We start from the raw sequence: 43,411 nt of genomic DNA on the forward strand, positions 1-43,411 counted from the left end.
GGTGACAGCGCCGCTGCCTGGCATAGGGGTCCGTCTCCTGTCGTAGAGCTCCGGACACCATAGGCCAGACAGCGAGGCTGAAACCGAGCGGTAGCTGATCGTTATGCGGACGTACGCCCCGTTATGCCTATCAGGCAGTCGGTCGACTGTTCGGCCAGCCGACTGGTCGGCCGGTAGACGTCCGGCCAGTCGGCCCGGCCGCCCTATCCGGCCGTGGTGTGCCGGTCCGCGACCGTCAGCGCCTCGTCCAGCAGCGCCAAGCCCTCCTTCGCCTCCGCCTCCGAGATGGTGCACGGCGGGACGACGTGGGTGCGGTTCATGTTGACGAAGGGCCACAGACCCGAGGCCTTGCAGGCTGCCGCGAATTCGGCCATGGGCGCGTTGTCGGCGCCCGAGGCGTTGTACGGGACGAGCGGCTCGCGCGTCTCCTTGTCCCGTACGAGTTCCAGCGCCCAGAACGCGCCCAGACCGCGGACCTCACCGACCGACGGGTGACGCTCGGCGATCTCCCGGAGCGCCGGGCCGATCACGTTCTCGCCCAGGTGGGCGGCGTGCTGCACGACGCCCTCCTCTTCCATCGCGTTGATCGTCGCGACGGCGGCGGCGCAGGCCAGGGGGTGGCCGGAGTACGTCAGTCCGCCCGGGTAGGGGCGCGTGGCGAAGGTCTCGGCGATGGCGGCGGAGATGGCGACGCCGCCGAGCGGGACGTAGCCGCTGTTGACGCCCTTGGCGAAGGTGATCAGGTCGGGGGTGACGCCCCAGTGGTCGGCGGCGAACCATGCGCCGGTGCGGCCGAAGCCGGACATGACCTCGTCCAGGATGAAGACGATGCCGTGGCGGTCGCAGAGCTCGCGCACGCCCGCGAGGTAACCGGGCGGCGGGGTCATGATCCCGGCGGTGCCGGGCACGCTCTCCAGGATGATCGCCGCGATGGTCTTCGGCCCCTCGAAGGCGATGGTGTCGGAGAGGTGGGCGAGGGCGCGGGCGCACTCCTCGGCCTCGGTGCTGGCGTGGAAGGCCGAGCGGTAGAGGTACGGGCCCCAGAAGTGCACGACCCCGGCGGCGGCCGTGTCGGAGGGCCAGCGGCGCGGGTCACCGGTCAGGTTGATTGCGGCCGCGGTGGCGCCGTGGTACGAGCGGTACGTGGAGAGCACCTTGGCGCGGCCGGTGTGCAGGCGGGCCATGCGGACGGCGTTCTCGACGGCCTCGGCGCCGCCGTTGGTGAAGAAGATCTTGTCGAGGTCGCCGGGGGTGCGCTCGGCGATGAGGCGTGCGGCCTCGGAGCGGACGTCGACGGCGAAGCCGGGGGCGAGGGTGCAGAGCCGGGCGGCCTGCTCCTGGATTGCCGCGGTGACCTTCGGGTGCTGGTGACCGATGTTGGTGTTGACCAGCTGGGAGGAGAAGTCGAGGAAGCGGTTGCCCTCGTAGTCCCAGAAGTAGGACCCCTCGGCTCCGGCGACGGCGAGCGGGTCGATCAGGGCTTGGGCGGACCAGGAGTGGAAGACGTGCTTGCGGTCAGCGTCCTTCACTGCGGCAAGGGTGTGCGGGGTGACATGAGGGGTCATGGCGTCACGCTAGAAGTGCGCAGGTGGGGAGGGATATCGGCGGACTGTATGGGGGTGGGGGGCCGGTCTCGGCAGTCTGTCGGCGCACGGGACACCGTTCGGTCCATTGACAGCATCCTGTCGAAATGACAGTCTCTTGTCATAGAGAGGCGCACCGAGCCGGATCGACGCTGGAGGCGAACACCATGAGCGAGACCCCGCACAAGCCCGTCCACCTCGCGGTCTACGACACGTACGCGGACTGGGAGACCGGCCACACCACCGCCCACCTCACCCAGCGCGGCCACGTCGTCCGCACGGTCGGCTTCGCCGCCGAGCAGCCCGTCACCACCATGGGCGGCGTCCGCATCCAGCCCGACATGGCCCTGGCCGACCTGCGGCCGCAGGACTCGTCGCTGCTGATCCTCACCGGCGCCTCGCTGTGGGACACGAGCGAGGAACTGGCGCCCTTCGCGGCGAAGGCGAGGGAGTTCCTGGAGGCCGGGGTGCCGGTCGCGGCCATCTGCGGGGCCACCGCAGGCCTCGCCCGCGAAGGCCTGCTGAACGGCCGTGCCCACACCAGCGCGGCCTCCTTCTACCTGACCCCGCAACCGGGCTACGCAGGCGCCGAGAGCTACGTCGAGGCCGACGCGGTGACCGACGGCGACCTCATCACGGCAGGGCCGACGGAACCGGTGGCCTTCGCCCGCGAGGTCTTCACCCGGCTGGGCGTCTACAAGGCGGACGTCGTGGACGCGTGGTACCGGCTGTTCCACGACTCGGACGCGAGCGCGTACCCGGTCCTGATGGCGGCGGCGGAGGCCGGCGATGCCTGAGGCGCAGCCGCCCGCATCCACCCGGGCCCGGCAGGACCTGCTGAGCCGCACCGCGCTCGGGGTGTTCCGGCTGAACGGCCAGTTCCTCTCCGTCTCGGAGGAGCTGGCCCGGCCGGCCGGGCTGACGGCGGCCTGGTGGCAGGTGCTCGGCGCGGTGCTGCGGGAGCCGCTGCCCGTCGCGGGCATCGCCCGGGCCATGGGGATCACCCGGCAGAGCGTCCAGCGGATCGCGGACCTGCTGGTCGCGAAGGGCCTGGCCGAATACGCCCCGAACCCGGCCCACCGCCGGGCGAAGCTGCTGCGGCCGACGGAGGAGGGCCGCGCGGCGGTGGCCCGCATCACCCCGGGCCACGCCTCCCTGGCCACCCGCCTCGCGGCCGAACTGGGCGACCCCGCCTTCGCGGAAACGGTGCGCGTCCTGGAACGCCTGTCCAGAGCCCTGGACACCCTGTCCCTCCCACCCCTACCAACCCAGGACGACTCAACCCCCGCTGACAGCTGATCGCCCGGGGCCCGCATCTCAGCCCCCCACCCTCTCCAGCCCCGCCCTTCCAGCCCCGCCGGCGCTTGAGACGCGGGGCCCGCATCTCCAGCCCCGCCGGCGTTTGAGGCGCGGGGCCCGGGGCGGAGCCCCGATCCTTCAGCCGCGCCGGCCCGGAAGGCGCGCGGCCCAATTTCAGCCCCGCCGGCGTTTGAGGCGCGGGGTCCGGGGCGGAGCCCCGTTCCTTCAGCCGCACCAGCCCCAGCGGCCCGCGCCCCGCCTCCCCACGGCCCGCGAGGGACCGATTGTGTCGAAGTCAATAAGCCTGCGAACAAAGCTTGTTGCGCGGAACGGCCCTGCCGGACACTGCGGCACATGGAGCCGTCGAAGGTAGTGGCACAACTGTGGGAGCGAATCGAGGCACGCGACTGGACCGCCGTCGCCCAGCTCATCGCGGAGGACGCGGTCATCGAATGGCCCGTGAGCGGTGAGCGCATCGTCGGCCGCGCCAACTTCATCGCCGTGAACAGCGACGACGGCTACGCGGACGAGAGATCCGTACAACTGCTGCGCATCCTGGCCGACGGGGACCTCGTAGTCACCGAGGTGGAGATACCTCAGGACCACGTGGTCTACCGGGCCGTCTCCCTGTGGACCGTACGGGAAGGGGAGATCGTGGAAGCGAGGGAGTACTGGACCAGCCCCGGCCAGGACCCCGCCCCCCGCTGGCGGTCGGGCTACGTCGAACCCCTCCTGGCAGACTGACGCGCGTGCTCACCGCTCTGCTCCCCGCCCTGCTCGGCGCGACCGGCATCCTGGTGCTCCTCACCGTCGTTCCCGGACCCGACATGGCCATCGTCACCAGGCAGGCGGTCACGCGCGGGCGCGGCGACGGGCTGCGCACGGTCGCCGGGATCGCCGCCGGGCTGCTCGTCTGGGGCGCCCTGACCGTGGCAGGGCTCGCGGCACTGCTCGCCGCGTCGGCCGAGATGTACCTGGTGGTGAAGCTCGCGGGCGCCGCCTACCTGTGCCGGCTCGGCATCCGCTGCCTGCGCGGCCCGGGCGCGGAGCCGGAAGTGGGACCTGGCGCGGGGCCGGCCGAAGACCGGCCGGAGGCGCCCGGTGGCGGCGCCTGGCGGACCGGTCTGGCCACCAACGTGCTGAACCCCAAGATCGCCGTCTTCTACACCGGGCTGCTGCCCACCCTCGCCCCGCCGGGCCTGCGGCCGGCGACCGGCATGGCGCTGCTCGTCCTGATCCACGTGCTGCTGACCCTGTTCTGGCTGGGCACCTACGTCTACGTCCTCTCCCGCGCCCGGCGCTTCTTCGCGCGCCCCCGCGTCCGGCGGGCACTGGACCGGACGACGGGTGTCGTCCTGATCGGCTTCGGCGTGCGCGTGGCCACGACGTAACGGCGCGACGGCGTGACGGCGCGACAGCGCTACGGCCTGACCAGCGCACGCGCCGCCCCTCAGGCCCCGCCGAGCCGGTCCAGCTCCTCCCCGATGGCGGTCCGCAGGGTGTCGTGACGAGGTCCCAGCGCGTGCCGCGCGCCGCGCCAGCACTCCTCCCCGTACAACCACACGGGCAGCCGGACCCGCTCGGCCGGCTCCCAGTCGTAGCGGGGCCAGACGTGGGCGTGGAGATACGTTTCGGTGTTGCCGAGGATCTCGATGTTCACCCGGCGGAAGGCCGGATCGAGGCGCGCGCAGGCCCGTTCGACGGCCTCGGCGAGCCGCTCCATGTCGCCGAGGTACGCGGCTCTGCGCGCCCGGGGGAGGTCCGAGAGCCGGGTCACGGCAGGGTCGTCGGCGAGCAACACCGAGTAGCCGGGCAGGAATTGCCGGTCCCCGATGACCGCGAAGCCCGAACCAAGGCGACGTAGGACCGTGGGGTTCTCACCACGACGCGCGCTGCCGATGCGGTCGCGGCGCCAGTCGTCATCGCTCATCCCCGAACCGTAGCCCCCCACCCCTCGCATCCCACGTACCCCTCGTCATACCTGAGAGCTACCTGCCAATACGGCTCCATGGCGTGACGCCGACCAGGGCCCGCAATTCCTAACTTCGGTAACAGAAAAGAAGGCTGACTGACCTTCCGGACGACCGAGGGAACGCACCATGACGACGGGGACGACGGGTACGACGGGTACGACCGGCACGGCGGGTACGACCGGCACGGCGGGCAACAGGGCGGTGGCGCCCGCCACCACGGCGCTCCGCACCGGGACCGCACGCCCCGCCCGCGCCCACGGCCGCCTGCGCCGCACCGCATTGGCCTCCCTGATCGCCGGAGCGGTGGTGTTCCCCATATCGGCCGCCGCCTCCCCCGACGTCCCCGCTCCCGCGCCGGCGGCGTTCGCCGCGGACGCCGCCCCGCACACCCGGTACGCGGCCAACCGCGCCAGTCTCGCCGAGGCGGCGCGTATGGCCCAGGACGCCGACCGGACGGGCCGGGCCTCCAAGCTCCGCACCATGGAGGCTGCCGGAGCGGCCCAGTTCCTCACCTTCGACGGCCGGGGCAAGGGCCGGGCCGTCGAGGTGTTCGGCGAGCTGGAGACCGCCGACCGGGTCACCGTCCTGGTACCCGGATCGGACACGACCCTCGACACCTATGAGAGGTTCCGTGCCGGAGCCGTCGCCCTCCAGCAGCGCCTCCAGGCCGAGCATCCGCGTTCCGCGGTGGTGGCCTGGCTCGGCTATGACACCCCCGGCACGGTCAGCACGACCGTCCTGACCGCCGACCGCGCCGACGAAGCAGCCGCCGAACTGGCGCCCTTTCTCGACCAGCTGGGGGCGATGGCGGGGCCGGGCGCCCGTCTCTCCCTCCTCTGCCACTCCTACGGTTCGGTGGTCTGCGCCCGGACCACGACCGGGCCCGCGGTAGGTGACATCGCGCTGTTCGGGAGCCCGGGTACGGGGGCGGGTTCCGTGCGGGAGCTGCCGACCGGCGCCCGGGTCTGGGCCGGGCGGGGCGCCGACGACTGGATAGCCGGCGTCCCGCACGTCCGGCTCGGGGCGATCGGCTTCGGCGCCGACCCCGTCGACCCGGCCTTCGGGGCACGGCCTTTCGCGGCCGGCGCCGCCGGGCACAGCGACTACCTCAAGCCGGGCACCGAGTCCCTCGACAGCCTGGCCGCCATCGTCCTCGGCACCACCCCCGACCCGGAGGCCACCCATGCATGAGCTCCGCGCCCGCTGGGCCGTCCTGGCGGCGGGTATCGACCGGGCCACCCCGGCCAACCGTGACCGCACCGTGGACGCGCTGCGGGCCTTCGCGATCCTCGGTGTGGTGCTCGGCCACTGGCTGGTCACCGCCCTGACCGCCACCGACGGCGGCCTGCACACCACCAGCCCGCTGGCGCACATGTCCTGGCTGGCACCGGTGTCCTGGGTGTTCCAGACGCTGGCGGTGTTCTTCCTCGTCGGTGGTCACGTCGCCGCCCGCGGGTATGCGGCGGCGCGCGAGCGAGGCGTCTCGTACGGTGCCTGGGTCGGCCAGCGGCTGGGCCGGCTGTTCCGTCCGGTCGCCGCGGTGCTCACCCTCTGGTCGGTCGTGGCGGGCGGGATGCTGATCGGCGGCGCGGAGCTGGACACCGTCCGGACGCTGGTCAGGCTGGTGATGTCGCCGCTCTGGTTCCTGCTGGTGTTCGCCGCGCTGACCGCCGCGACCCCGCTCGTGGCCCGGCTCCATCCGGTGTGGCCGCTGGCCGTGGTGGCAGGCGTCGACGTGTGGCGCTTCGCGCTCGCGGGGCCCGAGTCGAGCGGCTGGGTCAATGTGGCCGCCGGCTGGCTCGTCCCCTTCACCTTGGGCGCCGCCTGGTCCCGCGGGGCCTTCGCCGGGCCCAAGCGGCCCCTGTTCCTCCTCGGTGCGGGGACCGCGTCCACCATCGCCCTGGTCCTGTGGGGCGGATACCCGGCGTCCATGGTGGGTGTCCCCGGTTCCGCGCTGTCGAATCTGAATCCGCCGACGCTCGCCGCGGTGTCGTTCGGGCTGGCCCAGTGCGGTCTGGCCCTCCTGGTGCGCGAACCGCTGGCCCGGGCCATGCGGCGGCCCTCAGCCTGGGCGAAGGTGGCTCTGGTAAACCTCTCCGCCATGACGATCTTCCTGTGGCACCAGACCGCCATGATGGCGGTCACCGCCCTCGGCCTGCTGGTCTCGACCGACCTGCCGGGACTGCACACCGTGCCCGACTCGGTGGGCTGGATACCGGCCCGGCTGCTGTGGCTGCCGGTGTTCGCCGCCGCGCTGGCCCTGTGCTGGTCGGCCTTCCGTTCGTACGAGCAGCCCAAGCGCACCCGGCAGCCGGCCACCACCGCCCCCGGCGGTCGTGCTCCCCTGGCCCCCGTCAAGGAAAGCGTCCATGTCTAGGCCGACGGGTGTGGACGAGCAGCCCGCGTCCTCGGCCGAGCCCTCGCCCGCCGGTTCCGGCAAGGGCCCCGCCCCGGCCCCGCCGCTGGCCCGTGAGCTGTTCACCATGCGGCGCGATCCCCTGCCGAGGATGTCCCGGCCCCGGTGGCTGGCCCGGCTGCCGCATGCGTTGGTCGTCTATGCGGCCGCGTTCTTCGGCTTCCTCACCACCGAGCAGCTCCAGGACCACTACCACGTCCCCGGCGGCCCTCCCGTGGCGCTCGCCATCCTGACCGGCGTATCCATACTCCTCGCGATGTCCCGCCCGATCGCCGCGTGGTGGCTCGGCCTGATCACGGCGGCCCTGATGGCCTGGGCGCTCTACGGTCACGTGGGACAGGGCCAGACCTGGCCCTGGACGCCCGGCGGGATGTTCGCGTTCGCCCCGCTGCTGTTGCTGGTCGCCCTGCGGGTACCGGCCCGGACGACGATCTGGGTCGTCGGCATCTCGGTCGCCTACACCGGGCTGGCCGAGTTGTCCTTCCGGCCCGACCACCACACGAGCAGCGCCCTGGCGGCCACCCTCCTCTTCGGATTCGTGGGTCTCCTCGGGTACGCGCTGCGCGCCCTGCGGCTGGCCCGCGGCGAGCTGGTCGAGCAGGAAACGCTCACCGAGGCGGAGCGGGCCCGCCGCACCCTGCTGGAGGAGCGCAGCCGGATCGCCCGCGAACTGCACGACGTCGTCGCGCACCACATGTCGGTGATCTCCATCCAGGCCCAGGTCGCCCCGCACCTCGTGGAGAACCCGTCCGAGGAGCTCATGGAGAATCTGGCGGGCATCCGGGGAAACGCGCTGGAGGCCCTGACGGAGCTGCGGCGGGTGCTGGGCGTGCTGCGCTCCGAGCATCCGGACGATCCGGCGGCCCCGCGGCATCCGCAGCCCACCCTGGCCGAGTTGGAGGGCCTCGTGGACAACGTGCGGGGGGCTGGGCTCGACGTCACCGTCGAGATCGCGGGCACCCGCCGGCCGCTGACTCCGGGCGTGGAACTCACCGCGTACCGGATCGTGCAGGAGGCCCTGAGCAACTGCCTGCGCCATGCCCCGGGTTCGCGCGTGGAGGTCGGCGTCGCGTACGGGCCGCGCGACGTGCACCTGTGCATCGCCAACACCGCGCCGACCCGGCCCGCCCCGCCCTCGCACGGAGCGGGGCACGGGCTGCTCGGGATGCGGGAGCGGGCGGGCATGCTGGGGGGCGAGCTGGTGGCCGGCCCGCGCCCCGACGGCGGGTACGAGGTGGGGGCCGTGCTCCCGATGGATCCGCAGAACCTGCCCGACGGCCCCGAGGCCGACCACGAGACGAAGAAGGCCCCATGAGCACCCCGATCAAGGTGATGATCGCCGACGACCAGATGATGGTCCGGCAGGGCTTCACCGTGCTTCTCAACGCCCAGCCCGACATCGAGGTCGTGGGCCAGGCCGTGGACGGGGCGGACGCGGTGAGCAAGGTCGCGGAGCTGGCGCCGGACGTGGTCCTGATGGACATCCGTATGCCGGGGGTGGGCGGGATCGAGGCCACGTCCGTCATCACCGGCGCTCCCGGCGCCACGGTGAAGGTTCTGGTGCTGACCACCTTCGATCTCGACGAGTACGTGTACGAGGCGCTGCGGGCCGGGGCCTCCGGCTTCCTACTCAAGGACGCGTCGGCCGATCAGCTCGCCGAGGCGGTGCGCGTGGTGGCCGCTGGGGAGGCGCTGCTCTCGCCGAACATCACGAAGCGGCTGATCACGGAGTTCTCCCGGCTGGGGGCGCCGCGCGCGCCTTCGCGGGCCCGGATCGACGCGCTGACCGAGCGCGAGACCGAGGTGCTCTCGCTCGTCGCCCAGGGCCTGTCGAATGCGGAGATCGCGGCGCACCTGACCGTGGCGGAGCAGACGGTGAAGACGCATGTGGGCCGGATCCTGGTGAAGCTGGGTCTGCGGGACCGCACGCAAGCGGCCGTCTTCGCGTACGAGACGGGTCTGGTCCGCCCGACGGGCTACTGACCTGACCCGTGTAGTACTTGAGAGGGACTCCGCGAAATCCCCATCAGCGGCGACGCGGACGAGGGCGGTACAGACCTACGGTGGTGTGTATGACCGAAACGACCACCGGGGGGACCGCCCGGACGCCTGAGTTCCGACTGGCATCGGGGGTGATCGAGACCCTGCGCCAGGACCTCGTCACCGACGCCTTCGCCTACCGGCCGCTGCCCCTGCGGGAGACGCCCGGGTGGTTCATGCGACGCCTTCCCGAGGCGATACGCCGTCACTTCCCCTGGACGCGGTATGCGGCGGTGGCGGCGCTGGCCCTCTTCGTCATGGTGTTCACGGCGGGCTCGCAGTCGAGCTACCTCGGGGACACGGGGGAGTTGCTCATCGGGATGATATCGGCGGCCCCGGTCCTGATGACGCTGGTGCGACCGATCGCCGCGTGGTGGGCGGCCGTCGCGATGACGGTGCTGTTCGCCGCTCTCGGCAGCGAGTCGAGCTGGCCGTGGACCCCGGGCAGCTTCCTCGCGTACATCGCCGTCATGGTCCTCGTCACCCTGCGGACCGGCCCCCGCGTGGCGGCCTGGATGTGGACGCTCACCCTCGGGCTCGGCTTCGCCGTCTCGGTGGTGTTCAGGAACGGGTACGCGTACGGGGCCGGGAGGAATCTGCCCGAGATGGCCCTCACCTCGGCCTTCGCCCTGGCGATCGCCAGCAGTGTCCAGATACGGCGCCACGCGAAGGCGGAGGTGAGCGCGCAGCAGGAGGTCACTGCGGTGGAGCGGGACAAGCGCACCCTGCTGGAGGAGCGGACGACGATCGCGCGGGAGCTGCACGATGTGGTGGCCCACCACATGTCGGTGGTGGCGATCCAGGCGGAGGCCGCGCCGTACCGGGTGAAGAACCCGCCGCCGGAGCTGGAGGCGGCTTTCGTCACCATCCGGGAGAACGCGGTGGCGGCCCTGACGGAGCTGCGGCGGGTGCTGGGTGTGGTGCGCTCCGCGGACTACGAGGCGCCGGACGCGCCGCAGCCGACGCTGGCCTCGCTGGACGGGCTGCTGGCCAACGTCCGGGAGACCGGGCTGAGCGTGGAGAAATCGGTCACGGGCGCGGTGCGGGAGCTGCCGCAGGGCGTGGAGCTGTCGGCGTACCGCATCATCCAGGAGGCCCTGAGCAACACGCTGCGGCACGCGCCGGGCGCGGCGGCCCGGGTGGAGATCGCGTATGTGCTGGGCGGGCTGGGGATACGGGTCGTCAATGAGGCGGCGACCGGGGACGCGCGGCCTTCGCCGGGGGCCGGACACGGGATCACGGGGATGCGGGAGCGGGTGGCCATGCTGGAGGGGGAGATGACGGCCGGCAGGACGGAGGCGGGCGGGTACGAGGTGGCGGTGTTCATACCGGTGCGCAACCGTGCGGAGGTCCTGCCGGAGCCGGCGGAGGGGGCGGTATGACGATCAGGGTGCTGATCGTCGACGACCAGATGATGGTCCGCGAGGGCTTCTCCGTCCTGCTGAACGCCATGGAAGGCATCGAGGTGGTGGGCGAGGCCGTCGACGGCCGTGAGGCCATCGCGCAGGTGGCGGCGTTGCGGCCGGATGTGGTGCTGATGGACATCCGGATGCCTGAGATGAACGGGCTGGAGGCGACACGGGAGATCATGGCGGCCGACACGGACGCGAAGGTGCTGGTCCTGACGACCTTCGACCTCGACGAGTACGTGTACCAGGCGCTGCGGGCCGGGGCCTCCGGCTTCCTGCTCAAGGACGCGTCGGCCCGTCAGCTGGCGGACGGGGTGAGGGTGGTGGCCTCGGGAGAGGCCCTGCTGGCTCCGTCCGTGACCAAGCGGCTGATCGTGGAGTTCTCGAAGATCTCCCAGTCCCGCAAGCTCGCGGACCCGGACGGGGTCGGGGAGCTGACGGAGCGGGAAACGGAGGTGCTCGTGCTGATCGCGCAGGGGTTGTCCAACGCGGAGATAGCCGACCGGCTGATCGTCGCGGAGTCCACCATCAAGACCCACGTGAGCCGGATCCTGGTCAAGCTGGGCCTGCGCGACCGCACCCAGGCGGCCGTGTTCGCCTACGAGACAAGGCTGGTGACGCCGGCTTAGCGAGGCGGCAGGCCGCGTGATCAACCGACGCCCCCTACGCCAGGGCCTAGGCTGCGGGGATGGGCTTTGATCCGTGGGATGCCGCGTTCGTCGCCGATCCGTACCCGGCGTACCGGGAGCTGCGCGAGCAGGGGCGGGCCGTCTGGTGGGAGGCCACCGGGCAGTGGCTGGTGCCGCATTACGCCGATGTGAGCGCGCTGCTGCGGGACCGGCGGCTGGGGCGGACCTACCTCCACCGTTTCTCGCACGAGGAGTTCGGGCGCGAGGCGCCGCCGGCCGAGCACGAGCCCTTCCACGTGCTCAACGGCAACGGTCTGCTGGATCTGGAGGATCCCGCGCACGCGCGGGTGCGCAGGCTGGTGGCGAAGGCCTTCACCCCGCGGACGGTGGAGCGGCTCGTGCCCGCCGTGCGCCGGATGGCGGGGGAGCTGGTGGGGCAGCTGCTCGCGGACGGGGGCGGGGATCTGCTCACCACCGTCGCCGAGCCGCTGCCGGTGGCGGTGATCGCGGAGCTGCTGGGCGTGCCCGATGCCGACCGGGGGCTGCTGCGGCCCTGGTCGGCGGACATCTGCGGGATGTTCGAGCTCCGGCCCGACGAGGAGACCGCCCGCCGCGCGGTGCGGGCCAGCGTCGAGTTCAGCGCGTACCTGCGAGGGCTGATCTCCGAGCGGCGCACGCGCCCCGGCGAGGATTTGATCTCCGGCCTGATCGCCGCCCACGATGAGGAGGGCCGGCTCAGCGAGCAGGAGATGATCTCCACCTGTGTGCTCCTGCTGAACGCAGGGCACGAGGCCACCGTCAACACCACCGTGAACGGTTGGTGGGCACTGTTCCGAAATCCCGGACAGCTCGCCGCGCTCCGCGAGCGCCACGATCCCGAAAAGTTGTCCACAGCTGTGGATGAACTCATGCGGTTCGACACACCGCTCCAGATGTTCGAGCGCTGGGTGCTCGACGACATCCTGATCGGGGACACCGCCATCCCCCGCGGAGCCGAGGTCGCGCTGCTCTTCGGGTCCGCGAACCGGGATCCCGCGCGTTTCCACGAGCCGGACGCGCTGGACCTCGGACGGGCCGACAATCCGCACCTGAGCTTCGGCGCCGGGATCCACTACTGCCTCGGCGCGCCGCTGGCACGACGGGAGTTGGAGGCCTCGTTCGGCGCGCTGCTGGCGGACGGGGTCCCGCCGGTGCGGCTCGTCGAGGAGCCGCGGTGGCGCGACGGGTACGTCATCCGGGGACTGGAGCAACTCGTCGTGGAATTCTGACCGTTGGGGCAGTTACGGCAGGCCGGGGCGGGCCCGCCGGCCCGGCGGGCCCCCGGGCAGGCCTGGCCCGCCCCGCAGGGGCACAGCCCCTCCCCTCAGCGGGGCAGCGTCAGCGCCCATGCCCCCGGGCGCAGGGTCCAGGTGCGGCGGCGGACCGGGCCGGTCATCGCCGCGTCGGCTCGGTAGCGGAAGTCCGCGCCCGACACCGTCACCGTCTTCGCGCGGGCCGTCACCGTCGAGTCGGCGAAGCCGCCACCCGTGCGGACCACGACCTCCGCCAGGCCACCGTCGTCCCGCGTGCGCACCGAGAGGTCCTCCACCGGCTGGTCCACATCCGCCAGCAGTACTCCGTCCGCCTCCACCCGCAGCCGGTAGCGGCCCGCGGCCGCGCCGCCGGCCGCCACCGCCGCCGGGCGGACGAGCGTCCGCACCAGCGAGCGGTACGCACTCCACACCGACGGCCCGGCCGGCCGCGGCACCCGCCGCGCCGGCGGGATCCGCAGCCCGCCCAGCACCACCCCGTCACTGTCGTCGACCAGCAGGTCACACATCCGTACCGACCCGTCGAGCACCGCCCGGGCCGCGGAAACGGCGGACAGCGGCACGCCGAGGGACCTCGCCAGCCCCAGGGACCCCAGGGGACCCACGGGAACCAGCGCGAGGGCGCCCTCCCCCAGCCCCCGCTCGCGGTGCAGCAGCCCCACGGCACGCACCAGGGCCCGGTCGTCGCCCACGATCACCGGCTGGCGATGACCCCTGCGGGCCAGAGCCCGCGCAAATTCCTCCGGTGAGTCCGGCAGGCAGATTTTCGCCGCCGCGCCTGCTGACAAGACATCCTTCGCGATCCGCACGGACTCGCCGTCAAGACGGCGGGCGACCGGGTCGACGAGCACGAGCAGGCCGCCTACCGGCGCGCCCGCATGGCTCATGGTGGGCTCTGGAGCCGACACCTCGGTCCTTCCTCGGGTAGCATCTTTGTGCAAGAGGCCCTTGCGCTATTGCGCCAGGGCCTTCGTCTATTCCGGGGTACCGGTCCGACGGCTCAGCCTGCGGTGTACATCGTCGTACGCCCCCTGACCTTGGACATGCCCCATCCGGAAGAGGTGTACGCCTGTGCCCGCTCTTGTGCTGCTCGGAGCTCAGTGGGGTGACGAGGGCAAGGGAAAGGCCACCGACCTGCTCGGTGGATCCGTCGACTATGTAGTGCGCTACCAGGGTGGCAACAACGCCGGCCACACGGTCGTCGTAGGCGACCAGAAGTACGCGCTGCACCTTCTCCCTTCCGGCATCCTCTCCCCCGGATGCACCCCGGTCATCGGTAACGGCGTCGTCGTCGACCCGGCCGTCCTGCTCTCCGAGCTGCGCGGCCTCAACGAGCGCGGCATCGACACCTCCAAGCTGCTCATCAGCGGCAACGCGCACCTGATCACGCCGTACAACGTCACCCTCGACAAGGTCGGCGAGCGCTTCCTCGGCAAGCGCAAGATCGGTACGACCGGTCGCGGCATCGGCCCGACGTACGCGGACAAGATCAACCGCATCGGTATCCGCGTCCAGGACCTCTACGACGAGTCGATCCTCACCCAGAAGGTCGAAGCGGCGCTGGAGGGCAAGAACCAGCTCCTCGCGAAGCTGTACAACCGCCGCGCGATCGACGCCGCCGCGATCGTCGAGGAGATGCTCCAGTACGCGGAGCAGATCAAGCCGTTCGTCGCCGACACCACCCTCATCCTCAACAACGCGCTGGACGAGGACAAGGTCGTGCTCTTCGAGGGCGGCCAGGGCACCCTGCTCGACGTCGACCACGGCACCTACCCCTTCGTCACCTCGTCGAACCCGACCGCCGGTGGCGCCTGCACCGGTACGGGTGTCGGCCCGACGAAGATCAGCCGCGTCATCGGCATCCTGAAGGCCTACACGACCCGCGTCGGCGCCGGCCCGTTCCCGACCGAGCTGTTCGACAAGGACGGCGAGGACCTGCGCCGCATCGGCGGCGAGCGCGGTGTCACCACCGGCCGTGACCGTCGCTGCGGCTGGTTCGACGCGCCGATCGCACGCTACGCCACCCGCGTGAACGGCCTCACCGACTTCTTCCTCACCAAGCTGGACGTGCTGACCGGCTGGGAGCAGATCCCGGTGTGCGTCGCGTACGAGATCGACGGCAAGCGCGTCGAGGAGCTCCCGTACTCGCAGACCGACTTCCACCACGCGAAGCCGATCTACGAATACCTCCCCGGCTGGTCGGAGGACATCACCAAGGCCAAGACCTTCGAGGACCTGCCGGCGAACGCCCAGGCGTACGTCAAGGCCCTGGAGGAGATGTCGGGCGCCCCGATCTCCGCGATCGGCGTCGGCCCCGGCCGCACCGAGACGATCGAGATCAACTCGTTCCTCTAGGTCCTCTAGGTCCTCTAGGTCCTCTGGGCGGTTCCCCCGAAGGGGCGGCAGGCGCACCGGCGCCCGCCGCCCCTTCGGCGTCCCGCGACAGCCCGCGCAAAAGAAATTTCCCGATCCCGGTCACACTCGTGCGCCGGCATCCGTCAGTGCTGTGAAGACCACAGCACTGAAGGAGAGCACGCAGCCATGACGAACACCTCGATCTCGCGGATGCCCAACCCGGCCGAATTCGTCCCCGAGCTGAACGACATCAGCGCCGCCCTCTTCCGGGCGACCGGAAACCACTCGGTGCCGCGCACCACGATGAGCCTCGTCCACCTGCGCGCCGGGCAGATCGTCGGCAACACCTACCTGACCATTCTGAACACCGGCTTCCTGCGCAAGGCCGGGGTGTCCGAGGAGCGCATCACCGCCGTCTCCTCCTGGCAGGACGCCCCCTACTTCACCGCCGCCGAGCGCGCCGCCCTCGCCCTGGTCGAGGCCACCCTCCAGCCCGCTCCCCCCGGCCAGGAGCGCGTCAGCGACGCGCTGTACGCCGAGGTGGCCGAGCACTACGACGAGAAGGCGCTGGCCACGCTGACCATCGCGATCGGCCAGATCAACTTCTTCATCGCCCTGGCGGTCATCGGCAAGCCCCAGCCGGTCACCTCGCTCTCCCAGGAGCAGTGGGACTGACCAGCCCGTACGAGGCCCCGGGCGGCCCTCGGGGGGCGGGTTCCGGGGGGCCGGAAATATGATGGGCACGGTCCTTTCGGGCAGTGGAACCAGGGACGGACGGGCGGATGGATGCACTTCGGAGCGTTCCGTGACGCCGCGCCGTACCCCGCGGGTCGCCAGCGCCGACCTGCTGACCACGCTCGGGCGCCTGACCGCCCAGGCGCGACAGGGCGTGGAGCTCCAGCAGGCCCGGGTGGAACTGGCCGAGGCCCTGCAGCGCGAGATGCTGCCGGCCTCGCTGCCCGTCGCCCCGGGACTGCGCACCGCCGCCCGGTACTCGCCCGCCCGGCACGGCCTGGACATCGGCGGTGACTGGTACGACGGCTTCCAGCTGCCCGAAGGCGCCCTCGCCTTCTGCATCGGAGACGTCCAGGGGCACGACGTCGACGCGGCCGCCTTCATGGGGCAGGTCCGGATCTGCCTGCGCGCCGTGGCCGCGGTGGTCGTGGATCCGGGCGAGGTGCTGAGCCGGGCCAACGAGGTGCTGCTCTCGATGGACCGCGAGCTCTTCGCGACCTGCAGCCTGCTGCGCTTCGACCCGGACACCGGCGAGCTGGAGAGCGCCCGGGCCGGCCACGTGCCGGCGGTCTGGGCCACGGTCGACGGCCGGTACGGCGTGGTGGAGGACGACGGCGGGCTGCCGCTGAACCTGCTGCCCGGGTCGGGGTACGCGGTGACCCGGCGGCGGCTGACGACGGCCGGGTCGATCGTCCTGCTCACCGACGGCGTGGTCGAGGGACCGAGGTTCCCGATCGAGGTGGGACTGGAGCGCGTGGTCCGCGTCGTCAGGGAGGCGGCGGGCACCGATCCCGACGAGCTCGCCGCGGAGGTGATGAAGGTGGCCGACTCCACCGGCCATGCAGACGACGCCGCGGTGCTCGTCCTCAGCCACGACGCGATCGAGCCGGCACCCGAAGCCGAAGCAGAAACAGAAGCCGCGTCCGGAGCCGGACCCAGCGCAGGCGCCGGAGCCGGACCCGAAGCCCCGTAGCGCGTGTCACTCCCCGCCCGGACCCGGCGCTGTTGTCTGATGCTGTGGTGCGCACCGAGCCATGGCGACGTCTCCCCCCGGTTGTTCTTCTGATCCTCGCCGTCGCCCTCGCCTACTACGCGACCGGGCGGCTCGGCCTGCGCCAGCGCGTGGTCGTCGACGGGGCGGAGGTCACGCCCCTGTGGCTGCCCACCGGCATCGCCCTCGCCTCCCTGCTCTGGCTGGGCCTGCGGATCTGGCCGGGGATCGCCCTCGGCACGTACCTCGCCATCGAGCGGATCAGTGAGTTCAGCGCGTCAGGCCTCGGCATCATCGCGGGGAACACCCTCGCGCCGGTGTGCGCGTACCTGATGCTCCGCCGGGCGGGCTTCCGCGTCGAGGTGGACCGGCTGCGGGACGCACTGGCGCTGGTCTTCCTGGGGGGCCTGCTGCCGATGCTGATCAGCGCCACGGCCGGCACGTCGACCCTCGTACTGACCGGGGACCTGCCGTGGAGCCGGTTCTGGCCGGTGTGGTCGGCCTGGTGGGCGGGCGACGCCATGGGCGTCCTCGTCCTGACCCCGCTGCTGCTCGTCCTGCGCAGGGCCCGGATGCCCCGGGACGGCTACCGGGGTGCCGAGGCGGCCGCCCTGGTGGTCGCGTCCGTCGTCGTCACCCTCGTGGCGACCCGGAGCTCCCTGTCGGTGCTCTTCCTCGTCTTCCCGCTGCTGATCTGGGCGGCCGTGCGCTTCCAGCACGCCGGCAGCGCGCCCTGCGCCCTGCTCGTGTCCGTCCTGGCGATCTCGGCGGCGACCGACCACACCGGACCGTTCGCCGACCACAGCCTCCTGGAGGTGATGGTCAACCTCCAGGCGCTCAACGGAGCGGCGGCCCTGACCGGGCTGCTGCTGTCGGCGCTCGTCACCGAGCAGAACAACATCCGGCTCAGGATCGAGCAGGTCTGCGAGGACCTGGCCGAACTGGTGGACCACCTCGCCCCCGACAAACGGGACCGGTGAGACCGCGCCCCGACGACACCGCGCCTTTGGCGGGGTCCCGGTCTCGCCGCTACCAGGCCAGTTGCGCGATCTCCTCCGACACCACCGCGCACGCGTCCGCCGCCGGGTCGATCAGCGGGAAGTGGCCGACCCCCGACAGCAGGGTCAGGCCGACCGTCTCGCCCGCCTTGGCGGCGGCGGCGACGTACGACTCCGCCACCTCCTGCGGCACCACGATGTCCTCCCGCCCGTGCACCACGGTCGTCGCGATGCCCGTCGGCAGCAGCGCCGCCGGGTCCGCGTACGGGAGGCGGCCCGCGAAGAACTCCTCGCCGCCCAGCAGTTGCCCGCTCGCGCCACCGCACACACCCAGCTCCTGCGCCACCGTGAAGTCGGCGATCGGGGCCAGCGCCACCACGCCGCGCAGCAGCGGCGGTGCGGGCAACCGCCACCCGGCCGGGGCGTCGTACGGGAGCACGTGCCGGCCGGCGGCCCACAGGGCCAGGTGTCCGCCCGCCGAGTGGCCGGTGATCACCACGCGGCGGACGTCGGCCTGCGGCAGCGCGCCGGAGACCAGCGCCGGCAGGGCGTCCATCGCGGCGGCCACGTCGTCGAAGGTCTCCGGCCAGCGCCCGGCGACCGGACCGCCCGCGCCCTGGGGCGGCACCGGACTCCCGCGCCGGTACTCGACGTTCGCCACGGCGAAACCCTGGCGGGCCAGGAAGTCCGCGAAGGGGGTGACGTGCTGACGGTCGTACGGGGCACGCCACGCACCGCCGTGCAGGACCACCACGAGCGGGGCCGGACCGCGGGCCGCGCCGCGCGGGGCGTAGAACTCGACGACCTGGTCGGGGTGTTCCCCGTACGCGGCGGCCGCATCCGGCGCCACGGACGGATGGGAGAAGGCCGAGGCGGCCTCGGCGGCGTCCCGTTCCACTGCGGCGGGGTCCGTCATCGGCTCAACCTCTCGGTAACGCGTGGGACAGCGGGGACAGATGTTCCGGTGTTCCGGCAGAGCGGGACCGTATCAGTCTGGAACAGCCCCTTCCGTGCGGGGTCCGGAATGTGACCGGGCGGACGGAGCCGTAGCCCCGCCCGCCCGGTGATGTGACGTTTCGCTACCGGGTCACCCGAAAATGTGACCCAGCGTGCGTGCGGCACGCTCCGCGTCGGCGAAACCGACGTAGAGCGGGGTGAAGCCGAAGCGCAGGACGTCCGGCGGACGGAAGTCGCCGATGACGCCGCGGGAGATGAGCTCCCGCATGACCTCGCGGGCGTTCTCGGTGCGCAGCGTGATCTGGCTGCCGCGCAGCTCGTGCTCGGCCGGGGTGACCGACTCGACCTTGCCCTGCGGGACGTACGCCGCCACGCATTCGAGGAAGAAGTCGGTCAGGGCCAGCGACTTGTCCCGTACCGCCTCGATGGACACCCCGTCCCAGACGTCCAGCGCCGACTCCAGCGCCAGCATGGACAGGATGTCGGGGGTGCCGACGCGACCGCGGGTGGCGCCGGGCGCCGCCTCGTAGGCCGGGGTCATCCCGAAGGGGTCCGCGTGGCCGGTCCAGCCGGGGAGCGGGGAATCGAAGCCGGCCTGGTGCCGCTCGGCGATGTACAGGTACGCGGGCGAACCGGGGCCGCCGTTGAGGTACTTGTACGTGCAGCCGACCGCGAAGTCGACCGCGTGGGCGTCGACGCCGACGGGCAGGGCCCCGGCCGAGTGGCACAGGTCCCACACCGTGATCGCCCCGGCGGCGCGGGCCGCCGCGGTGAGGCCGGCGAGGTCGTGGAGGCGGCCGGTGCGGTAGTCGACGTGGTTGAGGAGGACCACGGCGGTCTCCTCGTCCATCGCCTGCGCCGCGTGCGCGGGGTCCACCGGGGTGACGGTCAGGCCCGTCATCCGGGCCGCCGACTGCGCGATGTAGCCGTCGGTGGGGAAGGTGGCGGCGTCGACCAGGAGCCGGGTCCGGCCCGGGGCGGCGAGGCGGGCGGCGGCGACCAGGGCCTTGAAGAGGTTGACGCTGGTCGAGTCGCCCACGACGACCTGACCCGCGGCCGCGCCGATGAGGGGGGCGATCTTGTCCCCGATGCGCTCGGGGGCGGTCCACCAGCCGCTCTCGTCCCAGGAGCGGATGAGGAGCTCTCCCCACTCGTGGGAGGTGACCTGCGCGAGGCGGTCGCGGACTCCCACCGAGAGCGCGCCGAGGGAGTTGCCGTCCAGGTAGACGACTCCCTCGGGGAGGGTGAAGCGCCCGCGGAACGTGGCGAGCTCGTCGGCGGCGTCGAGCTCGGCGGCCCGGGCGCGGAGGTCCGCCGCGCCGGAGGCGTCGGGCAGGGCGGGGGAGGACGGGTCGGACAGGTGAGTACGGAAGGCGTCGGGCAGGGCCGCGCGGAAGGTGTCAGACATGGCTGCGCGCCGTCCACAGCTCCGGGAAGACGTTCTTGGTCGCGCGCTTCTCCAGCCAGGCGACTCCGGCCGAGCCGCCCGTGCCCGTCTTCGCGCCCATGGCGCGTCGGGTGGCGACCAGGTGGTCGTTGCGCCAGCGCCAGACGAGCTCGGCGACGTCCGTCAGGACCTCGCCGAGGCGGTGCAGGTCCAGGTGCTCGTCCGGGTTCGCGTAGAGGCCCGTCCAGACGGCCTCCACCTCGGGCGAGGGCTCGTAGCGCTGGGCGAGGTCGCGGTCCAGGACGGCGGCCGGTACCGGAAAGCCGCGGCGGGCGAGGAGGCGCAGGACCTCGTCGTAGAGGCTCGGCTCGTGGAGGGCCTTCTCCAGCTCCGCGTGGACGCGCGGGGCGCCCCGGTGCGGGACCAGCATGGAGGCGGACTTGTCGCCGAGCAGGAACTCCATCCGGCGGTACATGGCCGACTGGAAACCGGAGCCCTCGCCGAGCGCGGAGCGGTAGGCGTTGAACTGTCCCGGGGTCAGCTGGGCGAGCGGGCGCCAGGAGGCGTTGAGGGCTTCGAGCTCACGGAGGGAACGTTTCAGCGCATCCATCGCCACCGGGATGCGGTCCTCGCGCAGGGCCTTCGCCGCGGTTTCCCACTCGTGGACGATGACCGTGAACCACAGCTCCATGACCTGGGTCGTGACCAGGAAGACCATCTCGCCCGGGTCGTCCGAGCGCAGGTGCTGGAGGTGGGTGAGGACGTCCGCCTGGACGTAGTCCTCGTACGGGGTCGTGCCGTCGAAGTCGAGGTTCGGGGTGTCCGACCCGCCGACTCCGGAGGCATCAAGGGTGTTCGACATCGCTGTCTCCTCGACACGTGCTTCCGGGTAGCGGTCCGCTCCTTCCGTGAGGTGAGTGGAGCCCCGGTCCCCTGCCCGCATCATAGGACCCCGTCGCGCCGGCGCTCCAGCGGTGAGTGACGCAGACCACACATTTCGGGCCGCGTCACTCCCCGCCGTACGGACTCAGGCGCTCAGCGTGTCCGCCGCGGTCTCGGACGAGTCACGCAGGAAGGTCGAGCAGCGCTCGTACTCCTCCTTCTCGCCGATCGCGCCGGCCGCGCGGGCCAGCGCGTGCAGGGCGCGCAGGAAGCCGCGGTTCGGCTCGTGCTCCCACGGCACCGGGCCGTGGCCCTTCCACCCGGCGCGCCGCAGCGCGTCGAGGCCGCGGTGGTAACCCGTACGGGCATAGGCGTACGACTCGACCGTGCGGCCGGCGGCGAAGGCCTCGTCGGCGAGGATCGCCCAGGCGAGGGAGGAGGTGGGGTGCGCGGCCGCCACCTCGACGGCGGGGGTACCGGCGGCGAGGGCCTCGCGGCCCGGCTCGTCGGGGAGGTGGGTGGGGGCGGGGCCCCCGAGCAGGTTCTGGTGAATGGACATGCCCCCCAGTCTGCCGGTCCACCGCCCCCGGGCCGAGCCTTGGGGCGCCCGGCGGGGCCGGGTGGTGTCCGGTGGCCGGCAGGTACGGCTGGTCAGCCCCGGTCCGGCTGGTCAGCCTGCGGCGGCCGTCGCCGCGGGCTCGGGGCCGGGCGGGCTCGCACAGTCGCACGCCTCCGCCCCGTTCGGGCCGTGCAGGGCCCTGGCACCACGGCCGGGCGCGGTGTCGAGCCGGGCGGCCACGGCCGGGACCACCAGGCTCGGCAGCACGCTCGTGTACAGCGCCGAGACCTCCCGGTCCAGTTCGAGCCCGAGCGTCTGCGACATGACGTTGAGCCCCGCGAAGGCCCCCACCACCAGCCGCGAGGGCCCCGCCGGCTCCACGTGCGCGAGCAGTTCGCCGCGCTCCTTCGCCTCCACCATCAGCGCGGTGTGCAGCTCTATCCACCCCTGGTACGGCGCCGCGCGGTCCAGCTCGCGGCCGTTCTGTTCCAGGGTGAGGCGCGCGCTGCCGCGCATCAGCACGTCGTGCCGCAGGCGGTGGGAGAAGATCATGCCGACGTCGACGAACTCCTGCGCCTTGAACTCCTGCGGGGTGCACGGCGCGTGCGTGGTCACCTGCGCGTCGATGACGGCCTGTGCAAGGTCTTCCTTCGACTCGAAGTGGAAGTAGAGGGCGCCCTTGGTGACCTTGGCGAGCCTGACGATCTCCGTCAGCTTGGCCGCGTCGTACCCGCGGTCCTCGAAGACCACGGCGGCGGCTTCCAGGATCGCCCGGCGGGTCCGCACCGCGCGGTCCTGCTTCGCCTGCGGCCGTCCGGCTCCCATGTGTACCCCTCCCCTCTCCACGCCCCGGCGGCCTGCCGCCGGGTGCGGTCCCCACCCTCGCGCATACCCCGTCGCCCGCGCCTCGTCGGGCCTCGCCGGACGTCGTCCGGGTGACGTGGAAGGGCCCGGCCCCCGTCGTGAGACGGGAACCGGGCCCTTCCACGCAGTCTGCCGGGGATCGACTACTTCAGCTTGGTGCCGGTGGAGCGCAGGTTCGCGCACGCCTCGGCGACGCGCGCGGCCATGCCCGCCTCGGCGGCCTTGCCCCAGGTGCGGGGGTCGTACTTGGACTTCGTGCCGACCTCGCCGTCGACCTTCAGCACGCCGTCGTAGTTGCGGAACATGTGGTCCACGACCGGGCGGGTGAAGGCGTACTGGGTGTCGGTGTCGAGGTTCATCTTCACGACGCCGTTCTCCAGCGCGGTGGCGATCTCCTCGGCCGTGGAGCCCGAGCCGCCGTGGAAGACGAAGTCGAACGGGGAGGCCTTGCCGTACTTCTCGGCGACACCCGCCTGGAGGTCCTTGAGGAGCTCGGGGCGCAGGACGACGTTGCCCGGCTTGTAGACGCCGTGGACGTTGCCGAAGGAGGCGGCCAGCAGGTAGCGGCCCTTCTCGCCCAGGCCGAGGGCCTCGGCGGTGCGCAGCGCGTCGTCGACGGTGGTGTAGAGCTCGTCGTTGATCTCGTGGCTGACGCCGTCCTCCTCGCCGCCGGTCGGGGTGATCTCGACCTCAAGGATGATCTTCGCGGCGGCGGCCTTGGCGAGCAGCTCCTGGCCGATGGCCAGGTTGTCGGCCAGGGTCTCGGCGGAGCCGTCCCACATGTGCGACTGGAAGAGCGGGTTCAGACCACGCGCCACGCGCTCGGCGGAGACCTCCAGGAGCGGACGTACGTAGCCGTCCAGCTTGTCCTTGGGGCAGTGGTCCGTGTGCAGGGCGACCGTGATGTCGTACTTGGCGGCGACGATGTGCGCGAACTCGGCCAGGGCGACAGCGCCGGTGACCATGTCCTTGTTGTGCTGGCCACCCAGGAACTCCGCACCACCGGTGGAGATCTGGATGATGCCGTCGCTCTCGGCCTCCGCGAAACCGCGCAGTGCAGCGTGCAGGGTCTGGGAGGAGGTCACGTTGATGGCCGGGTAGGCGAACTTGCCTGCCTTCGCCCGGTCGAGCATCTCGTTGTAGACCTCGGGGGTTGCGATGGGCATCTGTCCGCTCCTTGGATGTGCGGGGAGTGTGCTTATTGCGGGCCCTGACCTGGGGGCGACGTCATCGTCGCGCCTATCTTTCCAGACTCCGCCCGACACTCCACCCTGCCCGTCCCACAGTGCGGTCCGAACGGCTGGGATGTTTCACGTGAAACATCCCAGCGGCTCGAAAAAGCCCAGGTCAGGACCTACCCGGCACCCCTGGGAACCTTCGTCACCAGTTCCGCGGGTGACCGGTCCGGAGTCCCGGACGAGGTCCCGAGGGGGCCCCGGGACCCTAGGACAGGCCGAGGTCCTCAAGGTGGTAGCCGGTGAGGTACGCCAGACCGGCCGCGGCGATCGCGTCGGCCGCGCCGCGGTCGACGATCGTCGCGACGGCGACGACCTCGCCGCCGGCCTCGCGGACCGCCTCGACCGCGGTCAGCGGGGACCCGCCGGTGGTCGAGGTGTCCTCGACCACCAGGCAGCGCTTGCCCTTCACGTCGGTGCCCTCGATACGGCGCTGCATGCCGTGCGCCTTCTGCGCCTTGCGCACGACGAAGGCGTCCAGCCGCTGACCGCGCGCGGCGGAGGCGTGCAGCATCGAGGTCGCGACCGGGTCGGCGCCCAGGGTCAGACCGCCCACGCAGTCGAAGTCGAGCTCCGCGGTCAGGTCGAGCATGACCTGGCCGACCATCGGGGCCGCCTCGCCGTCGAGGGTGATCCGGCGGAGGTCGATGTAGTAGTCGGCCTCACGGCCGGAGGAGAGCGTCACCTTGCCGTGCACGACGGCCTTGTCCTTGATCTGCTGCAAAAGCGCATCGCGTACGTCAGTCATGGCCCCGAGCTTAGGGGGTGTCTGGCAGCGCCTGGCGAAGCCGCCGCCAGGTCCACGTCGTGGAGATCTCCAGCGGGTCCACGGGGGTGACCAGGCGCGGGAGGGTGTTCAGCCCGTTCGGCGGGCCGGACTGCGGTTCCACGCAGACCGCCTCGGGGTCCTCGTCGTAGACGACCACCCATTCGGCCCGGCTGGTGAGCCTCAGCTCCAGCGCGCCGGGCCAGGTGAGGGTGACGTCGACCCCTTCCGGCATGCCGAAGCAGTCGTCCCAGGGACCGGGCGTGGGGTCGATGCGCTTGCCGGTGGGGAGGTGGTCGGGGCCGCGCTCCTCCTGCCAGGCGGGCTCGAAGGCGAGCTGCACGTCCCCGCCGCCGGCCCCCAGGTCGCGCCGGAACCAGGGGTGCCAGCCGGCCTGGGCGGGAAAGGAGTCCCCGTACGTCTCGACGCCCAGGGTGAGGGTCAGCGAGTCCTCGGCGAGCGCGAAGACCTGGGTGACCCGGCCGGGGTACGGCCACGGCGCGACGAGGTCGTAGGTGAAAGCCGCCTCGGTCGCGGTGGCCCCGGCACCGCGCCAGGGCGCGTCGCGGCCGAAGCCGTGGAGGGCGTGCGGCGGGTGGTTGACCGGCATCTGGTGGAGGGCCGCGCCGTCGCGGAAGCGGCCGTTCTCGATCCGGCCGCACCACGGGACCATCGGAAAGGACCCGTAGTGGGCCCCCTGGCGCAGCAGTTCGGTGCCGTCGATGCGCAGGCTGCTGATCCGGCAGCCGTTCTCCTGGTCGACGGTCACCTCGGCGCCGCCGGCCGTCAGTTGCGTAGTCATACGGTGGAGGTTAGGCGGTGTACTGCCGTATCCCCGCAAGGGACTAACGGCGGCGGCGCAGGGCGCGGCCGATGACGACGGCTGAGGCCAGGGCGAGGGCGGCGGCCGGGGCGATCCAGCGCAGGCTGTCCCCCGCGGTGGTGGAGCTGGGCGCGGGGACCGGGGCGTAACGGCCGCGCGGGGGCGCGTGGTCGACCTCCTCCGCGCTGCGGCCGATCATCGTGCGGCGGGCGTGGGCGGCCTCGGCCGGGGGCCGGGGAGCCCCGTCGAAGTCCTCGAACTCGCCCGCGAGGAACGGGTCCAGGGTCGGCGGCGGCACCTCGGTGTCGAACAGCGAGGCGGTGACCTCGCCGAGCCCCTCGTCGAGTCCCTCCCCCGTCCCCGCGGCCTCCTCGACCGCCTCGGCGTCGGCCACGGGATCACTCACCTCGGCAGCCGCCTCCTCGCCGGCCGAGTCCTCCCCCGCCGCAGCGGCCAGCTGCTCGGCGGCCCGCTCCAGCATCCGCCGCACGGCCGCGGCCGCGGCCTCGGGGGTGAACGCGGCGGCGCGCCCGTCGGCGGTGCCCCCGGCGGCGAGGTCCAGCCGGGTCCCGCCCTCGGTCCCGGCCAGCCGCAGATCGAGGGAGAACCTCACGGTCCCGCTGCCCCGGGCCTCCGTGCCCTCACCGTCGACGGTGAAGTGGGCGGGGTCCCGCTCGGTGACGGTCAGGGCGCCCCGGTAGGTCACGGTGCTCCCGCCGACCCGGACCTTGAGCCGGCCCGCGAGCGGCCCGGTACCGGTGTCGGCGTCCTGCTGCCATCCCGGCACGCATCCGGCCAGCCGGGCCGGGTCGCGCAGCACGGCGCGGAGATCGTCTGCCGGTACCGGAACGAACACCTGATGCTCCATGCGGTCGAGCCTACCGAGTGGGCGGTGTCCGGGGCGTCAGGTTGCCGGTCAGGAGTACCTCGGGTGCGGCAGCGTCGACGGCGGCAGCCCGGACACCCGGGTGCGCTCCGCGTCCCGTGCGGCGTCCTGCAGGGAGCGGGTGGACAGCGAGCGCAGCCCCGGCGTGTCGCGGTCCACGTGCAGCGCGGGGACCTCGTCGCGGGCGGCCAGGACGAAGCCCCAGTCCTGCGTGGGGGCGCCGGTCGCGCGCAGCGGGCTGCGGTCGGTCCCGGCGGCGAAGTCCGAGAGGCGTCCGCCCGCGCTGTAGGGGGCGGTCAGCAGGCCCGCCGCGCGCAGGGTGGCGTCGACGGTCCAGTACGTACGGGGCCGCGTGGCCAGCGGCCCGGCGTGTACGGCGATCCGGCCGCCCGGGCGCAGGGCCCGCGCGGCCAGCCCGTAGAACTCCTGCGAGTACAGCTTGGGGTTGCTGGGGGTGATCCCGGGGTCCGGGAGGTCGCAGACGATGACGTCGAACCCGCCCCCCGCGGCCGGTCCGCGCAGCCAGCGGAACGCGTCCTGGTGGACGACGGCCAGGCGCGGGTCCTCGAACGCGCCGGCGTTGAGCGCGGAGAGCTTCGGATCGGTGCGGGCGAGCCGGACCACGACGGGGTCGATGTCGACGACGGTGACGGAGGTGACGTCCTCGTAGCGCAGCACCTCGCGCGCGGCGAGCCCGTCGCCGCCGCCGAGGACCAGGACGCGGGCGTGCGGGCCGGTCATCGCGGGGTGGACCAGGGCCTCGTGGTAGCGGTACTCGTCGTAGCCGCTGACCCGGAGCCGCCCGTCGAGGTACAGGTTGAGGGAGCGGGGGGAGCCGGTCGAGGGGCCGGTGAGCACCAGCTCCTGCACCCCGGTCTGGACGGCGACCCGGACCTCCTCGCCGTAGACGGCGCGCCGGGCGCCCCGCTCGAAGTCGTCGGCGAGCAGGGTCGCGGAGGCGAGGACGGCCAGGACGGTCACGTTCGCGGCGATCAGCAGCCAGCGGCAGCGCCGGCTCAGGTCGCGGCGGAACAGCCACAGGACCAGCCCGCCGCCGACGATCACGTTGACGGTGCCGGTGAACATGGCGCCCGTGAGCTGGCCCAGCATCGGCAGCAGCAGGAAGGGGAAGGCGAGGCCGCCGACGAGTGCGCCCACGTAGTCGGCGGCGAACAGATCGGCGACGGCCCCGCCCGCGTCCTGTCTGCGGATCCGCTGGATGAGGGCCATGAGCAGCGGGATCTCCGCGCCGATGAGCACCCCGATGGCGAAGGAGAAGGCGACGAGCGCGGGGCGGGACTCCCCCAGCCAGGCGAAGCTCGCGTACAGCGCCATGGCCGAGAGCCCGCCGAGGAGGGCGAGCCCGGCCTCGATGGCGCCGAAGCCGAAGGCGGGCCGGTGGCGCAGGCGTTTGGCGAGCAGGGAACCGACGCCCATGGCGAAGACCATGACGGACAGCACGACCGACGCCTGCGTGACGGAGTCGCCGATCAGGTACGTGCCGAGGGCGAGCAGCTCCAGTTCGTACACGAGACCGCAGGCGGCGCAGACGAACACGGTGGCCAGGACGAGGAGTCGGCCGGTCCGGGGCCGTACGGGCAGGGCGGCCGGGACGGTCTCCTTACCCGTGGGCTCCGGAGCCGGAAGCACCCGGCGCGGGACGGAACGGTCGATCATGCAGCGAACCGTACGTCACCGCCCACCGGCACCCGGTCACCCACATGGGTGCAAGTGGCGTACCGATTGGGCCGGTTGGCGTAGTTGCGTCCCAGCGATCACAACGATCGGACAACGCCGCTCCTGATCCGGCCTGACCCGCCAGACACCCCCTAGAGCAGCGCGGGTGACTCCACGACGGCCGCGGCCGGGGCGGCCGTGCGCACCCCCACCCGCGTCCTGGTGGCCACGAGCTGGCCCTCCTGCGGGTAGGCGTGCCAGGTCCGCCAGCGCACTTGTCCCTCGTGGCGCTGCGCGAGCATGGCGGTGAACGCGTGCGGACTGCCGGGAAAGGTTCCCGCTAGTCCGTTCGGGTGGTCCGCCACCAGTGCGAGCAACTCCTGTGCCCGCCCCGCGAAGGAGCCCTGGGACAGGGTCTCGACCCGCGCGGCGAACTCGTACTCCCAGTCGCCCACCCGCTTGGCCACTCCGAGGGGCAGCGGCGTCCTGCTGCCGGGCATGCAGGCGACCGTCTCCGAGCAAAGGACCTCGCCCTCCTCCATAAGTACCTGATGGGAGGCGCCGAGCAGGCGCAACTCGACCTTCGCGCCGGACAGTTCGAGGTGCAGTACGGCCAGGGCGGGCAGCCGGTCCCGGCCCAGGGCCCAGGCGAGGTCGGCGGCACGCGTGTCGGTGTACGAGGTCTGGAGGGTCGTGAGCATGAGTCGGCTCCGCAAACGCGCGAGGGAGATGGGCCGGGGCCCGCCAGCGGTAGTCAACGGGTGGGGGACACCGGCACGGGTCCACAGGAAGTCCAGGGGGGTGGTCCGAGGACTGGTCTACTCAACCGAGGGAATCATGAAAGGCACGGCACTCACAGCGTTTTTACCCAACATGAAGTGGTTTACATCCCCCCGGGGGCTCCGCAGTTCAGGTGTTCAGGATGTTGCCTCCCGCGCGTCGTGGTGCATGGGCGCACGAGAGGGCGCACGACGGAGAGCAGACCGTCGAACGCCCTCGTCGGGACGGTGCCGCGGTCAGCTGGAACCGCACCCCCCGCCCCCGCAGGAGGACGAACCGCAGGAGGACGAACCGCAGGCGGACGAACCGCCGCAGGACGATCCGCTGCCGCCCGAGCCGGAGCGGCCCCCGGCGCCACCGCCACCGCCGGCCCACCAGCTGCTGCTGCTGCCGGAGGAGGAACCGGACGAGGATCCGCCGCCCCAACGCACCAGCATCATGACCACGAACGCGACGCCCAGCACTCCCAGTACTGCGAAGCCGTAGACCACGGCTGCCCCCTCTCTCACGCCCGGGTCTGCCCGGGGGCGGGATCCCCGCGTCCCGCGTGCAGGGGGAATTCCCTCCGGCCACGCGGCCCAAAGCACACTTGAGCAACTCCAGAGCTTGCCCGCAGGATGGCGCCCATGAGCGCACCCGTGAGCAGCGACCGCCCCTTCCTGAACCGCCGCCTGGCGGCCTTCGGCACGACGATCTTCGCGGAGATGTCGGCGCTGGCCGCCCGCACCGGTTCGATCAACCTCGGCCAGGGCTTCCCCGACACCGACGGTCCGGCGGAGATCGCGCAGGCGGCCTCGCGCGCCGTCCTCGACGGCCGCGGCAACCAGTACCCGCCCGGCCCCGGGGTCCCGGAGCTGCGTACCGCGATCGCCGCCCACCAGCAGCGCTTCTACGGGCTCTCCTACGACCCCGACACCGAGGTCCTGGTCACGGCGGGCGCCACCGAGGCCATCGCCGCCTCCCTCCTCGCCCTCCTCGAACCGGGGGACGAGGTCATCGCCCTGGAGCCGTACTACGACTCCTACGCGGCCTGCATCGCGATGGCCGGCGCGGTCCGGGTCCCCGTCACCCTGCGGCCGCACGCCGGAGCCTTCGTCCTCGACCTGGACGAGCTGCGCGCCGCCGTCACCCCGCGCACCCGCCTGCTCCTGCTGAACACCCCGCACAACCCGACGGGCACCGTCCTGACCCGCGAGGAACTGACCGCCGTCGCCGCCCTCGCCGTGGAGCGCGACCTGCTGGTCGTCACGGACGAGGTGTACGAGCACCTGGTCTTCGAGGGCTCCCACACGCCCCTGGCCGGCTTCCCGGGCATGCGCGAGCGCACCGTCACCATCTCCTCCGCCGGCAAGACCTTCTCCTTCACGGGCTGGAAGGTCGGCTGGGTCACGGCGCCCCCGGAGCTGGTCACGGCGGTCCGCTCGGCGAAGCAGTTCCTCACCTACGTCTCCTCGGGCCCCTTCCAGTACGCGATCGCCGAGGCCCTGGCCCTGCCCGACACCTACTACGACGCCTTCCGCGCCGATCTGGCCGCCAAGCGCGACATCCTCGCCGACGGACTCACGGCCGCCGGCTTCGAGGTCTTCCGCCCGCAGGGCACGTACTTCATCACCACCGACATCACCCCGCTCGGCGAGAAGGACGGCCTGGCCTTCTGCCGCGCCCTGCCCGAACGCTGCGGCGTGGTCGCCATCCCGAACCAGGTCTTCTACGACGACAAGTCCGCCGGCGCGACCCAGGTCCGCTGGGCCTTCTGCAAGCGCGAGGACGTCCTGCGGGAGGCCGCCGCCCGGCTGCGGCTGCTCTGAGGCGGCGCTGCCCCGTCCGCACCGTGCGTGCTTGCGGGGGGCCCGAAACCGGTGTGAAGCTGATCGCCTGAACGTGCCCGAAGCCCCCACCACCCGGTGGGCGGACCAACCGAGAGCTGGAGTGTCGGGATAGATGGCAACGGGCAGAGCGACCGTGTCCGCGTCGCCCTTGGAGATGCGCGCGGTACGGGCCGTACGGTCGGCTGCGCCCACGACGGTGATCGCACTCGGGGTCTTCGCGGCCGTACGCGGCGCCGGCGTACTGGTCCTCGCCCTCGGGTCCTGGTGGGCCGGCCGGGATCCGCTGCGGGTGCTCGGGCAGTCCTGGGACTCGGCCTGGTACCTCGGGATCGCCGCCAACGGCTACGGGCGGACCGTGATGTCGCCCAGCCCCCTCACCGGCACCGGCTTCGTGCAGAGCGACTACGCCTTCTTCCCGCTCTACCCGGCGCTGATACGGATCGTCTCCGAGATACTGCCCGGCGGGCTCGTCCCCGCCGGGCTCCTCGTCGCCTGGGTCTCCGCCGCCGTGGCCGCCGTCGGGATCTACCGCGTCGGTGAGCAGGTCATAGGGCCGCGCGCCGGACTGCTCCTCGTGGGGCTGTGGGCGGCGCTGCCCCACGCGGTGGTGCTGACCCTCGTCTACACCGAGCCGCTGCTGGCCGCCTTCGCCGCCTGGGCGCTGTACGCCCTGCTGCGCGGCCGCTGGCTGTGGGCCGCGGGCCTCGCCGTGCTGGCCGGGCTGACGCGGCCCACCGGGCTCGCGGTCGCCGCGGCCGTGTCCGCCATGGCCCTGTACACGATCCTCGCGCGCAGGTCCCGTGCGCCCGAGGTGTGGCTGGCCGGGCTGCTGGCGCCGGTGGGCTGGGCGGCGTACGTCGTGGCCGTCGGGGCGAAGGTGCAGGACCCCTTCGGCGGCTACTTCGCCGTGCAGCGCGACTGGGGTTCGCGCTTCGACTTCGGCGGCGGGGCGCTGCGCTCGGCGGAGCAGGTGCTGACCGGCGGGCACGTGCCGCTCGCCACCACGGTGACGGTGGTGCTGCTGGCCGTGGCGGGGCTGCTGGCGATGCTGCTGGTGCTGGACCGCACCCCGCTGCCGCTGCTCGCGTACACCGGGATACTGATGGTGATCACCTACGGCGGGGCCGGCTTCTTCGAGTCCAAGCCGCGCTTCCTGCTGCCGGCCTTCCCGCTGCTCCTGCCGCTGGCCGCCGTCATGGCGAGAGCCCGGCCGCGCACCGCGGTCGTGGTGACCGCGGTGGTGGCCGGGCTCGGTTACGGCTACGGGCTCTACCTGCTGCTGGTGGCCCGCGTACCGCTGTGACGGCTAGTTGCCGTCGCCGTTGCCCTCGTCGTCGCCCTCGGTGGAGTCGATCTCCTTCTCCAGGCCGAGCTGCTCCACGAGCCACTTGTCGAACTCGATGGAGGCGCGGACCCAGCTGACCGTGGAGGACACGAAGTGCTCCAGGTTGACGCCGGTGCCGATCAGCATCTGCGCCTCACCGATCAGGCGGACCGAGCCGTCGTCGTGGGTGTGGCTGTAGACCTTCGGCCACAGGGTGCGGCGGTTCCAGTCGTCGATCGACTCGAGGAGCTGCGGCTTCTCGTCGATCTTGTGCGGACGGTCGTAGAAGGTCCGCACGGAGAAGACCTGCTGCTCGTCTTCGCCGCGGAACATGAAGTAGGTGCGGAAGTCCTCCCACGGCGCCGCGAGGTCACCCTCGTCGTCGACGACGTACTTGAGCTCCATCTGCTCCAGCAGCTGCTTGACCAGTTCCTGGTCGGGGACGACGGGGCCCGCCGGTCCTGTGGCCTGCGGATCGGGCTGCTGCCCTCCGAAGTTCGGAATCGAGGCCGGGTCGATGCTCACCGTGTACTTCCCTTCGTGCGGATACCTTCATCCTCCCCCATCCCGCCCACCCCGTGTCCAGCCCGACGGCTGCGATCCGCCACGGGCGGACAGGGGGTGCGCCCGGCAAAGGGGGACATGTGAGCGTTCGCAGGCCGCTGGGGCCGCGCCCTGGGGCGGGCCGCCCCGGCCGGGAGCCCGCCTTACGGGCGTCGGCTCCCGGCCGGGCGCCCGCGTTACGGGGCCTTGCCGACCAGGAGGTCCTCGCCGGCCACGTCCACGCGGACCGTGTCCCCGTCCCTGACCTCGCCGGAGAGGATCTCCTTCGCGAGGCGGTCGCCGATCGCCGTCTGGATCAGGCGGCGCAGCGGCCGGGCGCCGTACGCCGGGTCGTTGCCCTTGTCGGCCAGCCAGGCCAGGGCCTCGGGCGTGACGTCCAGGGTCAGGCGCCGGTCGGCCAGCCGCTTGGCGAGGCGGCCGATCTGGAGCCGGGCGATGCGCGCCAGCTCGTCCTCGCCCAGCGCGGAGAAGACCACGGTGTCGTCCAGCCGGTTGAGGAACTCCGGCTTGAAACTCGCCCGGACCACCTCCAGCACCTGCCGCTTCTTCTCGTCCGCCGGTGTGGACGGATTGATCAGGAACTGGCTGCCCAGGTTCGAGGTCAGGACCAGGATGGTGTTGCGGAAGTCCACCGTCCGGCCCTGGCCGTCCGTGAGGCGGCCGTCGTCCAGGACCTGGAGCAGGACGTCGAAGACCTCGGGGTGGGCCTTCTCGACCTCGTCCAGCAGGATGACGGAGTACGGACGCCTGCGCACCGCCTCGGTCAGCTGGCCGCCCTCCTCGTAGCCGACGTAGCCGGGCGGGGCGCCGACCAGGCGGGCCACGCTGTGCTTCTCGCCGTACTCCGACATGTCGATGCGGACCATGGCCCGCTCGTCGTCGAAGAGGAAGTCGGCGAGGGCCTTGGCCAGCTCCGTCTTGCCCACGCCCGTCGGCCCCAGGAAGAGGAAGGAGCCGGTGGGGCGGTCGGGGTCGGCGATTCCGGCGCGGGTGCGGCGTACGGCGTCGGAGACGGCCCGTACGGCCTCGCTCTGGCCGATCAGACGGCGGCCCAGCTCGTCCTCCATGCGCAGCAGCTTCTGGGTCTCCCCTTCGAGCAGGCGGCCCGCCGGGATGCCGGTCCAGGCGCCCACCACGTCCGCGATGTCGTCGGGGCCGACCTCGTCCTTGACCATGCTGTCCTTGACCGCTCCGGCCTTGGACGCCTCGGCCTCGGCCTCGGTGGCCTCCGCCAGCTCGCGTTCCAGGGCCGGGATCTCCCCGTAGAGCAGCTTGGAGGCGCTGTCGAAGTCGCCGTCTCGCTGGGCCCGCTCCGCCTGCCCGCGCAGGTCGTCGAGGCGCTCCTTGAGCTCGCCGACGCGGTTGAGGGACTGCTTCTCCTTCTCCCAGCGGGCGGTGAGGCCCCGCAGCTCCTCCTCCTTGTCCGCGAGGTCCTTGCGGATCTTGTCGAGGCGTTCGAGCGAGGCCGGGTCGGACTCGTTCTTCAGCGCCAGCTCCTCCATCCGCAGCCGGTCCACCGCGCGCTGGAGCTCGTCGATCTCCAGCGGCGAGGAGTCGATCTCCATCCGCAGGCGGGACGCGGCCTCGTCGACGAGGTCGATGGCCTTGTCGGGCAGGAAGCGGGAGGTGATGTACCGGTCGGAGAGGGTCGCCGCGGCGACCAGCGCACTGTCGTTGATGACGACCTTGTGGTGGGCCTCGTAGCGGCCCTTGAGCCCGCGCAGGATCGCGATGGTGTCCTCGACGGAGGGTTCGGCGACCAGCACCTGCTGGAAGCGCCGCTCCAGCGCCGGGTCCTTCTCGATCCGCTCGCGGTACTCGTCGAGGGTGGTCGCGCCGACCATGCGCAGCTCGCCGCGGGCCAGCATGGGCTTGAGCATGTTGCCCGCGTCCATGGCCGAGTCGCCGCCGGCGCCCGCGCCGACGACGGTGTGCAGCTCGTCGATGAAGGTGATGATCTGGCCGTCGCTCGACTTGATCTCGGCGAGGACGGTCTTCAGCCGCTCCTCGAACTCACCGCGGTACTTGGCGCCCGCGACCATGGCGCCGAGGTCCAGGGAGACGAGCCGCTTGTTCTTCAGGGACTCCGGGACGTCACCCTTGACGATGCGCTGGGCCAGGCCCTCGACGACGGCCGTCTTGCCGACGCCCGGCTCGCCGATGAGCACCGGGTTGTTCTTGGTGCGGCGCGAGAGCACCTGCACGACGCGCCGGATCTCGTGGTCGCGGCCGATGACCGGGTCGAGCTTGCCCTCGCGCGCCGCCGCCGTGAAATCGGTGCCGAACTTCTCCAGGGCCTTGTACTGGCCCTCGGGGTCGGGGGAGGTCACCCGCCGTCCTCCTCGTGCGTTCTCGAATGCGGCCAGCAGCTTCTTCGCCGTCGCGCCCTGGGCGGAAAGGACCTCACCGGCCGGTCCGCCCTTGGCGGCGATGGCGATGAGCAGGTGTTCGGTGGAGAGGTATTCGTCCCCGAGCTCGCCGGCCCGCTCGTCGGCCTCGGCGAGGACGGCGAGCAGCTCCCGGGTGGGCTGCGGGGGCGCGACCGTGGAGCCGGTGACGCTGGGCAGGGCGGCGAGCAGCCGCTCGGCGCCGGCCCGGACGGCGGCCTGGTCGGCGTCGGAGGCCACCAGCAGGTCGATGACGTTCTCGTTGTCCTCGCCCGCGAGGAGGGCCAGCAGCAGGTGCGCGGGGGTCAGGTCGGCGTGGCCGTCCTTGACGGCCCTGCTCGTGGCCGCGTTCAGCGCGTCCCGGCTCTTGTTGGTCAGCTCGGCGTCCACGGCGTTTTCTCCTCTCCAGAGGGTTCGACTTCACTACGACTGAGTCTGACAGAAACAGCGTCTGCAAAGTTGAGTCTATTCCACTCAAGACAGGTGAGGGCACGAGGGAGACGTACGCTTCGGCCATGTCCCAAGACGTACTCAACCCGACGCCCGAGTACCTCGCCTTCTGGCAGGAGCGGCACGTCTGCACGCTGACCACCCCGCGCCCGGACGGCACGCCCCACGTGGTGCCGGTGGGCGTGACGTACGACCCGCAGGCGGGCCTCGCCCGGGTGATCAGCAACAAGCACAGCAAGAAGGTCCGCAACATCCTGGCGGCCCAGGCGGCGCAGCCGGGGGGCGCGCGGGTGGCGGTGTGCCAGATGGAGGGGCGCCGCTGGGCCACGCTGGAGGGGCGCGCGGTGATCCGTACGGACGAGGCGTCGGTCGCCGACGCGGTGGCGCGCTACGCGCAGCGCTACGGGCGCACGCCGTCGCCCAATCCGGACCGGGTCGTCATGGAGATCACCCTGGACCGGGCCATGGGGCGCGCTTGAGCCGTTGAGCCTTCATCTTGTCCGGTTCGACACCTGGACCTTGTCCGGTTCGACACCTGGACGCGGACATCACAACGGCGCCATCGTGGTCAGGTCCACGATGGCGCCGTTGTGTGGGGGTAGCGCCTGAGCGATCTGGGACGACGGGGGAATCGCTTCAGGCACTGCGGGGGGTGGCGGTGGTGATATCGGGTTCGAACAGCTGGTGGTCCCGCTGATCGAGATTGACGAAGACCATTCCGTAGCGCACCTCGCAGCGGACGGGCTGCGGCGCGCCCCGCGGGCGGCGCAGGCACCGGTAGGCACGTACGTCCTCGTCCTCCTCGCGCACGATGACGATCGGTTGGCCGAACAGGGTGACCATCAACGAATCGCCAGGGTGGGGGATGGCCGTGGCGAGATCGATGAACTGCCACCCCGAGCGGTAGGCGGAGGCCATCTCGCGGCGGAAGCCGCGGTCGTCGGGGGTCACGCGGACACCGTCACAGGTGCGTGGGTCCACCCTGTATCGGCACCGCCCAGCTGGCCGCTGGTCCAGCCGGTGTCCGCGTACTTGCCCGCGGGCGCCGTGGTCCAGCCGGTGTCGAACTCGGTGCTCGTCAGGGTCGTGCCCTGACCGCCCCTAGCGCTCCCCGCGTCACTTTCGACGGCGCTGACTGCCCCAAAAACCGCAACGGCGGAGAAACCTATGGCAAGCACCGAGCGAAGCATTCTCTTGAACATGGTCGGCTTCGTCCTCACTTGATGGAATCCTCTCCCCCGCGTGTCAGACGATGGCTCATTCAGGCACGTCAATGCCACAGGGACGATGCATCATGTTCTTGCATGTTCAGGACCCTGGGGGGTGGAGATTTGACACGAAACGGGACAAAGCCGACACATCCTCACCCCGTCACGTCCATGTGCGGTGAGGGAACACGGCTGTACGCCACTGCGCTGAGCACAGGCCGGATCGCCCGGAGCGAGATCCAGAACGCCCCCTGCCTGCTTGAATTCGCCCTTCTGCAGCCCGACCCGGATGACGCGAACCAGCTTCGCCCGGTTCCCCCGTCCGTCGCCCTGGCTCAACGGCTCCATCCGATTGAACGGGAGATCCAGGACCGCCGACGCAGCGCTGTAGATCTCACCGACACTTTCGAGCCTTTCCTGGCCATCAGCGCACAGAGCCCGGCCAACACCCACGCCATCACGGTGCTGGAGGGCTTCGAGCGGATCAACGCCGCGCTGAACCTCGCGACGGCCGAATGCCACACCGAGGTGCTCACCGTCCAGCCGGGCGGCGCACGGCCCTCCGAGGCCCTCACGCAGGCGCTGGAGCGCGACCAGCCGCTGATCGACCGCGGGGTCAGCATACGGACCCTGTACCAGCACACCGCACGGCACAGCCAGGGCACGCTCGCCTACGTGGACCGGATCTCCGCGGGCAAGGTGGAGATCCGCACGCTCGAAGAACTGATAGAGCGCCTGATCATCTTCGACCGCACGGTGGCCTTCATCCCCGTGAGCGACGACCGACGGGTCGCCCTGGAACTGCGCCACCCGGGCCTGGTCGACTACCTCATCAAGGTGTTCGAGCAGCTGTGGCACCGCGCCGTGCCCCTCCAGCAGGAAGTGACCTACCGGCGCACGCCCGGGGGGATCTCCGGCGTGCAGCGCAGCATCGCGCAGCTGCTCATCGAGGGCCACGTCGACGAGGCCATCGCCCGCCGCCTCGGCATGAACGTGCGCACCTGCCGCGCCCACATCGCCAAACTGGCCACCACCCTCGGCAGCGGCAGCCGCGCCCAGCTCGGCTACCTCATCGCCCAGTCCGGCATCCTCACCCGGCCCTGCGACCCGGGGCAGCCCTGCGACCCCGAGGACCTGGACCCGGAAGGCCTCTAGAAACGCCTCAGGCCCCGCCCTGGGAGGGGCGGAGCCTGAGGGTGGACATGAACCACCTGCACGCGTCCTGCGTCAGTCCATCGGCCGCTTGGGGCTCGGCCGCCACACGACCAGGGCACTGCCCGGCTGCGGAGGCTGGTACGGGACCAGGTCGCGCCGGTACGAGGCGTGCACCTGGGCCTCGCGGGCCCGCAGCGTGGCCGCCGCACCGTCCACCGCGGCGGAGAGCTCGGCCACGCGCTGCTGGAGCGCGGCGACCTGGTTCTCCAGCTCGATGATCCGCTTGATGCCCGCCAGGTTGATGCCCTCGTCCTGGGACAGCGCCTGCACCGTACGGAGCAGCTCGATGTCACGGGCCGAATAGCGCCGGCCGCGGCCGGCCGTACGGTCCGGGGAGACCAGGCCGAGGCGGTCGTACTGGCGGAGGGTCTGCGGGTGCAGGCCCGAGAGCTGGGCGGCCACCGAGATCACGTAGACCGGGGTCTCGTCGGTGAGCTGGTACCCATTCCCCAAGCGGGAGGTTCGTCGGCGGCCGTCCATGCTCATGCTCCCTTCGCGGACTCGAACAGGGCGGAGCGCGGGTCGTGCGACTCCGTCGCCTCTCGGTACGTCTCCAGCGCCTCGCGGGCCTTGTCCGACAGCTCGGTCGGGACCTCGACCTCCACCGTGACCAGCAGGTCGCCGCGGGTGCCGTCCTTGCGGACCGCGCCCTTGCCGCGGGCCCGCATGGTGCGGCCGTTGGGCGTGCCCGGGGGCAGCTTCAGCGTCACCGAGGGGCCGTTCAAGGTCGGGACCTTGATGTCGGCGCCCAGCGCCGCCTCCGTGAACGTCACGGGCACGGTCACCGTCAGGTTGTCGTCCTTGCGGCCGAACACCGGGTGGCTGCCGACGTGCACGACGACGTAGAGGTCACCGGCGTGACCGCCGCGCTCGCCCGGCGCGCCCTTGCCGCGCAGCCGGATCCGCTGGCCGTCGTAGACGCCCGCCGGGATCCGGACCTGCATGGTGCGCGAGCTGCGGGCGCGCCCGCTGCCCTTGCAGACCTCGCAGGGGTTCTCCGCGATCAGGCCGCGGCCCTTGCAGTCCGCGCACGGGTCGGTCAGCGAGAAGCCGCCGCCGCTGCCCCGCGAGACCTGCCCGGTGCCGACACAGGTCGGGCACACCCGGGGGGTGCCGTTCTTGTCGCCGGTGCCCGAACAGGCCTTGCAGGGCGCCTGGGAGGACATCCGCAGCGGGACCGTGGCCCCGTCCACCGCCTCCGTGAAGGAGAGGGTGACCTCCGACTCGATGTCCTGGCCGCGGCGCGGCTGGGTGCGGGTGCCCGCACCGGCGCCGGCGCCGCGGTTGAAGAGACCTCCGAAGACATCGCCCAGACCGCCGCCGAAACCGCCGGCCTGGCCGCCCGGCTGGCCCCCGAAGAGGTCACCCAGGTCGAAGTTGAACGAGCCGCCGCCCCCGCCCGGCCCCGGGCGGAAACCGCCGTTGCCGAACAGCGCGCGCGCCTCGTCGTACTCCTTGCGCTTCTTCGCGTCGCCGAGGATGTCGTTCGCCTCGGAGATCTCCTTGAAGCGCTCCTCGGCCGAGGCGTCGCCCTTGTTGGCGTCCGGGTGGAACTCGCGCGCGAGCTTCCGGTACGCCTTCTTGATCTCGGCCTCGGTGGCGTCCTTCGGGACACCGAGGACCTTGTAGTAGTCCTTCTCGACGAAGTCCTTCGTGCTCATCCCCGGTGTCCCTCCTCCCGTGCCTTTACGTGTGGTGCATCAGCCCTTGTCGGGGGCATCCGCGTCCTCCGACGACGACGGCGCTTCGCCTTCCGCGGCCGCCGGGTCGGAGCCTGCGGACTTGGGGGCCGCGCCCGGCTGGGGCTCGGCCACCGCGACCCGTGCGGGACGGATCGTACGCTCGCCGATTCGGTACCCCGGCTGCAGGATCGCCACGCAGGTCGTCTCGGTGACGTCCGGCGCGTACGAGTGCATCAGCGCCTCGTGGATCGTCGGGTCGAAGGGCTCGCCCTCCTTGCCGAACTGCTGCAGGCCCATCTTGGCGGCGACCGTCTCCAGCGATTCGGCCACCGACTTGAAGCCGCCGACCAGCTCGCCGTGATCGCGCGCCCGGCCGATGTCGTCCAGGGTCGGGAGCAGCTCCGTCAGGAGGGACGCGACCGCGATCTCCTTGACGGTGATCCGGTCCCGCTCCACCCGGCGGCGGTAGTTCTGGTACTCCGCCTGGAGCCGCTGGAGGTCCGCGGTGCGCTCGGAGAGCGCCGTACGGGCCTGGTCCAGCTGCGCCAGCAGGGCCGTGTCCTGTGCGGTGTCCCCGGCCGGGGCCGCCCCCTCCGCCGTGTCGGCGGAGTCGGCGGCCTTCGGCTCGGCGTCGTCCTGAGCGGCGTCGGCGGGGACGTCGGGCTTCTCCTCGAAGCCCGGGGTCTCCTCCGACATCAGGCAGCGCCACCCTTCGGCTTCTCGTCGTCGACGATCTCGGCGTCGACGACGTCGTCGTCGGCCTTGGCCTGGCCCGCGTCACCGGCGGCGCCGGCGGCGCCCTGAGCGGCCTGGGCGTCGGCGTAGATGGCCTGGCCGAGCTTCTGGCTGACCGCGGCGAGCTTCTCGGTCGCGGTGCGGATCTCGGCCGTGTCCTCGCCCTTGAGCGTCTCCTTCAGCTCGGAGACGGCCGCCTCGACCTCGGTCTTGACGTCGGCCGGGACCTTGTCCTCGTTGTCCTTGACGAACTTCTCCGTCTGGTAGACGAGCTGCTCGCCCTGGTTGCGGGACTCGGCGGCCTCGCGGCGGCGGTGGTCCTCCTCCGCGTACTGCTCGGCCTCCTGGCGCATGCGGTCGACCTCGTCCTTGCCGAGCGAGGAGCCGCCGGTGACGGTCATCTTCTGCTCCTTGCCCGTGCCGAGGTCCTTGGCCGTGACGTGCATGATGCCGTTGGCGTCGATGTCGAAGGACACCTCGATCTGCGGGACGCCGCGCGGGGCCGGCGGCAGGCCCGTCAGCTCGAACATGCCGAGCTTCTTGTTGTACGCCGCGATCTCGCGCTCGCCCTGGTAGACCTGGATCTGCACGGACGGCTGGTTGTCCTCGGCCGTCGTGAAGATCTCCGAGCGCTTGGTCGGGATCGTGGTGTTGCGCTCGATGAGCTTGGTCATGATGCCGCCCTTGGTCTCGATGCCCAGGGACAGCGGGGTCACGTCGAGGAGCAGGACGTCCTTGACCTCACCCTTGAGCACACCGGCCTGCAGCGTCGCGCCGATGGCGACGACCTCGTCCGGGTTGACGCCCTTGTTGGCGTCCTGGCCGCCGGTCAGCTCCTTGACGAGCTCGGCGACGGCCGGCATGCGGGTGGAGCCGCCGACCAGGACCACGTGGTCGATCTCGGACAGCTGGATGCCGGCGTCCTTGATGACGTTGTGGAACGGGGTCTTGCAGCGGTCCAGGAGGTCCGCGGTGAGCTGCTGGAACTGCGAGCGCGTGAGCTTCTCGTCCAGGTGCAGCGGGCCCTCGGCGGAAGCCGTGATGTAGGGCAGGTTGATCGAGGTCTCCGTGGAGGAGGACAGCTCGATCTTCGCCTTCTCGGCGGCCTCGCGCAGACGCTGGAGCGCCATCTTGTCCTTGGACAGGTCGACGCCGTGGCCGTTCTGGAACTGCTTCACGAGGTAGTCGACGACGCGCTGGTCCCAGTCGTCGCCACCGAGGTGGTTGTCACCGTTGGTGGCCTTGACCTCGACGACACCGTCGCCGATCTCCAGGAGCGACACGTCGAAGGTGCCGCCACCGAGGTCGAAGACGAGAATGGTCTGGTCGTCCTTGTCGAGACCGTAGGCCAGGGCGGCGGCCGTCGGCTCGTTGACGATGCGCAGGACGTTGAGGCCCGCGATCTCGCCGGCCTCCTTCGTCGCCTGGCGCTCGGAGTCGTTGAAGTAGGCCGGGACGGTGATGACCGCGTCCGTGACCTTCTCACCCAGGTACGCCTCGGCGTCGCGCTTCAGCTTCTGCAGGATGAAGGCGCTCATCTGCTGCGGGTTGAAGTCCTTGCCATCCAGGTTGATCTTCCAGTCAGTGCCCATGTGGCGCTTGACGGAGCGGATGGTCCGGTCCACGTTCGTGACCGCCTGGCGCTTGGCCACCTCGCCGACGAGGACCTCGCCGTTCTTGGCGAAGGCGACGACGGACGGCGTGGTCCTGGCGCCCTCGGCGTTGGTGATGACGGTGGGCTCGCCGCCTTCCAGAACGCTGACGACGGAGTTAGTGGTGCCCAGGTCGATGCCGACCGCACGTGCCATTTCGATTCCTCCAGCTGACTTGAGTGGAACAGACTCAACCATGCCGCATCGCCGCGCCGCCGTCAACAGAGCTGAGTCGAGGGGGCTCAACCTTTAGGCCCCGCTTACGCGCAAGCCGCGGAGGCGGCTGTGGCGGGGCGGCGTGCCGGGCAGCGGCGGGACGGCCGAACGGGTCACCGCCGCCGCGCGGCGCCCCGCCGCCGCCACGCGCATGCGGCAGCGTGCTGGCATGCCCCTCACACTCACCGCCCCGCGGGTCCGGGTCCGGGTCCCCGCCGCCCCACCGGCGAAGCGGGTGCTCGACGTGCTCGGGGCGGTGATCCTGCTGGTCCTGTGCGCGGCGCCGCTCGCACTGGCCGCCGGGCTCCTCTACGCGACCCAGCGCGCACGGCCCCTCGTCGTGAAGGAGCCCGCCGCCGGCCTGGCCGGACGGCCGTTCCACACCTGGCGGCTGCGCACCGACGGCACCGGCCGCCTCGGAGAGGCGCTGGACCGGTCCGCGCTCGACGCGCTCCCCCAGCTGTTCAACGTGCTCCGCGGGGAGATGTCCCTGGTGGGGCCGCGCCCGGAGCCCCGTACCGACCGCCCCGACCGGCTCCTCGTACGGCCCGGAATGACCGGATTGTGGCAGGTGAGCGCACGTTCGGATCTGCCCTGGGAGGAGATGGCCCTGCTCGACCGTCATTATGTGGAGAACCACTGGCTGGGGATGGACCTGGCGATCCTGGCGCAGACCCCGCGGGCGGCCTACCGTCATAGGCAAGCCTGAGCGACACAGATCACCGCACGCTCGGCTACATTGCGGCGTCGGGAATGGGTAACCTCAGGCCTTGACTATATAAGTTACCGCTTAGTAATGCCGCTCGAGGAGCCCTCCCATGCAACTCGCCGCGATCATCGTGTCGCTGGTCCTGACCGTGGTCGGCGTCGCGCTGCTCGCCCGAGCCGTGGCGCAGATCTACCGCTTCGTGAAGCTCGGCCAGCCCGTGCCGGCCGGCAGCCGCACGGACGACCCGAAGGCCCGAACCCTCACCCTCGTCCGCGAGTTCCTCGGCCACAGCCGCATGAACCGCTGGGGCATCGTCGGCTTCGCGCACTGGTTCGTCGCGATCGGCTTCCTGACGCTGCCCCCGACGCTGGCGCAGGCCTACGGACAGCTCTTCGAGGCCGACTGGGTGCTGCCGGTCGTCGGCGGCTTCCTGCCGTTCGAGCTCTACATCGAGTTCATCGGCCTGATGACGGTCGTCGGCATCGTCGTCCTGATGGTGATCCGCCTGCTCAGCCTGCCCTCGCGGGCCGGCCGCAAGTCGCGCTTCACCGGTTCGAAGGCCTGGCAGGCGTACTTCGTCGAGTACATCATCCTCACCATCGGCCTCGCGATCCTGTGCCTGCGCGGGCTCGAAGGCGCGATCCACCACGTGGACTCGTACGAGCCGGCGTACTTCGTCTCGTACCCGCTGGTCCTGGCCTTCAAGGGGCTCTCGGCGAGCGCGCTGCAGAACGCCATCTACTTCACCGCGATGATCAAGATCGGCACCTCGCTGATCTGGATGATCGTGGTCTCGCTCAACACCAACATGGGTGTGGCCTGGCACCGCTTCCTCGGTTTCCCGAACATCTGGTTCAAGCGCAACGCGGACGGCGCGGTCGCCCTC

General features: G+C 71.7%; 42 protein-coding genes and 1 pseudogene (1 of these 43 running past the window's edge). 21 read left to right on the forward strand and 22 right to left on the reverse strand.

The annotated features are described in order from the left end of the window. Together AC07DU_RS21805 and AC07DU_RS21810 are read right to left on the reverse strand one after the other, a co-directional pair. A protein-coding gene (locus AC07DU_RS21805; RefSeq protein ID WP_479036197.1) for a GntR family transcriptional regulator crosses the window boundary here: on the reverse strand, nucleotides 1-24 show its beginning. 642 nt of this gene lie to the left of the window's left edge; only the first 24 of its 666 coding nucleotides appear in the window; its start codon is at nucleotides 22-24; the stop codon falls past the left edge of the window. Between the two features lie 179 nt (nucleotides 25-203). Then, on the reverse strand, nucleotides 204-1,565 hold the full coding sequence (locus AC07DU_RS21810; RefSeq protein WP_479112990.1) for an aminotransferase class III-fold pyridoxal phosphate-dependent enzyme: 1,362 nt from the start codon (nucleotides 1,563-1,565) through the stop codon (nucleotides 204-206). Between the two features lie 185 nt (nucleotides 1,566-1,750). On the opposite strand from AC07DU_RS21810, the gene AC07DU_RS21815 reads away from it, so the two are divergent. The 4 genes from AC07DU_RS21815 (at nucleotide 1,751) to AC07DU_RS21830 (ending at nucleotide 4,273) form a co-directional block, all read left to right on the forward strand. After that, on the forward strand, nucleotides 1,751-2,380 hold the full coding sequence (locus tag AC07DU_RS21815; protein WP_479112992.1) for a DJ-1/PfpI family protein: 630 nt from the start codon (nucleotides 1,751-1,753) through the stop codon (nucleotides 2,378-2,380). Then, complete coding sequence (locus AC07DU_RS21820; protein ID WP_479112994.1) at nucleotides 2,373-2,882, forward strand: MarR family winged helix-turn-helix transcriptional regulator; 510 nt, start codon at nucleotides 2,373-2,375, stop codon at nucleotides 2,880-2,882. The genes AC07DU_RS21815 and AC07DU_RS21820 overlap by 8 nt, the downstream gene beginning before the upstream one ends. 354 nt (nucleotides 2,883-3,236) lie before the next feature. Beyond that, nucleotides 3,237-3,626, forward strand: a complete 390-nt coding sequence (locus AC07DU_RS21825) for a nuclear transport factor 2 family protein (protein WP_360900585.1) — start codon at nucleotides 3,237-3,239, stop codon at nucleotides 3,624-3,626. Nucleotides 3,627-3,643: 17 nt separating this feature from the next. Continuing rightward, entirely contained in the window at nucleotides 3,644-4,273 is a 630-nt protein-coding gene (locus tag AC07DU_RS21830; protein WP_479113015.1) for a LysE family translocator, read from the forward strand. Between the two features lie 59 nt (nucleotides 4,274-4,332). Here the strand turns inward: AC07DU_RS21830 and AC07DU_RS21835 are convergent, their stop codons facing one another. Then, nucleotides 4,333-4,812: an HIT family protein gene (locus AC07DU_RS21835; RefSeq protein WP_479112996.1), complete on the reverse strand. Its 480-nt coding sequence runs from the start codon at nucleotides 4,810-4,812 to the stop codon at nucleotides 4,333-4,335. Nucleotides 4,813-4,981: 169 nt separating this feature from the next. Here AC07DU_RS21835 and AC07DU_RS21840 point away from each other — a divergent pair, with 169 nt between their 5' ends. From AC07DU_RS21840 to AC07DU_RS21870, 7 genes are all read left to right on the forward strand, one after another. Further along, nucleotides 4,982-6,046 (forward strand): alpha/beta hydrolase, encoded by a 1,065-nt coding sequence (locus AC07DU_RS21840; RefSeq protein WP_479112998.1) that lies wholly within the window; start codon nucleotides 4,982-4,984, stop codon nucleotides 6,044-6,046. Then, the gene (locus AC07DU_RS21845; protein WP_453375069.1) at nucleotides 6,039-7,232 is read left to right on the forward strand and encodes an acyltransferase family protein; all 1,194 of its coding nucleotides are present in this window, start codon (nucleotides 6,039-6,041) and stop codon (nucleotides 7,230-7,232) included. Before AC07DU_RS21840 ends, AC07DU_RS21845 begins: the two co-directional genes overlap by 8 nt. Beyond that, the gene (locus AC07DU_RS21850; protein WP_479113000.1) at nucleotides 7,225-8,586 is read left to right on the forward strand and encodes a sensor histidine kinase; all 1,362 of its coding nucleotides are present in this window, start codon (nucleotides 7,225-7,227) and stop codon (nucleotides 8,584-8,586) included. Before AC07DU_RS21845 ends, AC07DU_RS21850 begins: the two co-directional genes overlap by 8 nt. Further along, on the forward strand, nucleotides 8,583-9,254 hold the full coding sequence (locus tag AC07DU_RS21855; RefSeq protein ID WP_360900571.1) for a response regulator transcription factor: 672 nt from the start codon (nucleotides 8,583-8,585) through the stop codon (nucleotides 9,252-9,254). Before AC07DU_RS21850 ends, AC07DU_RS21855 begins: the two co-directional genes overlap by 4 nt. A gap of 89 nt (nucleotides 9,255-9,343) precedes the next feature. After that, a complete protein-coding gene (locus AC07DU_RS21860) occupies nucleotides 9,344-10,693 on the forward strand; it encodes a sensor histidine kinase (RefSeq protein WP_479113002.1) in 1,350 nt (449 codons plus the stop codon). Further along, on the forward strand, nucleotides 10,690-11,349 hold the full coding sequence (locus tag AC07DU_RS21865; RefSeq protein WP_360900565.1) for a response regulator transcription factor: 660 nt from the start codon (nucleotides 10,690-10,692) through the stop codon (nucleotides 11,347-11,349). Before AC07DU_RS21860 ends, AC07DU_RS21865 begins: the two co-directional genes overlap by 4 nt. A gap of 59 nt (nucleotides 11,350-11,408) precedes the next feature. Continuing rightward, nucleotides 11,409-12,617 (forward strand): cytochrome P450, encoded by a 1,209-nt coding sequence (locus AC07DU_RS21870; protein WP_479113004.1) that lies wholly within the window; start codon nucleotides 11,409-11,411, stop codon nucleotides 12,615-12,617. Nucleotides 12,618-12,712: 95 nt separating this feature from the next. Here AC07DU_RS21870 and AC07DU_RS21875 read toward each other — a convergent pair whose 3' ends face one another. Next, nucleotides 12,713-13,546: a diacylglycerol kinase family protein gene (locus AC07DU_RS21875; protein ID WP_479113017.1), complete on the reverse strand. Its 834-nt coding sequence runs from the start codon at nucleotides 13,544-13,546 to the stop codon at nucleotides 12,713-12,715. Between the two features lie 184 nt (nucleotides 13,547-13,730). Here AC07DU_RS21875 and AC07DU_RS21880 point away from each other — a divergent pair, with 184 nt between their 5' ends. From AC07DU_RS21880 to AC07DU_RS21895, 4 genes are all read left to right on the forward strand, one after another. Next, entirely contained in the window at nucleotides 13,731-15,014 is a 1,284-nt protein-coding gene (locus AC07DU_RS21880) for an adenylosuccinate synthase (RefSeq protein WP_360900559.1), read from the forward strand. Between the two features lie 186 nt (nucleotides 15,015-15,200). Next, the gene (locus AC07DU_RS21885) at nucleotides 15,201-15,689 is read left to right on the forward strand and encodes a carboxymuconolactone decarboxylase family protein (RefSeq protein ID WP_360902456.1); all 489 of its coding nucleotides are present in this window, start codon (nucleotides 15,201-15,203) and stop codon (nucleotides 15,687-15,689) included. Nucleotides 15,690-15,819: 130 nt separating this feature from the next. Continuing rightward, on the forward strand, nucleotides 15,820-16,722 hold the full coding sequence (locus AC07DU_RS21890; protein ID WP_479113006.1) for a PP2C family protein-serine/threonine phosphatase: 903 nt from the start codon (nucleotides 15,820-15,822) through the stop codon (nucleotides 16,720-16,722). Nucleotides 16,723-16,766: 44 nt separating this feature from the next. Continuing rightward, a complete protein-coding gene (locus AC07DU_RS21895) occupies nucleotides 16,767-17,720 on the forward strand; it encodes an MASE1 domain-containing protein (RefSeq protein ID WP_453374704.1) in 954 nt (317 codons plus the stop codon). Between the two features lie 49 nt (nucleotides 17,721-17,769). On the opposite strand, the gene AC07DU_RS21900 is transcribed toward AC07DU_RS21895, so the two are convergent. The 11 genes from AC07DU_RS21900 to AC07DU_RS21950 all read right to left on the reverse strand — a co-directional run bounded on the left by AC07DU_RS21900 (nucleotide 17,770) and on the right by AC07DU_RS21950 (nucleotide 28,475). Then, a complete protein-coding gene (locus AC07DU_RS21900; RefSeq protein ID WP_479113008.1) occupies nucleotides 17,770-18,654 on the reverse strand; it encodes an alpha/beta hydrolase family protein in 885 nt (294 codons plus the stop codon). Nucleotides 18,655-18,825: 171 nt separating this feature from the next. Beyond that, nucleotides 18,826-20,103 (reverse strand): kynureninase, encoded by a 1,278-nt coding sequence (kynU, locus tag AC07DU_RS21905; protein ID WP_479113010.1) that lies wholly within the window; start codon nucleotides 20,101-20,103, stop codon nucleotides 18,826-18,828. Then, on the reverse strand, nucleotides 20,096-20,944 hold the full coding sequence (locus AC07DU_RS21910) for a tryptophan 2,3-dioxygenase (protein WP_361942644.1): 849 nt from the start codon (nucleotides 20,942-20,944) through the stop codon (nucleotides 20,096-20,098). Before AC07DU_RS21910 ends, kynU begins: the two co-directional genes overlap by 8 nt. Before the next feature lie 165 nt (nucleotides 20,945-21,109). Next, nucleotides 21,110-21,523, reverse strand: coding sequence for a DUF3151 domain-containing protein (locus tag AC07DU_RS21915; RefSeq protein ID WP_360902478.1), 414 nt, complete (start codon nucleotides 21,521-21,523; stop codon nucleotides 21,110-21,112). Between the two features lie 111 nt (nucleotides 21,524-21,634). Beyond that, nucleotides 21,635-22,348 (reverse strand): ScbR family autoregulator-binding transcription factor, encoded by a 714-nt coding sequence (locus tag AC07DU_RS21920; RefSeq protein WP_479036237.1) that lies wholly within the window; start codon nucleotides 22,346-22,348, stop codon nucleotides 21,635-21,637. Nucleotides 22,349-22,530: 182 nt separating this feature from the next. Beyond that, nucleotides 22,531-23,553: a class II fructose-bisphosphate aldolase gene (fbaA, locus tag AC07DU_RS21925; RefSeq protein ID WP_360902484.1), complete on the reverse strand. Its 1,023-nt coding sequence runs from the start codon at nucleotides 23,551-23,553 to the stop codon at nucleotides 22,531-22,533. Between the two features lie 277 nt (nucleotides 23,554-23,830). After that, complete coding sequence (gene pyrE, locus AC07DU_RS21930) at nucleotides 23,831-24,370, reverse strand: orotate phosphoribosyltransferase (protein ID WP_479036241.1); 540 nt, start codon at nucleotides 24,368-24,370, stop codon at nucleotides 23,831-23,833. Nucleotides 24,371-24,380: 10 nt separating this feature from the next. After that, nucleotides 24,381-25,190 carry an aldose epimerase family protein gene (locus AC07DU_RS21935; RefSeq protein WP_479036244.1) on the reverse strand — a complete coding sequence of 270 codons (810 nt, stop codon included), beginning with the start codon at nucleotides 25,188-25,190 and terminating at the stop codon, nucleotides 24,381-24,383. 43 nt (nucleotides 25,191-25,233) lie between these two features. Next, on the reverse strand, nucleotides 25,234-26,079 hold the full coding sequence (locus AC07DU_RS21940; RefSeq protein WP_479036246.1) for an SRPBCC family protein: 846 nt from the start codon (nucleotides 26,077-26,079) through the stop codon (nucleotides 25,234-25,236). 48 nt (nucleotides 26,080-26,127) lie between these two features. Continuing rightward, nucleotides 26,128-27,774 carry a polyamine aminopropyltransferase gene (locus tag AC07DU_RS21945; RefSeq protein WP_479036249.1) on the reverse strand — a complete coding sequence of 549 codons (1,647 nt, stop codon included), beginning with the start codon at nucleotides 27,772-27,774 and terminating at the stop codon, nucleotides 26,128-26,130. Between the two features lie 152 nt (nucleotides 27,775-27,926). Further along, nucleotides 27,927-28,475 carry a DUF2617 family protein gene (locus tag AC07DU_RS21950; RefSeq protein ID WP_360902499.1) on the reverse strand — a complete coding sequence of 183 codons (549 nt, stop codon included), beginning with the start codon at nucleotides 28,473-28,475 and terminating at the stop codon, nucleotides 27,927-27,929. A 696-nt stretch (nucleotides 28,476-29,171) separates the two neighbouring features. Here AC07DU_RS21950 and AC07DU_RS21955 point away from each other — a divergent pair. Beyond that, nucleotides 29,172-30,362 (forward strand): pyridoxal phosphate-dependent aminotransferase, encoded by a 1,191-nt coding sequence (locus AC07DU_RS21955; protein ID WP_453374697.1) that lies wholly within the window; start codon nucleotides 29,172-29,174, stop codon nucleotides 30,360-30,362. 133 nt (nucleotides 30,363-30,495) lie between these two features. Continuing rightward, nucleotides 30,496-31,686: a hypothetical protein gene (locus AC07DU_RS21960; protein ID WP_479036252.1), complete on the forward strand. Its 1,191-nt coding sequence runs from the start codon at nucleotides 30,496-30,498 to the stop codon at nucleotides 31,684-31,686. A 3-nt stretch (nucleotides 31,687-31,689) separates the two neighbouring features. On the opposite strand, the gene AC07DU_RS21965 is transcribed toward AC07DU_RS21960, so the two are convergent. Together AC07DU_RS21965 and clpB are read right to left on the reverse strand one after the other, a co-directional pair. Then, complete coding sequence (locus AC07DU_RS21965; protein WP_479036255.1) at nucleotides 31,690-32,232, reverse strand: type III secretion system chaperone family protein; 543 nt, start codon at nucleotides 32,230-32,232, stop codon at nucleotides 31,690-31,692. Between the two features lie 215 nt (nucleotides 32,233-32,447). Next, on the reverse strand, nucleotides 32,448-35,048 hold the full coding sequence (gene clpB, locus AC07DU_RS21970; RefSeq protein ID WP_360902509.1) for an ATP-dependent chaperone ClpB: 2,601 nt from the start codon (nucleotides 35,046-35,048) through the stop codon (nucleotides 32,448-32,450). 125 nt (nucleotides 35,049-35,173) lie between these two features. Here clpB and AC07DU_RS21975 point away from each other — a divergent pair, with 125 nt between their 5' ends. Further along, nucleotides 35,174-35,587 (forward strand): pyridoxamine 5'-phosphate oxidase family protein, encoded by a 414-nt coding sequence (locus AC07DU_RS21975; protein WP_479036258.1) that lies wholly within the window; start codon nucleotides 35,174-35,176, stop codon nucleotides 35,585-35,587. 157 nt (nucleotides 35,588-35,744) lie between these two features. Here the strand turns inward: AC07DU_RS21975 and AC07DU_RS21980 are convergent, their stop codons facing one another. Beyond that, nucleotides 35,745-36,026: a Rieske (2Fe-2S) protein gene (locus AC07DU_RS21980; RefSeq protein WP_051734285.1), complete on the reverse strand. Its 282-nt coding sequence runs from the start codon at nucleotides 36,024-36,026 to the stop codon at nucleotides 35,745-35,747. Nucleotides 36,027-36,412: 386 nt separating this feature from the next. Between AC07DU_RS21980 and AC07DU_RS21985 the strand changes: the two genes are divergently transcribed. Further along, the gene (locus tag AC07DU_RS21985) at nucleotides 36,413-37,471 is read left to right on the forward strand and encodes a helix-turn-helix transcriptional regulator (protein ID WP_366866222.1); all 1,059 of its coding nucleotides are present in this window, start codon (nucleotides 36,413-36,415) and stop codon (nucleotides 37,469-37,471) included. A 72-nt stretch (nucleotides 37,472-37,543) separates the two neighbouring features. Here the strand turns inward: AC07DU_RS21985 and AC07DU_RS21990 are convergent, their stop codons facing one another. The 4 genes from AC07DU_RS21990 to dnaK are packed head-to-tail and all read right to left on the reverse strand — an operon-like array spanning nucleotide 37,544 to nucleotide 41,756. Continuing rightward, nucleotides 37,544-38,011, reverse strand: a complete 468-nt coding sequence (locus tag AC07DU_RS21990) for a heat shock protein transcriptional repressor HspR (RefSeq protein WP_360902532.1) — start codon at nucleotides 38,009-38,011, stop codon at nucleotides 37,544-37,546. A 2-nt stretch (nucleotides 38,012-38,013) separates the two neighbouring features. Further along, a complete protein-coding gene (gene dnaJ, locus AC07DU_RS21995; RefSeq protein ID WP_479036263.1) occupies nucleotides 38,014-39,192 on the reverse strand; it encodes a molecular chaperone DnaJ in 1,179 nt (392 codons plus the stop codon). 39 nt (nucleotides 39,193-39,231) lie between these two features. Further along, nucleotides 39,232-39,909, reverse strand: coding sequence for a nucleotide exchange factor GrpE (grpE, locus tag AC07DU_RS22000; RefSeq protein WP_360902521.1), 678 nt, complete (start codon nucleotides 39,907-39,909; stop codon nucleotides 39,232-39,234). Beyond that, nucleotides 39,909-41,756 carry a molecular chaperone DnaK gene (dnaK, locus tag AC07DU_RS22005; protein WP_360902523.1) on the reverse strand — a complete coding sequence of 616 codons (1,848 nt, stop codon included), beginning with the start codon at nucleotides 41,754-41,756 and terminating at the stop codon, nucleotides 39,909-39,911. The genes grpE and dnaK overlap by 1 nt, the downstream gene beginning before the upstream one ends. 229 nt (nucleotides 41,757-41,985) lie before the next feature. Between dnaK and AC07DU_RS22010 the strand changes: the two genes are divergently transcribed. Together AC07DU_RS22010 and AC07DU_RS22015 are read left to right on the forward strand one after the other, a co-directional pair. Next, complete coding sequence (locus AC07DU_RS22010) at nucleotides 41,986-42,525, forward strand: sugar transferase (protein ID WP_479113013.1); 540 nt, start codon at nucleotides 41,986-41,988, stop codon at nucleotides 42,523-42,525. A 109-nt stretch (nucleotides 42,526-42,634) separates the two neighbouring features. Continuing rightward, nucleotides 42,635-43,411: pseudogene (locus tag AC07DU_RS22015) on the forward strand (iron-sulfur-binding reductase); the annotation flags it as partial.

The sequence above is a fragment of the Streptomyces sp. NPDC045695 genome (assembly GCF_056432025.1).

Excerpts from the sequence above, each read along its gene's own strand:
- AC07DU_RS21810 (WP_479112990.1), bottom strand. The coding sequence starts at position 1,565 with ATGACCCCTCATGTCACCCCGCACACCCTTGCCGCAGTGAAGGACGCT.
- AC07DU_RS21815 (WP_479112992.1), top strand. The coding sequence starts at position 1,751 with ATGAGCGAGACCCCGCACAAGCCCGTCCACCTCGCGGTCTACGACACG.
- AC07DU_RS21820 (WP_479112994.1), top strand. The coding sequence starts at position 2,373 with ATGCCTGAGGCGCAGCCGCCCGCATCCACCCGGGCCCGGCAGGACCTG.
- AC07DU_RS21825 (WP_360900585.1), top strand. The coding sequence starts at position 3,237 with ATGGAGCCGTCGAAGGTAGTGGCACAACTGTGGGAGCGAATCGAGGCA.
- AC07DU_RS21835 (WP_479112996.1), bottom strand. The coding sequence starts at position 4,812 with ATGAGCGATGACGACTGGCGCCGCGACCGCATCGGCAGCGCGCGTCGT.
- AC07DU_RS21840 (WP_479112998.1), top strand. The coding sequence starts at position 4,982 with ATGACGACGGGGACGACGGGTACGACGGGTACGACCGGCACGGCGGGT.
- AC07DU_RS21845 (WP_453375069.1), top strand. The coding sequence starts at position 6,039 with ATGCATGAGCTCCGCGCCCGCTGGGCCGTCCTGGCGGCGGGTATCGAC.
- AC07DU_RS21850 (WP_479113000.1), top strand. The coding sequence starts at position 7,225 with ATGTCTAGGCCGACGGGTGTGGACGAGCAGCCCGCGTCCTCGGCCGAG.
- AC07DU_RS21855 (WP_360900571.1), top strand. The coding sequence starts at position 8,583 with ATGAGCACCCCGATCAAGGTGATGATCGCCGACGACCAGATGATGGTC.
- AC07DU_RS21860 (WP_479113002.1), top strand. The coding sequence starts at position 9,344 with ATGACCGAAACGACCACCGGGGGGACCGCCCGGACGCCTGAGTTCCGA.
- AC07DU_RS21865 (WP_360900565.1), top strand. The coding sequence starts at position 10,690 with ATGACGATCAGGGTGCTGATCGTCGACGACCAGATGATGGTCCGCGAG.
- AC07DU_RS21870 (WP_479113004.1), top strand. The coding sequence starts at position 11,409 with ATGGGCTTTGATCCGTGGGATGCCGCGTTCGTCGCCGATCCGTACCCG.
- AC07DU_RS21875 (WP_479113017.1), bottom strand. The coding sequence starts at position 13,546 with ATGAGCCATGCGGGCGCGCCGGTAGGCGGCCTGCTCGTGCTCGTCGAC.
- AC07DU_RS21885 (WP_360902456.1), top strand. The coding sequence starts at position 15,201 with ATGACGAACACCTCGATCTCGCGGATGCCCAACCCGGCCGAATTCGTC.
- AC07DU_RS21900 (WP_479113008.1), bottom strand. The coding sequence starts at position 18,654 with ATGACGGACCCCGCCGCAGTGGAACGGGACGCCGCCGAGGCCGCCTCG.
- kynU (WP_479113010.1), bottom strand. The coding sequence starts at position 20,103 with ATGTCTGACACCTTCCGCGCGGCCCTGCCCGACGCCTTCCGTACTCAC.
- AC07DU_RS21910 (WP_361942644.1), bottom strand. The coding sequence starts at position 20,944 with ATGTCGAACACCCTTGATGCCTCCGGAGTCGGCGGGTCGGACACCCCG.
- AC07DU_RS21915 (WP_360902478.1), bottom strand. The coding sequence starts at position 21,523 with ATGTCCATTCACCAGAACCTGCTCGGGGGCCCCGCCCCCACCCACCTC.
- AC07DU_RS21920 (WP_479036237.1), bottom strand. The coding sequence starts at position 22,348 with ATGGGAGCCGGACGGCCGCAGGCGAAGCAGGACCGCGCGGTGCGGACC.
- fbaA (WP_360902484.1), bottom strand. The coding sequence starts at position 23,553 with ATGCCCATCGCAACCCCCGAGGTCTACAACGAGATGCTCGACCGGGCG.
- pyrE (WP_479036241.1), bottom strand. The coding sequence starts at position 24,370 with ATGACTGACGTACGCGATGCGCTTTTGCAGCAGATCAAGGACAAGGCC.
- AC07DU_RS21935 (WP_479036244.1), bottom strand. The coding sequence starts at position 25,190 with ATGACTACGCAACTGACGGCCGGCGGCGCCGAGGTGACCGTCGACCAG.
- AC07DU_RS21940 (WP_479036246.1), bottom strand. The coding sequence starts at position 26,079 with ATGGAGCATCAGGTGTTCGTTCCGGTACCGGCAGACGATCTCCGCGCC.
- AC07DU_RS21945 (WP_479036249.1), bottom strand. The coding sequence starts at position 27,774 with ATGATCGACCGTTCCGTCCCGCGCCGGGTGCTTCCGGCTCCGGAGCCC.
- AC07DU_RS21950 (WP_360902499.1), bottom strand. The coding sequence starts at position 28,475 with ATGCTCACGACCCTCCAGACCTCGTACACCGACACGCGTGCCGCCGAC.
- AC07DU_RS21955 (WP_453374697.1), top strand. The coding sequence starts at position 29,172 with ATGGCGCCCATGAGCGCACCCGTGAGCAGCGACCGCCCCTTCCTGAAC.
- AC07DU_RS21960 (WP_479036252.1), top strand. The coding sequence starts at position 30,496 with ATGGCAACGGGCAGAGCGACCGTGTCCGCGTCGCCCTTGGAGATGCGC.
- AC07DU_RS21975 (WP_479036258.1), top strand. The coding sequence starts at position 35,174 with ATGTCCCAAGACGTACTCAACCCGACGCCCGAGTACCTCGCCTTCTGG.
- AC07DU_RS21980 (WP_051734285.1), bottom strand. The coding sequence starts at position 36,026 with ATGGCCTCCGCCTACCGCTCGGGGTGGCAGTTCATCGATCTCGCCACG.
- AC07DU_RS21985 (WP_366866222.1), top strand. The coding sequence starts at position 36,413 with ATGTTCAGGACCCTGGGGGGTGGAGATTTGACACGAAACGGGACAAAG.
- AC07DU_RS21990 (WP_360902532.1), bottom strand. The coding sequence starts at position 38,011 with ATGGACGGCCGCCGACGAACCTCCCGCTTGGGGAATGGGTACCAGCTC.
- dnaJ (WP_479036263.1), bottom strand. The coding sequence starts at position 39,192 with ATGAGCACGAAGGACTTCGTCGAGAAGGACTACTACAAGGTCCTCGGT.
- grpE (WP_360902521.1), bottom strand. The coding sequence starts at position 39,909 with ATGTCGGAGGAGACCCCGGGCTTCGAGGAGAAGCCCGACGTCCCCGCC.
- dnaK (WP_360902523.1), bottom strand. The coding sequence starts at position 41,756 with ATGGCACGTGCGGTCGGCATCGACCTGGGCACCACTAACTCCGTCGTC.
- AC07DU_RS22010 (WP_479113013.1), top strand. The coding sequence starts at position 41,986 with ATGCCCCTCACACTCACCGCCCCGCGGGTCCGGGTCCGGGTCCCCGCC.